We start from the raw sequence: 56,096 nt of genomic DNA on the forward strand, positions 1-56,096 counted from the left end.
ATGAAAAAGACGGTGAGACGAAGACCTACCGTGCCGGCGACAGCTTCGTGATGAAGCCCGGTTTTGTCGGCGTCTGGCGCACGATCGAAACCGTGCGCAAGATCTATGTCTGCGTTTACGATTGAGAGGCCGCCGACGGGCGCGCCCGAAGAACGGCGCGCCTCTTACTTAGCCTTCGGCGATGACAAAGATCTTCTTGAGGTTGCCGTGAATTGAAAGGCGGTTGATCGTCCCGCGGCCGACGAAGATCGCGTCTCCCGGCCCGACCGATGTTTGCGTCCCGTCGCCATCGATCACATCAGCCTGCCCCTCCAGGATATACATCAATTCATGGACGGGATGAGGGCGCGACAGCCGGGTGTGCGGCGTCGTCGCCCAGACACCGGCCCGAAAGCCGGCCCCTTCGTCGGAAAATGCCCTGAAGAGACGGCACTGAGGCGTGTCGCCTTCCACGAACTGCGCCGGAGGCGGCGGGGAGGGGGCAAGTGTCACATGTCTGTCGATCGCCACGACGCCCTGCATGCTCGATGTCGCCGCGGTCGTTGCGCAGAAGATCCACTGCGTGCCTTCATCCGCTTCCGCCGTGAAGTCCTGGCCGCGGCCGATGACGACGCTGTCGCCGCAGGCGAGATCAAACGTCAAGCCGCCCGAATGCAGGACAAGACGCCCTGCCACGACGACCAGGCATTCCGTATGGGGAAAGCTGGCGCTCGAGGCCTTTCCGCTCCAGTGGACTGATCCGGCGAAAACCCCGCCCGCGGCGCTCCAGACGATATCGCGGCCGGCCCCGAATATGTCGTCTGCCCCCAAGGCGTTTCGTTTGCCTTCCGGGGCACCTCCGCTTTTCGCCTCGAAGAGGAGAATGGTTTTACCGGTCATCGCGTCACTCCCATTTTGGTCAGGTATTCATAGGTTTGAGCTTAATGCTGATGGGCCGCGGGCCAATTTGGGCATGGGCCTAATCCTGGAAGAGCCGCGGGATCGAATTCTGCAGAGATCCTAATCCGTGGCCTCAAGGGGCGCGCTGCGGAGTTGGCGCATAAACAGAATATCCTTTGGTTTGCTGCCCCCAACACAGGCAATTGTTGCGAAACAAAGCCGCCTGCGCCGCACCTCTCCAGCGCCAGCAGGCATATACTTCATGCATCGGATCAGACGAGCATAAGGGCATGCGCCAATGAAATTTGCTTCCTACTGGCATGATACCTCGATCCCCTTCGCCGGAGGCATCGCCGACCCCGTCTCGGGAGATTTCGAGGTTGCGGTGATCGGCGCCGGCTTCACCGGGCTCAACGCCGCACGTACGCTCGCGCAATCCGGTGTGAAGGTCGCTCTGCTGGAAGCCGAGCACGTTGGGTATGGTGCGTCCGGCCGCAATGGCGGGCACCTCAACAGCGGTCATTTCGCAAGCTTCGGCGCCGCCAGGCAGCATCTCGGGGAAGACCGGGCGCGCCGCTTGTGGCGGGCCTATGACGACTCGATCGACATGATCGAACGCATTATCGAGGAAGAAAAGATCGCCTGCGACTTCCGCAGGGGCGGCAAGCTCAAGCTTGCCTCGAAGCCCTCTCATGTCGGCAAGCTTCAGGCGATGTCCGAAGAAATCCGCCGCGAGGTCGACCCTTCAGCCGAATGGCTGACGCGCGAGGATCTCCGCGAGGAGGTGGTTTCGGATGCCTTCCATGGCGGAATCCTCTATCCGAAATCCGCCATGATGCACATGGGACGCTACGCCAATGGCGTGGCGCAGGCGGCCTGCCGCCACGGCGCGGCGATCTGGGAGCGCAACCCGGTCACCGCCCGCGAGCCCGTGCCGAATGGGTGGCGGCTGACCACGCCGACCGGCTCGCTCTCCGCCCGTCAGGTCATCCTGGCGACCGATGCCTATACGCCAAGCGTCTTTAACTATTTCCGCCGAAGGCTGATGCCGATCGCTTCCTTCATCATTGTGACACGCCCGCTCACCCCGCAGGAAGTCGCTGCGACGGTTCCGGGCAACCGCAATTTCACCAACTCTCTCAACATCGCCAATTATTTCCGCCTGACGCCCGACAACCGCATGCTGTTCGGGGGGAGGGCGAGATTTTCGGCGGTATCCAACCAGAAAACCGACGTCAGCTCCGGCCAGCTTCTGCGCCAGCAGATGGTCGGCATGTTTCCGCAGCTTGCAGACGTCGGGATCGACTATTGCTGGGGCGGCCTCGTCGGTTGCACGCAAGACCGTTATCCCCGTGCGGGCAGCGCCGAGGGCGTGATTTACAGCATGGGCTATTCCGGCCACGGAGCCCAGCTTTCGACCTTCATGGGCAGTGCGCTGGCCAATATGGCGATGGGGCGCAAGGACGCCAATCCGCTCGACGGCTTCGCGTGGCCCGCCGTTCCCATGCATACCGGAAACCCGTGGTTCCTGCCCATCGTCGGCACCTATTACCGCATGAAGGACCTGCTGCCCTGACCGATCCCGGCGCCGCGCCCCTCGCGGCTTCGACAGCCTCGCGCAGGACCGCCGCCCCTGTTTTCCTGCCGATCCTCCGTGCCTTTTGCCGCATAAGGACTTTGCAATGATCACACCTCTCGAACACCTGTCCCGCAACGGTCGTCTGGACAAACTCTTCATCGACGGTCAATGGCTTGAACCCAGGGGCAGCGCCAAGGGCGTCGTGGTCAATCCTGCCACGGAAGAGGCGGTGGCCCATTTTGCGCTCGGAAACGGCGAGGATGTCGACGCTGCGGTTTCCGCCGCCCGGCGGGCCTTCGCCACCTGGAGCCGGACCACGCCGGAATACCGTGCGGCTCTGCTCGAGCGCCTGCAGACGCTGCTCGAAGCGCGCGGCGAACTGTTCGCGCAGTGCCTGAGCCTCGAAATGGGCGCGGCGATCGGATATGCGCGCAGCGCGCAGGTGCCGCTGGCGATCGCCCATGTCACGGTCGCCCGCAATGTCCTGGAGGCCTTCCCCTTCGTCAAGCAGCGCGGGCACACTGCCGTCGCCCACGAACCGATCGGCGTCTGTGCACTGATCACCCCGTGGAACTGGCCGCTCTACCAGATCACCGCCAAAGTCTCACCGGCGCTCGCCGCAGGCTGCACGGTCGTGCTCAAGCCCAGCGAGCTTTCGCCTCTCGACGCGCTGCTGTTTGCCGAGACGATCGAGGAAGCCGGCTTCCCCAACGGCGTCTTCAACCTCGTCAATGGCGACGGCCCGTGTGTCGGTTCGGCTCTCGCGTCCCATCCGGATGTCGACATGATTTCCATTACCGGCTCTACCCGTGCCGGTGTCGCGGTGGCCCAGGCAGCCGCGCCGACCGTCAAGCGCGTCGCACAGGAGCTTGGCGGCAAGTCGCCGAACGTGATCCTGCCGGACGCCGACCTCGATCGCGCCGTTTCCATGGGCATAGCGGCTGCCTTCCGCAATCTCGGCCAATCATGCAGTGCGCCGACGCGTATGATCGTGCCGCGCGCGATGCTCTCCGAGATCGAGGCCATCGCCGCGAGAGCCGCAGATGAGATTACGGTCGGTGATCCCCTCTCAAAGGCCAGCACGCATGGTGCGATCGCCAACCGCGCCCAGTTCGACCGGATCCAGACCATGATCGGCGTCGGGATTGCGGAAGGCGCGACACTCGTCACCGGCGGCGAGGGTCGCCCAGCCGGGCTGAATGCCGGGTTCTACGTCAAACCGACGATTTTCTCGAAGGTGCGCACGGATATGCACATCGCCCAGGAGGAAATCTTCGGCCCGGTTCTCTGCCTCATTCCCTACGACACGGTGGAGGAAGCCATCGTCATCGCCAACCATACCGTCTACGGCCTGGGCGCGCATGTGCAGGGCAAGAATATGGACGTCGTCAAGGACGTCGCGTCGCGGATCCGCTGCGGTCAAGTGCATCTCAACTATCCGGCCTGGGATCCACACGCGCCTTTTGGCGGCTTCAAGCAATCTGGAAACGGACGCGAATTCGGCATTGAGGGCATGCTGGAATACCTCGAGGTCAAATCCATCCTCGGATACTTCTAGAGCATCACATCGCCCTCTGTCGTGCAGGCTGCTGACCCTATCCGGCACCCTCTTGCCGACGGATGCCGGATTCATGGCTCGGCACAGCGCTTCGCCGATCTCCGGGTAACAGCCGAAGATGACTGTCGCATCTCCCAAAACGTTATTTTCCACCGCGCCCGCAGCCACTGTCAATGCATGCTGCTTGTCCTGTTTCGGTAGGCTTGACTCAGACTGATAGTCAGAGAGGAAACGATATGCTTGAGTTGAAAGACAAAGACCTTTTCCAGCAGGCCGGCCTGATCGACGGGATCTGGTCGCGTGCAGCCTCGGGCAAGACGGTGAACGTCGTCAATCCCGCCACTCAGGTAAACCTCGGCACGGTTCCGGATATGGGAACTGCCGAGACCCGCGCGGCGATCGATGCAGCCGAGGCCGCTTTCACCCTATGGAAGAAGCGGACGCATGCCGAGCGTGCTCTTCTGCTTGAGCGCTGGCATGCGCTGATGATCGAAAATCTCGAAGATCTCGCACTGCTCATCACGATTGAACAGGGCAAGCCTCTCGATGAATCGCGCGCCGAGGTCCGATACGGTGCCTCCTTCGTCAAGTGGTTTGCCGAAGAGGCTCGCCGCATCGGCGGCCACACCATTCCCTCGCCGACGGCGGATCGCCGCATCGTCGTGCTCAAGGAAGCGGTCGGTGTCTGCGCCATTGTGACACCCTGGAATTTCCCGATCGCGATGATCACCCGAAAGGTGGCGCCCGCCCTGGCGGCCGGCTGTACGGTTGTCGTCAAGCCTTCGGAGTTCACCCCCTATTCGGCGCTCGCCATGGGTATTCTTGCCGAGCGTGCCGGCATTCCGGCGGGTGTGATCAATATCGTCACCGGCATGCCGACGGAGATCGGCAGCGAGTTCATGGAAAACGCGACGGTGCGCAAGATCTCCTTCACCGGCTCGACCCGGATCGGCTCGCTGCTGATGCGCGGCGCCGCCGACAGCGTCAAGCGGCTCTCGCTCGAACTCGGCGGCAATGCGCCGTTCATCGTCTTCGACGACGCCGATCTCGATCTCGCGGTCGAAGGCGCAATCCTGTCCAAGTTCCGCAACGGCGGTCAGACCTGTGTCTGCGCCAACCGCATCCTGGTGCAGGCCGGAGTCTATGATGCCTTCGCCGAGAAGCTCGGCGCCCGCGTCAACGCCATGAAGGTCGGTCCGGGAACGGAACCCGGCAATGTCATCGGCCCGATGATCAACACGGCGGCGATCGAGAAGATCACCCGCCATGTCGACGACGCCGTGGCCAAAGGCGCCAAGATCGCAGCACGAGGCGGCTCCGTGGCGGAGGGCTCGCAATACGCCGCGCCGATGGTGTTGACCGGAGCGACGACAGATATGCTGCTTGCCAGCGAAGAGACCTTCGGTCCGGTTGCTCCGCTCTTTCGCTTCGAAACGGAAGACGAGGCGATCGCAATCGCCAACGGCACGCCCTTCGGCCTGGCTGCCTATTTCTACACCGAAAACCTGAAGCGCTCCTGGCGTGTCGGCGAAGCCCTCGAGTTCGGCATGATCGGGCTCAATACCGGCGCAATCTCCACCGAAGTCGCCCCCTTCGGCGGCGTCAAGCAGTCCGGCCTCGGCCGTGAGGGGGCGCAGGTCGGCATCGAGGAATATCTCGAGATGAAGAGCTTCCACATCGGCGGGCTGAGCTGAGCCTGAAGCGATTACGAGATGAGAACCAGCAATGTGGCGCACGCGCGTGCGCCATTTCTTTCACAGCCATGGCGATACACGGGCGTTGGCAATCCTTCCGCTTCGCTCGATCCGGCGGCAGGCACCCTCAAGCTCTGAGTCTCTGGAATGTTCGCTTGCTCGGAGAAGCCGTTAAGCAGGCTTAAGGCGGCGGGGGCAATCCATTGCGGCTCGCTGCGGCTGGAATTGCCTGCTGGTCCGCGAGCACGGCGGACCTCTTCAAAAAAGTGCGAGCGGAAAAGCCGCCCGCACTTTTCTTCATTCAATTCAGAGACCGAATACACCGGGGAGGCCGGAGATGTCGGGGATTTCGACATAGCCATAGAACGGGTTGGCGGGTTCATGGCGGCGGTTCACCCACACCTTGTTCTTGATGCCGATATCGTTGGCCGACATATGGTCGTAGCGGAACGACGAGGAGCAGTGCACGACATCCTCAGGCGCGCAGCCGAGCATGTCGAACATATATTCAAAGGCCTGCAGGCGCGGTTTGTAGGCCTGTGCCTGTTCGGCGGTATAGATCGCATGGAAGGGCGCGCCGAGCTTTTCGACATTCGACATGATCTGCGAATTCATCGCATTCGACAGGATCACCAGCGGGATCTCCTTGGCGACCTTCGCAAGGCCAGCCGGCACATCCGCATGCGGCCCCCAGGTCGGCACCCGCTCGTAAACCATGCGGGCGTCTTCATCCCTGAACTTGATGCCGTTACGTTTGCAGCTGCGCTCGATCGAATTGTGAACGACCTCGGCATAGGGCTTCCAGTCGCCCAGAACCTCATCGAGGCGATAGGCGGCAAAGTTGCGGACGAACTCGGCCATGCGCGGCTCGTCGAGCTGGTTGCCGTAAAGATCGCGGGCCGCCTCCGCCATCTGGAAATTTGTCAGCGTGCCGTAGCAGTCGAAGGTGATGTATTTTGGGCGCGAGAGGGTCATGGACATATCCTTTGGAGGGTGGATCGGGCATTTGACGTCATGATAGACGCGGCCCGCCCTCCGGCTCGCCTGAATGCGTGAGCGATCGAAGCAGATTATTTCGTATCGAAAGGCGGCTTTGGCAGATGCTTGTGGATGCCCCACCCGCTGGCGGCGGCTGAACGACGGGCAGGATGGCTGTGTCGCCCTCCATTATGCCTCTCGATTTGATCGGTTCGCCGCACTCGTTCACCCGGCTTGCCCGAGTTCAGCGAATGTTGCTCGCGATCCGCCCGGTGACGCCCACATGCCAGCATAAGATGCGGCGGGCGACAAAGGGAAAACGATAAGATACTGCACAGGGCGTGGCCTTCAGACGATTAGCCAAGCCGCAGTCCTTCACACTCCCGGATAGGAAACGAAGGAAGTGTCATGCAGACAAGCCAGATCGACTTTGCCGCGTTCGGCAGCGAACACCTGGGTGCCGCCCTGAAGCTGTCGCGGCAGGCGGGCTGGCCCCATCGGCCTGAAGACTGGGAGATGGCGCATGCCTTGAGCGAGGGCGTCGTCGCCATCGAGGGCGACCGGGTGGTGGGCACCGTGCTTGTCACCCCCTACAAGCAAGACTGCGCCACGATCAACATGGTCATCGTCGATGAAGCCATGCGCGGCCGCGGTCTTGGCCGCAAGCTCATGCAGGCCGCAATAGAGCTTGCCGGCGATCGCCCGCTCCGGCTTGTGGCGACCGCCGATGGCCTTCCGCTCTACGAGAAGCTCGGCTTCAGCCAGACCGGCCGCATTCTGCAGCATCAAGGCATCGCAGCAGAATGCGCCGCGCCGACGGCGACGTCAGCCGCCGCCACGACCGATTTCTCCGCGATCACCGAACTCGATCGACAGGCCTTCGGCGCCGATCGCGCCGATCTGATCGCATATCTCGCCAGGGTCGGTGAACTCGCCGTGGTCCGCTGCGACGGACGCGTCACCGGTTTTGCGGTTCTTCGCAGCTTCGGCCGGGGCGAGGTCATCGGCCCCGTCATTGCCGGCAACGTCGAGGACGCCAAGGCGCTCGTCACGCATTTCATCGCACGGCGCCCCGGCGTGTTCCTCAGGGTCGATACCACGGCTGCCGCCGGCCTGTCCGGCTGGCTGGCCGAACAGGGCTTCGCCCATGTCGGCGGCGGCATCGCCATGATGAAGCCATCGATCCCAGCCGCCGATTCCGTCGCCACCATCTTCGCCCTCGCCAACCAGGCGCTCGGCTGATCCGGAGAGCATCATGTACAGCAATTCCCTTGTCGAACTCGACCGCGCCCATCTCGTGCATCCCGTCGCCTCCTACCGCAATCACGAAAAGCTCGGTGTCCGTGTGCTCGCTTCGGCCAAAGGGGCGACGGTAACCGATGCTTCAGGCAAACAGTTGGTCGATGGCTTCGCCGGCCTGTGGTGCGTCAATGCCGGTTACGGTCATGAATCGATCGTCGAGGCGGCAGCGCGGCAGATGCGCGAACTGCCCTATGCGACAACCTATTTCGGTCTCGGCTCGGAACCGGCGATCCGGCTTGCCGCGGCATTGGCCGAACGGGCTCCGGGCGACCTCAACCACGTTTACTTCACTCTGGGCGGATCCGATGCCGTCGACAGCACGATCCGGTTCATCCGCTATTGCTGGATCGCCCGCGGCCAGCCGCAGCGCGACCAGTTCATCTCCATCGAGCAAGGCTATCACGGTTCATCGACTGTCGGGGCCGGACTGACGGCACTTCCGTTGTTCCACGCCGGCTTCGGCATTCCCTTCGACTGGCAGCACAAGATCCCTTCGCACTACGCCTACCGCAACCCGGTGGGTGAGGATCCGCAGGCCATCATCAATGCCTCCCTCGCAGCACTGCGGCGCAAGGTCGAAGAGATCGGCCCCGAGCGCGTCGCCGCCTTTTATGCCGAACCCATCCAGGGTTCGGGCGGTGTGCTGGTGCCGCCGAAGGGCTGGATGAAGGCGATGCGGGCGCTCTGCAGCGAGCTCGGAATCCTCTTTGTCGCCGACGAAGTGATCACCGCTTTCGGCCGCACCGGGCCGCTCTTTGCCTGCGAGGACGACGAGATCGTTCCTGATTTCATCACCACCGCAAAGGGTCTGACCTCCGGCTATGTGCCGATGGGCGCGGTCTTCATGGCCGACCATGTCTACCAGGCCATCGCGGATGGCGCCGGTGGCGCAGCCATCGGACACGGTTATACCTATTCGGCCCATCCCGTCAGCGCCGCCGTCGGTCTCGAGGTGCTGAACCTCTACGAAACCGGCCTCCTGGAGAACGGCCGGAAAGCCGGTGCACGGCTAATGCAGGGGCTTGAAAGCCTCAAGGACCATCCGCTCGTCGGCGACGTGCGCGGCCGCGGCATGCTGGCCGCCGTCGAACTCGTGGTCGACAAGGAAAAGAAAACGCCGTTGCCGGCAGCCGCCGACCCGGCGCGCCGGGTCTTCGACCGCGCCTGGGAAAACGGCCTGGTCATCCGTGCCTTCGCCAACGGTGTCCTCGGCTATGCGCCACCGCTCTGCTGCACCGACGCCGACATCGACGCCATCATCGAGCGCACGCGCAAAACGCTTGATGACACCCTGGCCGACCCCGATGTACGCGCGGCCCTGAAAGGCTGACCGTGGTCGGCTGCGGAAAATGCTATAACAAAGTGGTGCCGCACCACCTTCTGGAGTTGGTGCGGCCCTAGAAGGGCTCAATCGATCGCGCCGGTGCATGTTGCTCCCGCGGTCGAGCCGACGAACGAACTAAAGCGGAAACAGGCTCGTCAATGGCATGTGCGATTTGACGATGGGCGACTTCAGGACGACGAAGCTGAAATACTTGTCGATGCCGATCTCCATGTCGGACAGTCGTTCCATGATCGTCTGGTATTCGCCGATCCCGGCTGTCACGAATTTCAAGAGATAGTCGTAGCCGCCGGAGACAAGATGGCATTCGATCACCTGGTCGATCTTCTCGACCGTCGTCAAAAACCGGGCGAAATCGATCTGACGGTGGTTTTTCAGGGTGATCTCCGTGAAAACGGTCAGCGTCTGGCCGAGTTTGGCGACGTTGATCTGTGCGGAATAACCCTCGATATAACCTTCCGACTGCAGCTTCTTCACCCGCATCAGGCAGGGGCTCGGCGACAGGTTGACGAGCTCGGCAAGCTCGACATTGGTAACGCGGCCATTCTTCTGCAATTCATGCAGAATTTTGATATCGATCCGGTCGAGTTTCATCGTTCCACTCCGCCTTGTCGAACCTGCCAGCGCCGCAGCATATTGTGCCGCTATCCTCCCAACACTACCATATTGAAGGCTTGAGTCGATCGCGTTTCATGGGCTTCCCGAGGGACAAACGAGATGTGTCTTGGCCGACAGCAGCATTTTATGCTGCCCCGACCGGCGACCAGGATGTGTGACGCCACTCGGCCAGGCGCTCTAGCCATTGGAGGAATGGATCGCGTCGCAGACCGCTTCCGTGACCTCTTTGGTCGTGGCGGTGCCGCCGACGTCGGGGGTGAGGATGCCCGCGCCTGTGACCGCTTCGACGGCGCGCATGAGACGGGCAGAGGCCTCCTGCTCGCCGAGATGGTCGAGCATCTGCGCGGCGGTCCAGAAGGTCGCGATCGGGTTGGCGATGCCCTTGCCGGCAATGTCGAAGGCCGAGCCATGGATCGGTTCGAACATCGAGGGAAACCGGCGCTGCGGGTCGATATTCGCGGTGGGCGCGACCCCGATGCTGCCGGCGAGCGCGCCGGCAAGGTCGGAGAGGATGTCGGCATGCAGGTTGGTCGCGACGATCGTGTCGAGGCTCTGCGGTTTCAACGTCATCCGCACCGTCATGGCGTCGACCAGCATCTTGTCCCAGGTGACATCCGGGAATTCCACGGCCACCTCGGCGGCGATCTCGTCCCACATGACCATGCCGTGCCGTTGGGCATTCGACTTCGTCACGACCGTCAGCAATTTGCGCGGCCGCGCCTGCGCCAGTTTGAAGGCGTAGCGCATGATGCGGGTGACGCCGACGCGGGTGAAGATGGCAACCTCGGTTCCGACTTCCTCCGGCAGGCCGCGATGGGCGCGGCCGCCATGGCCGGAATATTCTCCTTCGGAATTCTCGCGGACGATCACCCAGTCGAGATCGCCGACGCCGCAGTTGCGCAGCGGAGGGGTGATGCCTGGAAGGATCTTGGTCGGCCGGACATTGGCATACTGATCGAAGCCCTGGCAGATCGGCAGCCTGAGCCCCCAAAGGGTGATATGATCGGGAACATCCGGGGCGCCGACGGCGCCGAAATAAATCGCGTCGAATTTCTTTAACTGCTCAAGCCCATCGGATGGCATCATCACGCCGTGGCTTTTGTAGTAGTCGGAACCCCAGTCGAAGTGTTCGATGGCAAATCTCACATCGCCCAGACGTTTTTCCAGACTCGCGAGCACCGTTCGCCCGGCGGCAATGACCTCGGGTCCGATCCCGTCCGCTGGGATAGCCGCAATAGAATATTCACGCATTGATTTGCTCCGATAACCTCTTGCACGCCAGTCCTGCCCGATGAGGCCTACGCGTTCTCCCTGAAGCCTAGTGCCGAGCCCTCAGTTTACTCAACGGCGAAAGAATTATATAAATTGCGGATATAATAGGGAGTTGCCTATGGAACTGGAGCAGTTGAGATGCTTCGTTGCGGTTGCCGAAGAGCTCCACTTCGGAAGGGCGGCGCAAAGGATCGGCTTGCTTCCGGCATCGCTCGGGCGCCATGTGCGCCTGCTGGAAGAGTCGGTCGGAAGTCAGCTGCTGAGCCGCACGACCCGGAGCGTCTCGTTGACCGAGGATGGAGTAGCGCTGCTGGAAGAGATCAGGCCGCTTCTCGCCCGGCTCGATGAGCTCGGTCAGAAATTTCGCGCCAGGCAGCACCGGCGCAGCCGCATTCTTCGGATCGGCGCGATCGACAGCGCCGCCGCCGGCCTCCTTCCAATACTGATCCACGACTTTCGAGCCATCGCCCCCGATGTCAAAACCCGGCTGATCGAGGGCAAATCCATTCGACTCGTGCCCAAAGTGCTGGCCGGCGGGTTGGATCTGGCTTTTATCAGGCCGCGTCCGGGGATGAGCCGTCACCTTGCGGTCGAAGATCTGTTTTCCGAAACGACCGTCGTCGCAGTCCCGGCCTCTCATAAACTCGCTGACCACAAGAGCGTCTCTGTCTTCGATCTTGCGAATGCGCCGTTGATCGTACCGGACAGACGATCCCGGCCCCACAGCTATGATTTGACGATGAACCTGTTTGCCGCAGCCGGCCTGCACCCTGATATCACCCAGGTGGCCGATGAAAAACAAACCATCGTCAGCATGGTCGCCGCCGGCCTCGGCCTCGCCATCGTCCCGCGATGGACGTCCTCTCTGGCTTCTGCCGGCGTTCGCTTTCTGCCGGTGCAGGAGGCAGGACAGACGGTGCCGAAACTGCCGCTGGCTGTCGCCTGGATGAAAGCCATCCGTGATCCGGAGCGAGACGCGCTGCTTGATCTGCTGAGGCGGAATCTCGAAAGATATTCGCTACCAGCCTGAGCAAGTTAGTTTGTGATCACGCCGTCGTCGAATGCTGCTGAAGGCGCTCGCCGGTTTTGCGTACCGTATTGCACCATTTTCGTTGAAAGGCGGTATCAGGCACGACGACTGCGTCAAATATGCCGAAGTGAGCATGCTCCGATCGTATACGAAGCGGCATTCGTTCGTTCCATAATTCAGCTTATGTGATGTTATAACATCCATAAGCTTGATATCGGGATGGCGGAGATGTTTTCGTCAAATGGAGTGACCCGATCATGATCGTGGATAACAAGCCCCTGCAGGAAACGATCTCCAGTGGCCGCTTTCAACTGCCGTAGTCCTTTAATATCGGATGGTCGGACCGTTGCCGATGCCTTGACCTCGATTCCAACCACTCGGCCTCTTCTGTCTTCGATGACAAGGTCGACCTCATCCTGGTCCTTGGTGCGATAATGGGAGAAGCTCAGGCGAAGATCCGTCCAAGCGGCAATTTTCATGATCTCGGAAACGACGAATGTTTCCAGCAATGGACCGAAACGGCCGCGATCCCGAAGCAAGCGTTCTTCATCATCGTCCCGTACCGCTGCAAGAAGACCACTATCCAGAAAGTGCATCTTCGGTGTTTTGATCAGACGACTAAGACTGTTGGTCGACCAGGGTGCAACCAGCCTCAAAAGGTACAGGCGTTCCAGAATGCCCACGTATTTCTGGGCGGTAACACTCGATAGCGACAGTGCCGAGCCGAAGCTGGAATTGTTGGTAAGTTGGCTGGCATGCTCAGCCAGGATCCTCAGCAAGCGAGGAAGCCGGTCCAACTGGTCGATATTAGCAATATCGCGGACGTCACGATCGAGGATCAAAGATATGTAGTCATCGAGCCATGCTCGGCGCCGGCTTTGATTGACCCGCCGTAGCGCTTCCGGATAGCCGCCTTTCAGAACGACGTCGATAAGATCTCGCCCGGTCTTGTGAGGTCCTTCCGCGTCGATCCTCTCCCCTGAAAAGAGCATATTCAGGAATCTGCCAGGCCGGCCGTAGATCTCCGCCTGGGATAATGGGAGAAGTGAAACGACGGCCATGCGACCTGCAAGGGAATCTGCAATCGCGGGCATCGTCATGACGTTCGCCGAACCGGTGAGGAGGAAGCGACCTGGCCTGCTATCAGTATCAACGCTTTCCTTAAGGGCCAGCATCAATTCTGGTGCTCTCTGCACCTCGTCGATAATGGCTTTGTCGAGTCCCCGAACAAACCCAATCGGATCATTTCGAGCAGCCTCCAAAGTCCCGGTGTCGTCGAGCGTAAAGTATGGACGATTGCTTTCCACAAACTCGCGAGCGAGCGTCGTTTTCCCAGCCTGCCTCGGACCGGAAATCAGCACGACGCGAGTATCCGAGAGAGCTTCGGCAATCTTAGCGCGGACTTTTCGAACGTAATATGGAGACGACGATTCTTTACTCATGGCAAGACCATATTTAAGTGATATCGCGTCCAATTTAAAGCGTAATCTCAGCCATTTTTAAGATGACCGCTGACGGCTTCAGGGGCGGAACCTAGAGGCCTTCGGCAAGTCTATCGGCCCGAATGCCCTGTTCATTGCCGCCCTTACCTATTACCCGGGGTCCTTCTTGTGACGGCGAACATCGGAGCGTCCGTGCGCACTCCTGGTGTATCCTTCGTGTAGATCGTCCTGGAGGGGGACAAGTTGCAACAGAGGCAATCCATCGCCAAGACATGTGAACATCAACCAACAAGGTATTCAAGAGCATAACCCGCACCATAGATAGTACGAATCCTCAAATTACGGAGTCCTGCAAACGCTCTCCGCAGTCGGCCGATATGCACATCGACCGTCCGATTCTCCACTGAGTGGGGATATGGCCAAACGGCTTCAATGAGTTGATCGCGGCTGCTGATCTGATCTTGCCTTTCCAGCAGGAACCTAAGGATTTTCAACTCCATAGGCGCAAGCGTTATTCTCTTCCCCCCGATAACGACAGCGCGCTGCTCGAATATAAACTCGTTGGGGACAGCAAAACTTGGCCGGGTGACAGCGTCCGACCGCGGCCTTATTCCGCGGAGAAAGGCGAGAAGCTTCGACGGCGACAAAGGACGCGTGATGCATTCGTCGAGGCCCGACTTGATCAACTGCAGGTGCTGCGCCCGCATATCTCCTCCGATGAACGCACCCACGGAAAGCCCGGCGTCCTTCAGTAGCGCACATAGGGACGCAACATCACTCGGCCAGCCCGCACAATCTAGGAGAACCGCGGAAATTTCTGCGGAGGTGCAGGCCTCCACAACATCGCCTTCATTTGCTCCGAGACGGGCCTCGAAGCCTTCGCTACGCAGAATGTGCGCAAGCAGCAAATAAAGCTCGGCGTCCTGCGAGCAAACCAGAATGACAGGTGTCATGTCGACCGCCTCTTCGTCGTTTCAAGAACCGCAAGCCTCAACTCGGCGCGAACTCGCCGCCGTTGACATCGATGATGGCTCCATTGACGAACTTGGCGTCTTCCGACGCCAGGAACGCGATCACGGCAGCGACATCATCCGCGGCACCGAGGCGACCGGCCGGAATGCGGGCGAGCGCTTCGATATTTGTCTTGCTTTCCGGCGATCCGGTCAGTGGCGTCAGGATGCGACCCGGCGCTACGACGTTCGATGTTATGCCATAGGGGCCATATTGAGAGACCAGCACGCGAGATAACCCTGAAAGGGCAGCTTTTGACACCACGTAGCTCGGGCCGGCGATCCGCGGCCTCGTCCGGCCAGCGAGAGATCCGACCAATATGATGCGTCCATAACCCTTTTCTTTCATGGCGGGCAGAACGGCTCGGCAACACAACATTGTCCCCGTCAGGTTGACCGTGAGCACGTCGTTCCATTCTTCAAGAGCAAGATCGGAGACGTTTACGGGACCGTCGGGACCTTTTGGCGAAATCCCCGCATTGCAGACGAGGATCTCGGGTGGACCTAAGATACGGGCCACTTCCCCGAAAAACTGCGTGACGGCCGCCGGCTCACGGAGATCGACCTGTCTCGCAATCGAGCTCTCTGGTCCGAAAGCCTCAGCAAGTGCTGCGCCGGCGGCCATAACGCTTTCCCGGCCATGACTGAAGACGGCCACCCGGTGGCCGGCTTCGAGCAGCCGAAACGCGGTGGCAAGACCGATCCCGGTCGTGCCGCCGCTGATAACCGCAACATGCGGGCTGCAGTCGGCGCTCATGCCGCCTGATCCATTGCAGCAAACAGCGATAACGGTGGATGGGCGCCAGCGTCTGTCATGACTTCGATCAGCAAGGGCCCTTCTCCAGAAAGACCGCGCTCGAGGTAACTAGGAAGATCGGCGGGATCGGAAATTCGGATTGCCGGGCAGCCGCAGGCTTCCGCAATTTTCTGGTGATCGACATCCGCAAAACTGCAGGCAGTCGTGAACCTGCCGAACTTGGCAGTCTCCGCGTCACGCTGAAAGCCCAAAATACCGTTGTTCAACACGATAATGAGGATGGGGAGCCTGCTACGCACCATTGTCTCCAGCTCCGCCCAGCTATGCGCGAAGCCGCCGTCCCCGACGATCGTAACGACCGGCTTGTCCGGCTCGGCCGCCTTCGCCCCGAGCGCAAGCGGCAGGCCCCAGCCAAGGCCAGCAAGGCCGCGCGGCAGGAGAAAGCGCATGCCAGGCGAAAGCGCCCGCAGCTGGCCGGCAACCCACATCGAGGAATAGCTCGCATCGGCAACGACGGTCGTATCCGCCGTCATCAACTGTTGCAGCTCGAACATGATCCGTTCGGGGCGGATCGGGCTGGCATCAGATCGGGCAACGGATTGACGTTCTGCGTCGAACGCGCGCCAGAATCCCGCGATCCGGTCAATCAGCTGATCGCGTTTCGATGCCCGGTAAGAGAGCTCGTGGCCAGACAGCTCCCGTCGAAGCGCCCGGATTGTCTCTGCAGCATCGCCCACCAACCTGACGGCCTCGTATGTGCGACCGATTTCCGCGGGATCGACATCGACGTGGATGACCGACGCGGAGCGGGGAATTTGACGCCAACTGTCCGTGCCATTCTGATTGGTGCGCGTCCCGACCAAAACAACGAGATCTGCCTCTTCGACGAGCGCAACCGTATGTCGTCCGAGTGACCTCGGCCCAACGAGAGCACCGAGAACGCCTGCCGACAGGGGATGATATTCGTCGACCGCACCTTTGCCCATATTCGTGGTGACCACCGGAAGCGAGGCCTCATTCTGTAGCGCCGAAAGTTCGCCGGCGGCACGGCTTGCATGAACGCCGCCTCCGGCGATTATGACGGGAGCGTGAGCCGCCGCGATCATTGAAGCCGCGCGCTCAATGTCGCTGTTGCGCGGACGCAGCCGATCGAGCGGCCAGTGCCCGAGGACAGCTTCGCGCCGAAAGGGCGAAGGCGCTATCTGCTCTCGCAACAGGTCGGCGGGAAGCAAGAGTGCGACCGGCCCTGGCCGACCCGAGGCGGCGGCTGTGAAGGCCGCATCGATATAATCGTCGATCCGTTCGGCAACAATCACCTTGCGCACCCACTTCGTGCAGGATTGGAATAATGCGAGATGGTCGAGCTCCTGGAATGCATTGCGATCAGCCTGATCTCGTTCAACATCCTGGACGAGGGCGACAATCGGTACGCTGGCCTTCAGCGCCTCGGCCAGCGGTGGAACGAGAAGCGTTGCCGCTGGGCCGTTTTGCGCTGCGACCACACCGATCTTCCCGGACAGACGCGCATAGCCATCCGCCATGGTCCCTCCCATGTTTTCCTGGCGGTAGGCGACCTGGCGGATGCCGATTGCTTCGGCCGCCAGGATAACCGCCGAAGGCAGGCTCTGGGCGAAGATATGGTTGACGTCGTGCCGCTTGAGAGAATGAGCAATACGTTCAGCGACGGTGAAAACATCGGTTGCCATGGTCATGTGCCCGCTTCTGTTGGGTTTGCTTCAAGGCGTGAAAGGAAGTCTGCGAAGGCCGAAATGACCGCATCACCGTCGGCCTTGGTCATTGCCGTCGAAAGGGACGCCGCCGCACCATTCGGAAGCAGGATGCCGCAATCGAGGAAATGCTTGGAGAGACGAGCCATCAATTCGGCCTCGTCCCGATCGAGATAGGCCGCGCGGAAGTCTGTTGGCTCCTGGATTTTCGGATGGATGCGAAACAATGATGCGGCCCCCGTCACGCTGAAAGCTGCACCGCGGCGCTCGATTTCCTTTCGAAGACCCTCCCGAATGTCGTCGCCAAGGCTCTCCAGCGCGTCGAATGCCGCCTCCGTCATCGCCTCCATTGCAACCCGGCCTGCGACCATCGAGACGGGATTTGCCGAAAACGTGCCGCCTTGTGGAAGCAGCGGCTTGCCGCTGTCGCTTGCGAAGACCCGCATGACCTCTTCGCGTCCACCAATTGCCCCGACCGGAAAACCTCCGCCGATGATCTTTCCGGCCGCGATCAGGTCGGGTTGCAGACCGTAGCGGGCCGAAGCGCCTGCATATGACTGCCGCAGATTGAGAACTTCATCGGCGACGACGAGGATTCCGTATTGCTTGGCGATCGCCCCGACGGCCGCAAGGAAACTCGGTTCAGGTGCGACCAATCCGGCGCGACTCGGCATTGGATCGATCAGGATACAGGCCAATGAAGGGGCTGCCGAAGCAATACGACGCTCGAGATCCGAGACGTCGTTGAAGCGGATAACGGTCACCTCCTCACCAACCGAGAGCGGCATCCCACGATAGGCGGGTACAGCCGACGATCGCTGCGGGTCGTTCCAAATAGCCGGCGACACCGCCTGCCCCGTCTCCGCCCAGTCATAGGCGCCGTGATAGGCGCCTTCGATGCGTGCAACACCCGGCCGGCAGGTGAATGCGCGGGCGGCCTTGATTGCAAACATCACAGCCTCGGTCCCGCTGTTGACGAAGCGAATATGTTCGACGGCCGGAATGCGTTCGATCAACAGCTCGGCAAGCGTGATCTCGTGCTCGGTAGGGTTGGAGAAACACGTGCCGCGATGCAGAAGATCCGCAACCGCGTCGGCGACGGGAAGGAAACCGTGACCGTGGATCAGCGTCGTAAAATTGTTGTTGAGGTCGAGGAGGCGATTGCCATCGACATCGATAAGGTAGGCTCCCTCCCCGCGGGAAATGTAGAGCGGGATGGGCTCGTGATCCACGGTGACCCGCGTGATCCCCGTCGGGAATACCCGGCGCCCCCTTTTGAAGAAATGTTCGGACCTCGACCGGGAATATCCCCGGCCGGTTCGCGATAAATCTGGGTGAAACATGCGATCTTCTCCGGCCAACGCGGGCCGCGACGCGACCCTTCATAATTTTGTTGTAACAAAAATCATGAAGCAGAAGAAGTTGCAACAAAAAAATCGGACGGTAGGGCTATTGCCGGCTGAGACGCTTCTGCGCAGATTTCTTCAGGCGCCGGTAGCCGTCACGAATATCGTTTTCCATCGCGGCACGGACAGCAGATGGATCTTTGTCGATGAGCCCCTCTATCGCCGCCATGTGATTGCGCACTCCATGTTTTGCCTCAGCAAAGTCAGGATAGAGGTTATGAAACGAAGCTCCGACCCTTAGCCACAGCGCCTCGATCGTTGCAAGGAGATGCGGCATCTGGCAAAGCCGATAGATCGTAAAGTGAAATTCTTTGTTGTCGTGAAGGGCGTCAGCATAGCGCTTTTCATCAAGCGACTTCGTTATTTTCCCCTGCAGAAATAATAGGTTATCAATCGTCTCTTCCGTCGCCAGCAGCGCACCTTTCTCGGTCGCCAGCCCCTCAAGCGCCAGCCGCATCTGCGTGACCTCGTAAAGCGCGGCGAGATCTAGGTGCGGGACGATCACGGTTTTAGGGCCTACCATGGTGAGCGCGCCCTCGAAGACCAACCGATTGATCGCCTCTCGCGCCGGCGTAGAGCCGACGTTCAGCAATTCGGCCATCGAGCGGATCGGCAGCTTGTGACCAGGCCTGTAAGTTCCGCGCGATAGAAGCTCCTTAATAGAGGCGTAGGCAAAGTCGCTGAGGCGCCCGACCTTGGGCTCAGCCTGCTGAAATTTCTTTGCGGTTGTATTTTTGCTCAATTCTTATCCCCCGAGCGTTGACTTCTTCACATTTTTGTTGCAACAAAAATAAATGAGACCGAAACGATCCTTTAATGTGACAGCATAACGGGATCGTGAATAGTAGCAACGCCTTGCCGCGCAAGGCCGTATCCACACGACCTGCCGACCCCCGGCATGATGCCCACAGCAACCCCGCACCGCACGAGCGGCCTGGGGGGTTCCAACACGTTCAACGCACGCGAAAGGGAGATATCATTTTGATTGGTGCGCCTGTTTTCATCGATCGCATTGGCAAGGCTTATGGCAGCCAGACTGCCGTTGGCGCAGTGACCTTGGAAATTCCCGCCGGCGAATTCCTGTCGATCCTTGGTCCATCCGGGTCGGGGAAAACGACGCTCCTGACAATGATCGCGGGCTTCGAAAGCCCTTCTGCCGGGCGCATCATTATCGGCGGGCGCGATGTCACCACCATGTCGCCCGATCGCCGCAATATCGGGATGGTCTTTCAGCGTTATGCCTTGTTCCCCCATCTGACCGTCGCTGAAAACATAGCCTTTCCACTGAAGATGCGCGGCATTCGCAAGAACCTAAGAGCCGAACGCGTCGGCCGGGCGCTCGACCTCGTCCAACTCCCCGACTACGCCAGGCGCTATCCCCACGAATTATCCGGCGGCCAGCAACAGCGTGTGGCGGTCGCGCGAGCAATTGTCTTCGAACCGCCTGTTCTCCTGATGGACGAGCCGCTCGGGGCACTCGACAAGAAGCTGCGCGAATCCATGCAGCTCGAGATCAAGCAGTTGCAGCAGCGGCTCGGCGCTACGGTCATCTACGTGACGCACGATCAAGAGGAGGCGTTGACCATGTCCGACCGGATCGCCGTTATGGCAAAGGGGCAACTCGCACAACTCGGAACCCCGGCGGAGATTTACTGCAATCCGCAGAGTGCCTTTGTTGCGGACTTCATCGGCAAGATGAACTTCCTGACTGGAGAATACCTGGGCGACATCGCCGGCAGCCAGACGATCAGACTGGGTGATGATGTGGTCATTGATACGCCGGGCGCTTTTCCGGGTTTCGAGGGTTCGGCAAAGATCGGGGATCGCGTTCGTCTTGCGCTCAGACCTGAGCGCCTTGGTCTTGCAGCGCGCGGCGCAGGGGGAAAGAACGCCCTGCCCGGCCGGATCGAGACCTCGGTCTTTGCAGGCTCCTTCGATCTTCATCTCGTTCGCACCGATTTCGGGAACGGAGAAATCATTCAGGTGCAGATCTCCACCGATGGGATGAGAGCGCGCTTTGCGACGGGTACCTTCGTGGATGTCATTGCCGAGCGCGACGGCCTGCGGCTCTTTGCCGATGCGGAGGCATGAGATGACCGTGACCGTCGACAATCTCGCACCGACACCGACCGTTTCAGCAAGCTGGCTATTCTCATACTCGGCACGGCGTTATTCGCACGCGCTGACGCTTGTGCTTGTTGCCCCGTTGATGCTCCTACTGGCCGCAGGCTTCCTTTATCCGATTGGCCGGCTCATCTCTTTGAGCGTTATGGCGCCGGAATTCACGCTCGAATATTACCGGCGGATTGTCACCGAGCCACTTTACATCGACGTCCTACTTCGCACGCTGCAGACGGGTGCAATTGTCACTGTGGCGAGCCTGCTGCTCGGATATCCGGTTGCCTTTCTCATGGCGCGCGCCAGAGGCAAGGCTGCAATGATCGTCGCGGCGGCAGTATTCGTGCCGCTGTGGACCTCAGTGCTGGTGCGATCATACGCCTGGATCGTGCTGCTGCAGCGAAACGGGGTTGTCAATGGCTTGTTCATTGAAACCGGCGTCGTCACCAGTCCTTTGAAGCTCCTTTATACCGAGGGCGCCGTCATCCTCGCGATGACACATGTTCTCATGCCCTTCATGATCCTGCCCATCTGCAATGCTCTTCGCACAATTCCTGCCGAATATAGCCAGGCCGCCCGCAATCTCGGCGCCGGCCCGATGGGCGCCTTCCTGCGCGTGACCTTGCCCCTCAGCCTGCCTGGAATCTTTGCCGGGTGCGTCATGTGCTTCATCCTGGCGATCGGTTTTTATATCACGCCAGCCCTTGTTGGCGGACCGGGAGCATTGATGATGGCAACGCTGATCGGCCAGCAAACTATCGTCCTGCTTGACTGGCCATTCGCCGCAGCGCTCGCCACGGTCCTTCTTACCACGACGCTCATCTTTGTCCTTGTGTTCCGCAAGGCCCTTTCCGTCAGCAAAGGAATGAACAGTGTCAACTGAGTCAGCAACCGCCACGGCATGCGCCGCCTCTTGCGTCAACAGCAGCCATCGACCTTATAGCAAGGCAGTCTTGCGGCTCTTCGGGGGATTCCTGATTGGCGCAATCCTGTTCTTCCTGGTGCTGCCGACGTTGCTCGTTATTCCGATTTCGCTGAATGACAGCAGCTATATCCAATTCCCGCCGAAGGGCCTGACGCTTCGCTGGTATAGCGAATTTCTCTCCGATCCGGACTGGCGCGCGGCGACGATTTTCAGCCTGAAGATTGCGCTATCGACAACCATGGCTTCGACGGCAATCGGAACAATGGCCGCCATCGGACTCGTTCGCGGCAATTTGCCGGGCAAGGCCCTTCTGCAGGCGCTGTCGCTCGGGCCGATGATTGTCCCCCATGTCGTCTTCGGCGTTGCGCTCTATCTGATTTTCTCGCCGCTTGGCCTGACAGGCAATTTTGCTGGTTTCCTGGTCGCGCACACCGTGCTCTCGGTCCCCTACGTCATCATCACCGTATCTGCGGCACTCGAGCGCTTCGACCCGTCACTTGAACTTGCCGCACTGAATTGCGGGGCAAGCCGCAGCCGCGCCTTCTTCAGCATCGTGCTTCCAAACATTTCACCGGCGGTCGCAGCTGCTTCGGTTTTCGCGTTTCTCGCGTCATTTGACGAGGCAACGGTCGCTTTCTTCATCTCCGATACCGGCGGCAAAACGATCAGCCGCAAAATGTTCGAGGATATCGATTTCAATCTCACCCCGGTCATCGCATCGGTTTCGACGCTGCTCGTCGCGATATCGCTCGTCCTCATGGGCTCCATCTATCTCCTTACAGGCCGCGGGGAGGACTAACGTGGCCATATTCATCCGGACGGAGGAACACGTGATGACAAAACGAATCGAGATCAGGCCTTTGCTGCTTGCGGCTTGCCTCACGCTAGCTGGTGCGGGGGCATCGCATGCTGAGGAGCAGGTGGTCATTGCGACCACTGGCGGCGCCTACGATACGGCGCTGCGAAAATTCTGGTTCGAGCCGTTTACCGAAGAGACCGGCATCAAAGTCGTCTCGGTCGCGGCAACAAATGCGGAGATGCGAGCGAAAGCATCGGCGATGGTCAAGACAGGCAATGTGACCTGGGACCTCTATCCGGATGGCGAGATCCAGGCGAGCGCTGAAACGCATCGGCTGACGTCTGAAGACCTCACCGAATTTTGCAAACCCTTTCAAGGCCGACCAGACTTGGTCGACGATGCCTGTGTGACTGCCGGGGCCAGGCTTTTTTCGACCGCAACGCTCATGGCTTACGACCCTACCGGCTTCAAGGAAGGAAGCCCGTCGAGCTGGGCTGACATGTGGGACCAGGCGAAATTTCCCGGTGGTCGGTCTTTTCCGAATTTCGACGATCCGTGGCGGGTCATGGCCGCTGCACTGCTGGCCGATGGTGTCCCGCGCGACAAGCTCTTTCCGCTCGACGTCGACCGCGCACTCAAAAAGCTTGACGAGATCCGCCCGGCAATATCGCTCTGGTGGAAGACCGGTGATCAGAGCGTTCAAGGGTTTCGCAACGGCGACTACAGCATCGGCCAGATCTGGCTGACGCGGGCAAATACTCTGAAGGCTGAAGGCCGCCAGATCGCCTGGTCCAAGCAGGCTTCTTTCTTAGTTGGCGATCGCTTGACCATCATCAAGGGCGCGCCGAACCGGACGAATGCGTTACAGCTGGTCGGCTACTGGCTTGATCACCCCGAGGCGCAGGCGAAAGTCTGCGAGGAACTCCTTTGCACGCCGCCCAGTCGCAAGGCGATCGCGTTGATGTCGCCGGCAGCACGTGCAGCGTTGCCAAGCGACGATGATATCAGGGATTACATCGTCATTCCGGACGCCAAATGGATCAATGAAAATTCCGCGACGATGCTCGAGCGCTGGAATGCCTGGATCCGATAACGACCATCCCCGGGCTAGAAGGAGCGCCCGGGGTGAAGACCGATCGTTAGCCCTTGAGGGCACGATTGATGGCAGCGGCGACCTCGCGCACTTCCGCGGCCGTGTGGCTGGCAGTCGGACATATGCGCAGCCCTGCCCTCCCCTTGGCCACCGTCGGGAAGAATATGGCCGATGCATAGTAACCGGCATCGAGCACGACTCTGGCGGCACCGATTGCCGCCAGCTCGTCACCGACGACAACGGTGCGGATAGGAAGTCGGGATCCCGCCTGTGCGGTCGGCACCAGTTCGTCGAACAGAGAAATGTATTCGGCCAATGCCCTTTGCCGCACGCCGAGTTCCGGTGTGCGATGGATTGCCTCGGAAGCGAGGGCAGCACCAATAGCCGCAACATTGATCGAGGCCGAAAAGGCATGGGCGAGAGCAAAGCGGCGAAAAATTTCTTCCTGAAATGACGTTCCAAGCATCAACATGCCGCCTGAGGCGCCGAAGCCCTTGCCGAGTGAGGCCGCGATTATGGTCCGCTCTTCGAGACCCTCGGGCATTTGCGAACGGGCAAAACCCTCCCCCCTTTCTCCGAAGAGCGATATGCCATGAGCATCATCAATATAGAGGAAAAGGCCGTATCGCTCCTGAAGCTCGCGCAATTCCTTGATCGGCGCACAACCGCCCATGGAATAGACACCGTCACAAACATAGGCGACCGTCTCATTCTGACGGCAAATGTCTTCCAGCGCCTGAAGATCGTTGTGGCCTATGGTGCGAACCTCGCATTCTTCGGCGACGACGGGCTTGTTAAATGCGAGCGTCGCATGAGCGAGGCGATCGAACACCATCACGGGTTTCTTGCCGCCGGTCAGAATTCCGGACGCGATCAGCGGAAGCGCGCTAAGGTTGGCGGCAAGCACCGTTGTGTAGGTGATCACCCTTGCCCCGAAGAGATCCGAGAGCGCATCCTCGAGATCCCCCAGGACCGCAAAATTGAGCCGCGTGCGGGCGCAGGACCAGTGTAGCGTTCCGTAGCGCCGAACGGTCTCAATAGCGCCCTCGATGATCGCGGGATGATTGTCGAGTCCGAGATAGGAGCAGCGAACGAAGTCGATGACACGTTGCGATCGGCTCTCAGATATTGGCAGCGCCACGGCTCGACCGTCGGATGGCTGGACATAGAGTGCCATCAAGCCATCGAGATGGGCTGCGGCAAAGTGAGGACCTGCATGCCTGATCAAACTGGCAGTGTTTCTATGCGATATCGTGGGCGACTCGGCGCCCGAAGCGGCCTCTTGCATGTTGTGCTCCCGAACAATGGACGGACTACACGCTAACCGCGAGCCTTTCCTTTATGCAACGAAGGCGTCGGCAAGTTTCGGAGAAATTTCGGTGAAGATGTGAACGTGACGAGGTTCATAAGTTTCAGTCGATGTCCATCGCATATCCGACCTTTGGCACCGTCCGGATCACATCGCGGCCAAGGGCTCGCTTCAACGCCCGCCGGAGGCGGCCGATATGAACATCCACCGTCCGCGGCTCGACGAACGCTCCCTGCGGCCAAGCGATACCTATCAGCTCGACCCGGCTGAGAACTCGTCCCGCGTCCCCCATCAGGGCGCTCAACAGGCGAAACTCGATCGGACTAAGGTTGATCGGCGTGCCCCGTACCAGAACACGCCGACCCTTGGTGTCCAATTTCATATCGTTGAATATTGGAAGGAGGGGGCGAGGCACGTCGGCGGCGGAATTCCCTATTGCACCGTGAAGGTAAGACAAGAGGCGTTCCGGCCGCATGGGCCTTGTAAAGCTCTCATCGACATTGGCTTTCAAAATGTCGAGATAGGCGGTTTTTTCGGCGACCAGCGCGATGAGGGTGACCTCGCTGGCAAGCCCTTTCTCCTTGAGGCTGGCGGCGATATCAGACAAAATTTGCGAACCCGGCTGGCAGTCGACGATGATCGCAGCGGCGTCGAACTCCTCGACTGTCGGGACGGCTTCGCTCGGAACATCGATGAGCATTGTCCTGTATCCGCCTTCCGTCAAAATATGCTCGAGCATCAAATAATAGTCAGCGTCTCGGGATACGATCGCCAGAAGTTCGCTCATCGGCTGGCCCCGCAATCTGACACCCTTATCAAGATGGATTTTGATACCACAAAATATTCGCCAGGACGTGTCACTTTGATGGAAACCTCACGCATTAGCTTCGCACTTGGCTTGAACGAGTCACGAAAGCGCTCTCATTCCGGGTATTTTTATAGCTTGCCTTTTTATTTTGTTACAACATAATGTTGAAAGCGGAAGGAATTTCGCGCCGAAGCGCATAGTTGCCAGGGACGGCACGTGATCGTGGCCCATTTGATGGGATCAACGTCCGGCATATCTTGATGACCTGTTTCCGGACGGTAACGGGGTTTCTCAATGCGCGAAATATACGAAGAGTGCTCATTCAGCTGCGCCGCCGCGGCCACGCCTGATATTTGGAGTGATGGAGATGTTGGGGATACAAGTGATATCGCTCGATCGCTTTACGGACTAAATGCGAAAACGGCAGCGGCATGGTGCGCATTAGGCGCGCGTTCCGACGGCCGCTCCGGAGACTTCAGCTTTTGGGTGAGGGTTTTCAAACATCTGAATGCAGAGGAGGCCGCCGTGGCTCGCGCGTGAGAGCTGACAGCCAACAGTTTTTGATCGCCGCCTATTCGCGAAGTGCCTAACCGCGCCGGTCGACAACGCCGTCGGGAACCCAACCGCTTCACGTGTTCAGTGATTTTCAGAGATCGATGCCGCGGCTGCGTTGCGAAGTGCGCTGGCGCCGTTCCGCGATAATCTGTTCACTGCTTTCCTGGCGTACGGTCTGCTGCAGGACCCTCAGCCTGTCCTGCATCGCCGTGAAGGCCGGGCGCTGCGCCGGCGGCACGCGATCGATGAGATCCTTCTCGTTTCGAATAATGGCATCGTGGCCGAAGCGCTCATCGAGCGCCTTGCTGACGTCCGCGAACTCCCGGCGAATGCTCGGATCGAGAGAACCAACAGAACCGCTCAGCTTCCGACCATTCTTCTTCGCTCCCGCTGTCAGCCGCTGGATCGCCTCTTCCGCAGCTTTCGACAAGCCGGGAATGGCAACCGCCATCCGCCGGCGCTCTTCGATGATGGCCCGACGCTCGGCATCGAGGGTGCCGGTATAGACCGAACCGAGCGACTGCAACCGCGCGGCCGCTTCGGGCACGGCCTGGAGCGCCTCTTTCCGCTCCTGGCCGGAAGCCAGCATCCGATCCATGAGGCGATCGGAGCCACGTAGCGGACCGTAGGTGGCCGGATCGTTTGCCACCGCGGCTGCGATGCGATCAGCGGCAAAACCTTTCCTCAGCAGGTCCTCGATCTTGTCGACGACGGTCACGGGATCGCGCCAGATCGTTCTCGCAGCGTTGGCCAGCGCCGCCCGCTCCTGACGGTACAAGGGAGCGGAGAGCGCTCGAGATCGCGCCTCGTCGTCGACCTGTATCTTGAATTCGGTGACGGCGGCGAGCATCGGCAGCACGGGCACATTCTCTTTCCCTGGCTCCTTGGCCGGACCGGCACTGTCAGCCATGACGATCTTCGAGCGATCCTGCCGCTCGGCGAGATACTGCTCGCCGGCAAAACGCTTCACGGCTTCGAACAGCCCAGTCAGTTTCTCGCGCCGGGCGGCCGTCAGATTTTCCGGCATGCGCTCGGCCACATTGCGTTCGGCAACCTCATCCGCCTTCGAGGTGAATGCCCTCCAGCCGAACCGCGCGGACAACGCTTCACTGACCGCCTTGATTTCCTGCACGACCGTGCGGTCCTCGGCGGCAAGCGCAAAGGCGGTCTTATAGGCGTCGTCCCCGCCCCGGCTGCGCACCGCCTCGATCTCCATAAGGCGCGCCATCGCGCGCTCGGAAAGCGCCGGGATCGACAATGACATATAGGAGCGACGCGTCTGCTCATTGAGTTCGAACCGTTCGGCGTTTCTGCGGAACCCGGTCGCATGGGCCCGAGCCAGGGGAAGCAATTCCTCCAGGGCCGCCATGGCGACACTGCGCTCGTCACGCGCCGCGCGTCCGTCGACGATCAGCTCGGAACCACGCAGCCGGCCGAGCCGATCGGGTGCTGCGGCAAGCTCGTCGGCGAGCCTGCGGGGTTGAGTGCCGGCGTCCGATGCGAGCGCATTCAGGGCAACAAGTGCTGCATCCGGATCCCGGTAGATCTTATTAAGCAGCGGGCGCAGGATCGTTTCCCGCTCCGCCCAGGCCGGCGACGAATGCTGCGCCAGCCGCGCATCCGCCTCGAGGCTCCTGACGAAGGACGTGGTCGGCGGGATCAGATACTGCGCTTCGCCAGCGCTTGCGCCCGAGACGGTGTGGGATTCAGTTCGCGCCTCGTTGTAGGCGACCCGCCGTTCTCGCTCGATGGCAAAGCCGAGCGCCACGCTTGCCCTTTCCCAGAGCTTTTCCACCTGCTCCCTCTTTGCGGCAATCCACGTCCAGCGCCGGGAAAGGCTTTCCTCCATCTCGGCTGCGGCGAGCGAAAGATGATCGAGCCCGCGGCGCCGAGCGAAGTCTTGCGCCTGGGCGCGATAACCGGCCTCGCTTTCAAAATCGAGCGTCGTCGTCTTGGCGCCGGAACGCGACAATCGCTCGACGAGCTGCTCGAACACCTCCGGCCGATGACTTTCCTGCGCGATGCGCTCCCGGCGGACATAGGCGGTTTCGATCCGGCTGGCCGTCCAGACGTTGCGGTCGACTTCCCTCTCCTCGTAACGCTTCTGACCCGTCGCCTCGTCGACGATAGCAACCTGAACCTTGACCCGCTCGACACCATCCTTGCGCAGCGTAATGGTGTCGCCTTGTAAGATGCCGGCGTCCTCCAGTGCTTTCGGCATGCTCACGCCCCACAGCCGGTGGACGGTTCCGTCATCCGTCCTGACATCGGCATAGGGGCTGTCGTCGGCATCCTTGTCCTCGGGCCGGAATTTGGCTTCGCCGGTTTCGACAAGCTCGCCGGTGACGCCCGCAGCATGGTCGACGCGCGGTTTGCGTCCCCATTCCGGTCTCGGCTCAAAATCTTCTTTCGCAGCGTAGAGATCGACGCGGTCACGATGCCGGGTCATCGATACATAGGTTAGATGCCGGTCCATCATGCCGCTGGCGAGCACAAAGGTGCGGTCGACGGTGGCGCCTTGCGATTTGTGGATCGTTGCGGCATAGCCGTGATCGACATTGCGATAGCTGCTCTCGCTGAAGACGACCTTGCGGCCATTGTCGAGCAGAACCGACAGCAGCGGATCGCCGCGTTTGTCACCGGTCGCGACGACCGTGCCGAGCATGCCGTTCTTGACGTATTGCGGCCCGGAGTGCCCGGCTCGCGGCTCAAGGAAGCGAGCGTTTTCCAGGAAGATGATGCGGTCGCCGACGGCGAAGTCTCGCGTCCCGCGCTCGGTCCGGAAAGCGCGGCTGTCGCTCAACGCCCCCTCCCCAGCCATGACTTCACGCAGCGCCTTGTTCAGCTTGCGGACATCGTCGTTGGTGTGGGCGAGCACGAGCAGCTCGTCGCCGCGAAGACGGCCATCTCGACCTTCCGAAACCGTGCGATCAATCGCCTGCTTTCGTGCCTTTGCCCAATCGACCACAATCCTGTTGATCGTTTCCTCGCGCGTGCCCGCCTCGACCAGATGGCCCTGTTGAGCATAGGCGTCGAGACCTTTCTCGACGTCACCACGAGCAAAGAGCCGCGAAGCGTCACGCGCCCACGCCTCCCGCTGGCGGCGCACGCCGGCAAGCTCGGCAAAGCCGATCCGTTCGGTGATCGCTCGGAAAGCAGCACCCGCCTGGATCGGCTGCAGCTGCATCGCGTCGCCGACGAGAACGACCTTTACCTCAGCCTCCTCGGCAATCTTCAGCACACGGGCCATCTGCTGCGACGACACCATGCCGGCCTCGTCGATAACCAGCACATCACCGCGATGGAGCGTGTCGCGCCCATTGGCCCAGGCGAGTTCCCAGGAGGCGATCGTGCGCGATTTGATGCCGGAACTGTCTTCCAACCCTTCCGCCGCCTTGCCCGCAAGTGCGGCGCCGATCACCCGGTGCCCCTCGCCTTCCCAGGCAAGACGGGCCGCGGCAAGCAACGTCGATTTGCCGGCGCCGGCCAGGCCGACGACGGCAGCAATACCGCTATCGCCGGTGACATGACGGATGGCATCGACCTGCTCCGCATCGAGCCGGAACGGCGTTTTGGGATCGCCGCTCTCGACGCGATCAATCGCCGCTTCAACCTGCCGCCTGGAAACACCGAAGCCGCCGCGCTTCGACAACACCCGCGCCGACTGCGCCATGTCGTACTCGATCCGCAGGATGTCGCGAGTGGTGAACACGGCAGGAGCGGCCGCCTTCCCTGTCTCTGCATCGATCGCCTGCGGCTTCAAGATGACCAACTGGTCCGACGCCATCAGCCGGGCGCGGATGTTGGCAAAATCGGTGGGATCGTCGACGTAGCGGTGCAGCGCTTTGGCGATATCCTTCTCGTCGAAGGTCGAGCGTTCGTTGCCGAGCTGCTTCAACAGAAGCTCCGGCTCGGCCAGCAACCGGTCAGCCATCTCCTGGCGGCGGGCGAGATCGGCCGGTGCGAAGTAGAGCTCCCTGCCCTTGCCTGCGAGTGCCGCCTTCTCCGGCCCGAGATGTTTTTGCGCGATGCCGTCAAGGCCCTGCTCGGCATAGGAACGACCGTCGAGGCGGATCTCGTGGCCGGCAAGCGCCAGATGCCGGTTGGCCGTCTCCGCCCAGGCGATCTTCCACGCCTTCATCGTTTCCTTGTCACCGGCCCAAACTCTGTAGACGATCTTCCCATTCGGTCGATCCGGCGTGACGACACGCAGCGGCTTGCCCTCCTCACTGAGGACCGGAACTTTCTTCGGTCCAAAACCCTCCTCGGTCATCGGCCGCAGCGTCATCATCAGGTGGATGTGCGGGTTACCCTCCTTGTCGTGATAGACCCAGTCGGCGATCATTCCTTTCGAGGTGAGATTGTCGCGGACGAAGTCGCGGACCAGCGCAATGTTCTCCGCCCGCGTCAGCTCCTCCGGCAGGGCGATGATCAGTTCGCGGGCGAGCTGTGCATCCGCCCGCTTCTCAAAGGCGTCGACGGCATTCCACAGCACTTCGCTGGCCCGGGCGACGGACCGACCTGATATCGCCGATCGCAGCCAGGCCGGGATCTCACCCGGCAGCGCCAGTTCCTCATGCATCAGCTCGGAGGCGCCGCCGCGATAGCTGAACGACGTTCCCACCTGATCGTCGATCATCCGGGCGCGATGACGATAGGCGGCGGCCGAGACGATGCTGCGTCCGGCTCCCCTGCTGATCACCTGCGCTCTGACGAACATGATCGCCACTGGTGTCTCCAGACTGATCCAGGCACGTCGCGACAGCGACGTATATTGCGCCCTCGAACCGATCGGACCGAAGGGCCGATGCCGCTTTTCCGGTTGCAACTTAGCTCGCTTTACTATTTTATTATAGTTAGTATAATCGCTTCGTTTCGATTATCTGAACTCGGAAAGGAACCGCGAATGTCGACCAAATCATCGATCGCCGATCTCGACGCCCAGATCGAGAGACTGCGCGAACGCAAACGTCTATTGATCGTCAAATCGGCGGAACGGTTTGCCCGCGCTGTCACCAAATCCGGCCTGGCCGAGATGGAGATCGCCGATGAGGAGGTCGATCGGATCGTCAAGGAGATCGCCGCGCGGTTTCGCAAGGGGGAAAGGAAGGGGGTCGTTGTCCCTGCTCCTCAAACGCGTCGACCAGCAGATAATGGCCCTGGAGCGAAGGGCCAGGTTTCAAATGACGGCTGAACGCAAGCGCGACACGCGCGAGAAAATCCTGCTGGGCGGCATCGTCATCCGAGCCGGACTGTCGAAGGCGGATCGGGCGTTCCTGCTTGGCGGCTTCATAGAATTGGCAAAGCTCACCCACGGCTCCGCCGAGCACAAGCGGCTATGCGATATCGGAGAAGACGCTTTTAAAGCCACTTCGTTGAACGGCATTCCGTCGCGTATCGAGGAGGTGGCCGAATGATAGCGAGAGGAAAGCCGCATCCGAGCCTGCTGTTCGTTTTCGCGCCTGTCGTGGTCACGGCGATTGCAGTCTACATTGCAGGCTGGCGTTGGCCTGGGCTCGCCGCCGGCATGCCGGGAAGGATGGAATACTGGTTCCTGCGAGCCGCACCTGTGCCGACGCTGCTGTTCGGGCCGCTCGCCGGGCTACTGACCGTCTGGACCTTGCCGCTGCATCGGCGAAGGCCGGTCGCGATGACAAGCCTTCTGTGTTATCTGGGCGTCTCCGCCTTCTATGCCATGCGCGAATTCGCCCGGCTTGGACCTTCGGTGCAAACCGGGGTCATCACATGGGATCGAGCGCTATCCTATCTTGATATGGTCGCAGTCATCGGCGCCGTCGCGGGATTCCTGGCAGTGGCGGTGGCAGCCCGCATCTCCGTCGTCGTGCCGGATGAGATCAAACGCGCCCGGCGCGGAACGTTCGGGGACGCCGACTGGCTGCCCATGGCGGCGGCAGCAAAACTGTTTCCGCCCGATGGAGAGATCGTCGTCGGCGAGCGCTATCGGGTCGACAAGGAAATCGTCCATGAGCTCCCCTTCGATGCAAACGATCGCAGCACGTGGGGACAGGGTGGCAAGGCGCCGCTGCTCACCTACAAGCAGGACTTCGATTCTACCCATACGCTGTTTTTCGCAGGATCGGGCGGATACAAGACCACCAGCAACGTCGTGCCGACGGCGCTGCGCTATACCGGCCCTCTGATCTGCCTTGACCCCTCCACCGAGGTGGCGCCTATGGTCGTCGAGCATCGCACCCATGCGCTCGGGCGCGAGGTGATGGTGCAGGCCGACGGCATCTTCCGGCGGCGGGCGCTGTTCATGCTGGATGAGGTCGACCTTCTTGGCTACATGCGCGTGCTGGAGGAAGCGCGCGACCGCGGCCGCAAGTATGGAATCAGCATAATGCTGATGTACCAATCTGTCGGCCAATTGGAACGGCACTTCGGAAAAGATGGGGCGACGTCCTGGATCGAGGGCTGCGCCTTTGCAAGCTACGCGGCGATCAAAGCGCTCGACACCGCGCGCACCGTCTCGGCCCAATGTGGCGAGATGACCGTCGAGGTAAAGGGCAGTTCACGCAATCTCGGCTGGGACAGCCGGAACGGCGGCACGCGGAAATCGGAGAGCCTCAGTTTTCAGCGGAGGCCGTTGATCATGCCGCATGAAATCACCCAGTCGATGCGCAAGGACGAGCAGATCATCATCGTGCAGGGCCATCGTCCGATCCGTTGCGGACGGGCGATCTACTTCCGGCGCAAGGAGATGGATAGGGTCGCCAAGGCGAACCGCTTCGTCAAACCGATACAATGATGGCCGATGCCGGGATAGCTGGAAGGGACGATCGGCGGTGAGCTATTACGAATAGCAGGTCAGCGGAATCGGCTGACCTCCGTAGCCGACTTGCGGCGACTGATGAATTCCCGCAGCAGCGGCAGGAAGAAGGCCTTGCTGAACCGCCCAAGTGGTGGCTCGGGCTCGAGGTAGAATGAATTTCCGATGATGTCGGTATTGAACTCGTCGATAATGATCCAAAGCCTGCGACCGGCATCGAGGCCGGCGCGGCGCTTTTCGATCGTCGGCACCTCCGCCGCAAATCGCGATGCCTCCGGCTGCTTGGTGGTGATGGGGAAGAAAAGAACCAGATCACCGTCCGGCCGCGGCATCCTCACGCCCACGGCGACCGGCCGATCTTTTCGCCCTTCCGTCTCTCCACGCCCAGCCTCACGTGCCCACAGATAGGGATAGCGAATGACGCTGGCAGTCACGATCAGCTCGTAGGTCATGAGTGACCCGCCTCGTCCTCGTCGGCATAGGCCTCGACAGCATTTTCAAACTCGGCAAACAGTTCATCGGACATCGTTTCGATAGTGTCGACGGTGCGCCGGTCCGACTGCTTCATCAGCCGCTCGTAGTCTTCAATATTGAGAAGGACGAGACGCGGTTTATTCCGCTGGGTTATCGTGACAGGATGACGCAGGGCCTCGGCGATGATATCGCCAGATTTGCGCGACAGATCGCTGGTTGAATAGGAACCGCTGGATTTGGGCATAGCGCTCTCCGTGTTGCTGTATTTGTTGTTATATACAGCATTCACAACAATGCTGCAATTTTCTCGCCTCGAGAGCTAGCAGTATTGCCGGAATCCTCAACGTTGTTACGCCTACCAAATGGGAAGCCTGAGGCGGCGGAGGGGCCGCCTCTCGGCATCTGTGGCGCTCTATTGCCAGGATTGAACGATAAGAGCTGCACGAACCGGAATTCCGGTTTCCATGGTGATTTCCCTTACGATCGGCGCCAGCGGGCCAAGTTCCGCCTCGGTCAAACCAACCAATTTCGGATATGCGATATCGACCCCACCGCAATCCGCCGTCAAGGCATTGATCCAGCTGCCGCCATTGATGCGGTATTCATGCGTGTCGCAATCGATTTCGAGCTCGTCCAGCAGATTGATGGCAAAGCCCCCGAAAATCTCCATCTCCCCTTCCAACCGATATGCGGAGAATTCGTCCTCGCCGGCGAGAACGCTTCGCTCCAATTCCATGATGACGAGGATCCGCGCGATTGCCGCTTCGAGTCCTTCAATCAGGCGGTCGTGAAGCTCCCGCGAAAAATCGCTGTCGCAGCCGAACCGGTTTGCGACAACGACGAGCCGGAAGCCGGCAAGCTTGGTGTAGAGCATGAGGTTCTGATCGGTTGTCATGATGTGATCTCCTTCGTTGATGACAGAGATCGGCCACTCTGTTGCAAAGAGGGGTCAAGGACCGCGGGACGCGGCTCGCAAGCGGGGGAACCGATTTTTTCGGGTAGCGCAGTGCAACGCAGCGGCGGAAAAATTGGGGGAGACCGCGCCGTCCTTGACGCCGGATTTGCTGGAGTAAAATAGGACGGAAGAAAGGGAAGAGACCCGCGGGCCTGGAGGGGCCGCGACCGTTTCCGGCGTTAGCCGGCAGCAGTGTCGAGGGATGAAATCCCTGATAGCCTGGGCGGCCGGTCGATCCGGTCGGCCAGGCTGGAGAATGTGGCAAGAAGCCTCCGTCAGAACGGAGGCTCTGCGTCGATGCGGCCATCCTGCTCGGCCCAGATCACCTCGCGTTCGGCCAGCGCAAGTTCGAGTTCGTTCTCGATCTGCCGGCGCTCGGCCGGATCGGCATTCCGCAGCTCGGCGCCCAGCAACTCGATGATTTCGTCGATGCAAGTGGTCATTGTCGTCTCCTTGACGTTGTGAAAGACGACGCCCGCGTCCATGGCGGGATGGAGGGGTCAAGGATTGCGAAGCAACCGGGGGAGCCGGCGGGTGGGGGAGCCGATTTTGTCGGAGCGGAGGGAACCAGAGCGGAGGCAAAATTGGGGGAACCGCTCGTCCTTGAGGCCTTCATGCCGCCATGGCACCCTCGGGCGGACTGAGCAGACCTTCCCTCTCCGTATGGCACCAGAAAAGCCGGCAGCGGGCTCGATGCCCGTTGCCGGCTTAATTTCCGGGGAAGGGCCAGCCCCCGTGCGGGGCCGGCCGGTCGCCTCAGGCCGGGCTGTTCCAGAGAATGACTTTCTTGCCGGGGTCACCGCCAGGGGCCTGGGCGACGTTGCCGAAGATCACGCCGATCTCGGGCGCTTCCAGTTTCACCGAAAGGTATTCTTCGCCGGTCTGGCGAGCGATCCGGTTCCAAGCCGCCCCGATTTCGAAGCCGGTCTTGCGGTGGATGATGCGGTAGTCGGGTGCTTCCTCGCTCGTCTTGCTGGCGTTCGGGACGATAGCGATCGGCGCGTTCACCCGGATGGTCGCAAAGATGCCTTCGAGGCTGCCGTCGGTCTTGGCGGTAAGGGTTGCGATCGTGGTGGCCATGGTATGTCTCCTTCGGTTGCTCGGGACCATTCCCGATGGCGCCCGAAGAAGGGGCCGAGCCGCAGGCGTCACCGAAGCGCCAGCGCAGGGGAACCCCTTGCGGGTTGACGTTGATGGCGGCCGGGCCATTAGAAAGGCGACATAAGAGAACGGGAATGGTCCTGAACCGCGACCGTTGGGAAACAGCTATCCGTGGCTATCCGATCGGATCCAATGCCAGGAATCCGCTGCTCCTGATGTCTGGTGCAAGCCCGCTGATACGCCTTCGCCTGTCTCCGCCGACCTGCCGTGCGCAGGATCGCCAGTTGTCCCTAGTGCCACCTCCTCTGACGCCGATCGCCGCTGGCGGCGGACATGGTCGAAGAGACAGCCGAGCGGCAAGATGCATCACCGATGTGAATCGATCCGCCATGACCGATTCAGGAAACGCGTTGGACGGCGAACTGCTGAACTCGCAAGATCCGATCATGGATGCACAAGCCGACTTTACCCTGCTCTACCAGATCGATCCGTCTCGGAATTTGGCGCGCTTCTATCGTCTGTCGATCCAGCCGACATTGTTCGGAGGCAGTTCTCTCGTGCGCAATTGGGGCCGGATCGGAACCGATGGTCGGCTGAAGGTGGAACTGTTCGATACGCCCAGGCAAGCTGCTGCAGCCCGTGAACATGCAGCCGGCCGCAAACTGCTCCGCGGCTATCGGCAAGAGAGTGCAGCAGCCACCGCGCAAGGGATCGTTACGCCGCAAGGCGCGAAGACTGCAGGCTTCGTGGAGCCGGCGACACCGGCGGAATAGAACCTGGTCCGGCTTGCCGGATGCGCTCACATCCTGCTCTCGCTTGAGACGATTACCCCACATCTATCGTTCAGATGGGACCGGCGAAGTTGGTATCCGAACAAGTCAGGAACGCGATGCCGTAAAGCGGCACATTCTGATCCTCCGAAACAAAATACGCTCCTTCCGCGACCGCCTGCGCCATGAGGAGATAGTCGAAGGGGTCACGATGATGGAAGGGAAGCTTTCCGAGTTCGATCAGATGTTTATCGGCAATATCGAGCTGGCCAGACCCCTGACCGCAAGGATATCTTCTATGTCTGCATCGAGCTTGCCGATCCGCAGCTTCACTGTGATTTCCCAAAGGGAAACAACGCTCACAAGCACATCGTTTTCAGGATCGGCAATGAGCCTGCGCATACGGCCGCCCAGCCTATCATCGTCATTCAGCCACCATAACAATGCATGCGTATCGAGCAGAAACCTCACGTCCCGTCTTCCATCGCCTTCAAGACGTCTGCGGGCAGGCTGTCGAAATCATCGGAAATTCCAATCTTGCCGCGCAAAGCGCCGGGCTTGCGTATGGCCACATCGGCTGACGGAGGGCCGATTTCGGCAACGACCTTATGATGGGATATCAGAACGAACCTCTGCCCTTCCTGAATCTGCTTCAGGAAGGATGTCAAATTACCGCGAAACTCCCGCACGCCCACACGGCGGGGAGATGATGCGTTCGGTCATGCTCAGATATTGAAAGGCTCCGTGGTTCGATGGAATTGTTTACACAAATTCCTCGAAATGCAAGACGGGATAGGATGAATATGGCGCTTAGGCGCCATCCCCCGTAGCTTGCCAGACGGGGATGCCGAGCCGGCGCGCCTTGTCGGCCAGATTGCCGGTGATCCCGGAACCGGGGAAGATGATGACGCCGGCCGGCATCACCGACAGCATTTCGTCGTTACGGCGGAACGGGGCAGCCTTGGCGTGCTTCGTCCAATTCGGTTTGAAGGAGATCTGAGTGACCTTGCGGGCCTCGGCCCAGCAGGCGGCAATGCGCTCGGCGCCTTTCGGAGATGCACCGTGCAGGAGGACCATATCGGGATGCTTGGCATGGGCCTGATCGAGTTTTGCCCAGATCCGTTCATGGTCGTTGTAATCCACCCCGCCGGAGAAGGCGATCTTGGTGCCGACCGGGATCAGGACTTCGGTTTCGGCACGCCGGCGGGCAGAGAGGAAATCTCTCGAGTCGATCATCGCAGCCGTCATGTTGGCGTGGCTGACTTTGGAACCGGTGCGCGGGCGCCAGGAGGAGCCAGTCTGGGCTTCGAATATGTCGGACGAATAATCGCGCATGAACTCGAAGGCGTTGCGTCGCTCCAATAGTGTAATGCCCTCGGCGACGTGGCGCTCGAGTTCGACGCTCTTCACCTCCGAACCATCCTGCTCGCGCTGGCCGGTTCGTTGCGCCTCCTCGTTGCGGTCGAGCTCGCGTTGGACGCGCTCGCCGGCCCGGTGGAAGAGATTGGGGATCGACCAGAGCAGGTCCTCGAGATCGGGTTCGAGCCGCGTATCGCCGAGCATTTCAAAAAGGGCGTCGAAGATCGCAGTGAGCGCGGACTGGACGACCGGCTCCTCGGGCAGCGGCCGCGGATCGGGCTCGTCCTGGAAGGGACGGTGGCCATGGAGCTGCATCTCATAGATGAAGCGGTCTGTCGGGGAAGAAGCATGGTGGGGTTCGAAGCCGTCTTCGCGAAATGAGGAAATGTCCATGATGATCTCCATACGATATGGCCGCGCCTCTCGCGGCCTGACGGCGATCCCGTTCACGCGGGAGACGGGCCGGAACCGCAAGCGCAGCGCCGCGGCCCAGCGCCAGCGCCGGGCGGCGGAAGGAAGGTTTCTTGGCCCGCGAGGAGCGCCGGCCAGCCGGCGCGGGGAAGAAACCTGACTGACCCGCTGAAGGCCCGACGCCTGCGTGGTAAGGGTCGCCTCTCGGCAGGCCCGCGGGCGCGCCCTTCAGAAGGGAGGACATCGCAGACCAGCTCTCCCCACCAGCGATCGGTCCCTCCCCACCAATCTTTCTCGGGAAGCATCATGCCGGCAGAAACGCAACCACGTCCTCACGCACCAGCTGTTCCCGCAGCTGCGCTGTCAGCCGGTCGGGGCCGAGCCAGCGCAGATCCTCGTTAAAGTCGCCGAGCGCGGGAGCAAGGACCAGCGGCAATATCCCCAGCGCCTGCGCCCGTCGGCTCAAGCCCGCAATCCCGCGCCGGCCGGCTGCGTCGGCGTCGCCGGCGATATAGAGGCGCCGACATCCGGGCGGGAGCTGGAAGGCGGCGAGATGGTTGGCTGTCAGTGCCGCCACTATCGGCATGCCCGGCATGACAGCGGCAAGCGACAGCATGGTTTCGAGACCTTCGCCGGCCGCCATGACCGGTATGGGAGCCGAGGCCGGGAAACGAAAACGCACGGCATTGCCGAGAAGCCCGCCAAGCGCACGACGCGGATTCTCGACCTTGGCCTTGCCGTTGCCATCAGGATCGAGCCAGGTGCGATGCACGCCGGTGATCGCGCCCGCGGCATCGGTCACGGCCGCAACCACCGCGGGGTAGCTGGTCGCTCGGCCAGTCATCAGATCCCGGTAGTAGCAGGAGGGATGGAAGCGAAGCGCGGTAAACTCGGATGTCCGCAAAATTCCGCGTTTACGCAGGTAGCTGTCGGCAAGCGTGCCTGCCAGCGGCTGCGTCATGCGAAATAGACGCCGCGCCCGTTCGGCCGCCGGCCGGTCGACTGCATAGCCGCCGTCGCCGCTCCTTCGGGACGAGGCCGGTTCGGGTTGGGGAACACTGAGGAAATGCCTTGCCTCCTCGGCAATGTCGCGGAAATCCACGAGTCCGCAGGTCTCCCGCACGAGATCGAGCAGATCACCGTATTGGCCGGTCGCCGCGTCCGTCCATCGGCCGGCGCGCGGGCCGGTCAGATGGACATAGAGCGATCGGCCCTTGTTGTTTTCGACATCGCCGACGATCCAGTAATTGCCGGCGCGCCGGCCGGCGGAGAGATAATGGCGGCAGACCGCTTCTGCATCTCGCGCAAGACTGCCCGCCAGTTCCGAGGCGGATAGCATGAGATCGCCTCCGTCACGAACGGCTGGCGATATCGGTCAGCGGATGGCGCTGCATCAGGCGCGCAAGGATCGCCGGACCCTCCTTGCTCGTCGCAGGCTGAGAAAAGATCACGTTCATAAGAAACCTGTCGAGAGCGAAGAAAGGGCCGGCCCATGCCGGCGCTCTCAAACCCGCTAGGCCAGGCCTTTCCGGCCCCTCTCTCCCTCTTTCCCCATGCCAACGGCTCACGGTCTGAAAGGCCGGTAGCAGGCAGTTGGAACACGGCTCCACGCTGTCGCAGCCATCAGATTTCGATCTGATGACTCCTAATTGTCATGCTGTTGACTCCCAATTCTCATGATCGAAAGTGCCGAAATTCCAGGATTCGGAGCGGAGACCTGCACGCACGCGTCGATGTTGAACTTACCTGGACGCCCATTCAAGGATTTGAAACCAGGATGCTGTAGCTCATGCTGGTTGAAGACCGTTCCGGACGTGCATTGCGGATCAGCATTTTCACCTAAGGCCTTTGCTGCTAACCGGCATCGTCATATGCGCATCGGCATTGGCGCTCGGACGGCTTGGCCTTTCTGAAACTTGTTGATAACAAACCGGATGATTTTCTCGCATTTCCGCTGGCCGTAATCCTGCCCTGCGCCGCCCTTTTCTATCTGATCGGGATATTAGGCACTCGAGCCGATAGTCACGGCGAACTGCAATTCGATGCAGACCAGGCCATGGCGAGGCTTGCTCTCAACATCGCAGTTCGAACGCTGTTCGGTGCGCGTCCGGCCGCCGATATTCATGAGATCGAAACAGCGGTGCAGGACCTCTCCATCGTCGCCTTTGCTGAAAGCACGTCGCTGATCATTCCGGGCTGGCTGCCTCTGCCACTCGCGCGTCGAAAGCGCCGCGCCATGCAAAATATGGATGAATTCGTCATGGGATTGGTCAAGGAGGCGCTCGAACGCCCCGGAGATGGCGGCGCCTATCTCGTTTCCAGCCTGATCGAGCATCACGAGCGTTGCGCGACAGCCATACGCGACGATGCCATGAGCCTGTTGATCGCCGGCCACGAAACCTCCGGCGCCCTGCTCGCGTGGGCAATCGCCGCGCTCGCAGCTCGCCCCGAGTGGCTTGAGACGGCTCTGCGTGAGGTCGACAGCGTCCTCGGCGGCGCGCCCCCGAAAGCCTCCGATCTTACACCGCTGCCTACAATCGCGGCAATCCTCAACGAAACACTGCGGCTTTATCCGCCGGCCTATACGCTGTTCTTGCGCGAAGCGCTCAGAGATGTGGACATCAACGGCCACACAATACGTCGCGGCGATCTCGTGCAGATCGTTCCATTTATCACCCAGCGCGATGGCCGGTTCTTCAAGGATCCTGCGAGGTTCGACCCGCAGCGCTTCATCGGCGAACCGGATTGGCCACCTTATGCCTACCTGTCGTTCGGCGCCGGCCCTCGCGTCTGTATCGGCCAGAACTTCGGTTTGATGGAGACGGCCTTGGCCCTTGCCGCAATACTGCAGTGGATGGAACCGAAACCCTGCGATCGAATGCCGGCGCCGACGGCGCGGTTTTCACTGCGTCCCGCCGGAGGAATGCCCCTGCGCTGGCGGTTGCGCTGTTAAGCAACGAGCCTCTCCGGTGGGTGACTTCATCTAATTGGCGCGTACTCAAATCCCCGATACCCGCTATACTAACTAATTTACACTAGTATAACTCACGAGCCTCGTGCTACGCTCCTATCAGGCTTGATCAGCCTTTCGTCAGGAAAGCGAGGGACGATGTGCGACAGTTTTTGATCGGCAGCCAGACGTTCGATGAGAGTTCTCCCGAGTTTCAGTCCCAGCTCGAGCGCGCTTACGAACAGAAGCTCAGGCCGCTCTGCCCATGCCGCGAGCCGGCCATCGCGATGTACATTGCCAGGACGGATGAACAATTCCTCATCAAGCGCATGCCGCTTTCAGGCCGAGATCATGACCCCGAATGCCCATCCTACGAACCGCCATACGAGCTATCCGGGCTCGGCCCGTTGATCGGCAATGCTATCCAGATCGACGCAACGACCGGCGAAGCGATGCTAAAACTCGACTTCTCCCTATCGAAACGAGGGAACCGATCGGTTTCAACAATGCCTTCTGAGCCGTCGGAAACCATACGGCGCGATCCCAAGAAGCTCTCGCTGAGGGCAATGCTCCATTATCTCTGGGATACCGGGGAGCTTACGGAATGGACGTCGCTCTGGGCCGGGAGACGCGGCTGGGGCCGCGTCCGCGGCAGCCTGTTGAATGCCGCAAGACAGATGATCGTCCGCGGCGGCCCGCTCAACGACATCCTGTTCGTTCCGGAAGTGTTTCACCAGGAAGACAAGGATGGAATTTCCGCCCGGCGCGCCGCGATGTTGGCTGGAGCCCAGGCAAATGGCTCCGGGCCGCGCAAACTGATGATGATGGTCGCTGAGGTGAAGGAGTTTTCGTCGGCACGCGACGGCCAGAAAATACTGGTGCGCCACCTCCCCTTTCCTTTCATGATCGATGAACGCGCGTGGAAGCGGCTCAACGCCCGATATGAGACAGAGTTGGAACTGTGGCGATCGAACGAGGAGTTCCATCTCATCGTGATCGCCACGTTTGGTATTTCGGGCGCGGGGATCGCAACTATCGAGGAAGTGGCGATGATGGTGGTAAACGAGAATTGGACCCCGTTCGAAAACATCCATGAACAGCGCCTCTTGGAGCGGCTCTCCCGCCTGAAGCGCAGGAGCGTGAAAGGGCTGCGGTTTGATCTTTCACGCGATCAGCCGATTGCCGCCGTGACCTTGCCGGAGGCAAGGCCGGCACCCGTCGCGATGTTCATCGTTCCGCCGAATGCCGACGAAGAATACGAGATTGCCTTGAATGAAATGATTGCCGCAAGAGCCGAGATGAAACCATGGATTTGGCGAGTTGCCGAGGGCGAAATGCCACGCTTGCCATGATCCGCATCGGCTACACCTCGTTATGTCTGATGATCGTAAAAGTAAAACCGTCCGCAAGAGCACAGACCGGCGGCTTTGAAAGAGCGGCTTTGTAGCTGTACCTATCGTCCAACACGCGGATTATCTCGACAGTAAGAACTTTGCCCACAAATTGGCCAGGTGAGATCCCCGGCTTTTCTGCATAACTGCACTGCAATAAATGTTTTACCAACCGGTCAAAATATGAGCATATTGCCTCCAGCTGATGCAGTTGATGGTTTTCCTCCCAGTGCCATCGCGTCAGCTGTTCCCCTCTGAAGGTTATTGACTAAAGGGCGCTGGTTTCCCAGCGGCCCTATTTTTCTGCTCCGCGATTCCCTTCGGCCACGCGTGCTACTCCAAGCCAGATGCAGCGAGATAACAATCTTAAGGTCACGGGAACGATAACCACCCAAGTGTTGGATGCGTTCGGTATCGCGGCACGGTAGGTCTAATTCAGGGAAAACTTACGGCCCAGGTAAGCGCGGACGGGCGCATCATAGCAAATGTGCAAGATATGCGCCACGCCGACAGCGGCAAAGAGGGTGCAGGTCACTGTGATTGGCCAGGGAATGTAGCCGTCGGTAAGAGACTGGAATTGAGCGCCGAACCGAATAATCGGCTGATGGATAACGTAGACGGGATAGGACAGTTGCCCCAGGTATGCCGCGAATGGTCGCTTTTCATTTGACGTAACTGTGGCGGCCAACGCAACCAATATGGGAAGTATGACAGCGATGCAGACGAAATCGTACATGCTTCCGTAGACCGAAAAGGGGAAGTATAAAACACCGACCAGGATGAAAAGCGGAATCTGAGGTGGAACCGCCCGGATGCGATGATTGATATTCCAGCGAAAGATCAAGACGCCCGCGAGGAACGAAAACCCAACCCTGACAAATCCTCCTAAGAACGCTCGCCAGCTCGCGAATCCAACCGGCCCGATGCCGCCCTCGATTGTGACGACGTGGAAAAGCGCTATCGCCATTGCCGCGAGAAGCGCTATCTCAAACCAAAAATGAATTCTTCGGCGAGCGGCTGATCCGTAAGCCACGCTTGCGACCATTTCAAAACAAAGGGACCAAAGCGGATTGTTAATCGCAAACGCGTCTTGCCCAACGAGGAGGCCTAAAGGCAATAGGAGCAATGCGCCTACTGTAAGCACCAGGATGTCCGTGAGAGGAACAACCGGTGTTCAAGTGCCGCAAGCGCGCCCAAGGCGACACCAATCACGATCAGAGGATAAAGCCGTACTAAGCGCTTTAAGAAAAATACACGGTTCGGCAGGAGACCCGACCTTAGCTTTTGGTCGTACCCATTTGCGAGTACGAATCCGCTGAGGCAAAAGAAGAAATCCACGGCCAGCGAGGCTTGGGAAGTGAGACGAAAGCCAAAAAGCTGGCTGGCATGCAGGAGAACTACCGACAGCGCAGCTATCCCTCGAAGCTCATCCAGAAAGATGAAGCGGTCCTTCGTTTGGCCTGCGCCGCGACCAAGGCTCTGGGCGTCGGTCGGAGCGGTATACGAAGCCCCAGGGAATGCCGAATCGCCCAGCGCGTCGGCGGTGGCCAGGAGCCTTTCTTCCCCCGGTCGGTGATCAAGGCGCTGCATCTTTTCTATTCTTCCTTGAAGGCTCACGCGACCTGATCCATGAGAGGCTTCGTTAATATGCCAGCGCTGTTCGCTCGCCAGTCTGTATGAAGGCCTCGACCGGCATCTATCTTCCGGCACGACGCCAGCCGGCAGCGCGGGCTTCCGCTTCCGAGCAAAACCATCTCTCCCCATACTGCGGGGAGATCCGGGTCTCGTTGTAATACTCCTGACCCGCCAGGTGATAGATGCGTTCGCCGCTGCCGATGCTGATATTGCCCTTGATATTGCAGCCAGCGGCAAGGCCGGCAATTGGAGCAAACTCCGGCCAAACCTCGGCGCCGAGGTATCCGACCACTCCACCTGCGACGATCGCCAAATAGAGCGCTTCCATCCTGAACCGTGGGCGAGCTTGTTTCCCGGCTGTATGTTTCGGCGAGAATGAGCGGTGGGTCGGCATACGACATCAGTGCAAATTTTCCGCACGACCGCAAGCGGTGGTTGATTCAGTGATTAACCCGCGTGTGCATCATTCATTAGAATGCATCGCAATCCATTATCCGCCCTCGCCTCTTACCCAGAAGCAATAGCTGGAGGCGGCTTGCGCCGCCTCCAGCTAAATCTTCGCACGGTCAGAGCCGCGGGGCATGGTTCGGCCGAAGAACCTCACCCGTCCCGTAGTCGACATGACCGGCCCGGATTGAAAGGCCGGTTTCCGCGTGATGGCAAGGATAATCGACGCCAGCGAGCCGAGTCTCTCATCACCCAGAGGGACGAGCGTCGACATAGATGCCGGTATCGTCGGCCGCCAAAGCGTTGCTCCAGCGACCGCCATTGATGCGGTACTCATGCGTATCGTGGTCGATGTCGAGCTCATTGAGCACGTCAATGGCACAGCGCTCGTGGTCAGTTCGATAAATATGAACTCTTCGAGGCCGGCCGTCGGATGTTGCAGGCCAACCTTGAGGAAATCTGGTTGGGCGGCGGTCAATTCTTGAGGGCGGCGACATGGCTGAAAATTGTTTACCAGCATCATGATGAGAGCCTGACACCGCTGGAAGTGATCCTTAAAGCTTATGACAACATGCCGAACGTACCTCGGCCAGATTTTGTTTGAGGCAGACAAAGCGCTCGGCATCGTCATAGGTTTCCCACAATATTGAGGTGCGCGCTTAGACGTCGAGAAACGAGTACTAGAACTCATCAGTGGCTTCAATGGGCGGTTACCCAATGAATATTTTCAAGAGTACACATCCCTCGCCGCGCACAATGAATGTGCTGTGGCGCTGGAAAATCTATGCACACTGTTGTACGAGTTTGACATAATACCGGCCCAAGAGGAGCTGAAAGCCATTCAAGAATTCAGCAAGTTCATGAATTTTGTCTTCATGGCACATGTTGAATAGGTGTTGCTGCCGACACTTCAGATCGGTGACGTTGTCGTCATGGATAATCTGCCCGCCCATAAAACCGCGGGCGTGCGTGACGCCATCGAGCGCGCCAGTGCCAAGCTCATGTTCCTGCCGCCCTACAGTCCAGACTTCAATCCCATTGAGAACGCATTCGCCAAATTGAAAGCCATGTTGCGGGCTCGGGCAGAGCGAAAAATTGATGCTCTATGGGATGCGGTGGGCGCCCTGCCCCCCGCTTCACACCCGCAGAATGTGCAAACTACTTTAGGGCTACAGGGTATGACCCGGATTGAACAGGATCTGCTCCAGTAGGAGATCCAGCAAGCGCGGTGCAGGTTGGCGAGGGAGAATAACGCCTTGATGACAATCGAACCAATGATCTACAGAGGCTGAAACTCTGAACTGCCGCAGGAAGCGTCCCCGTTAGTGCTTGCGATTTGCTATCAAGGGGAGGTTCGAACTTGGCCGGACTACAACACGCTTTCCTCTGCCGCGCCGCGCTTATTCAAGAAGCCGACACGCCGCCATTGTCGCCGGCCTTAGAGCGGGATGATTTTACGTCCGTTCATATCCGGCTTCCTTGAAGTAGTTTAGGCACTCTTTTGGCGAGACGGTTTGGAGGATGGCTGCAAGTGCGTCGTCGATGGCGTTGCGGGTTCTGGCCTGTGCCTGTCGCAGCCCGTGTTTGAGCTTGGCGAAGAGCTTCTCGATCGGATTGAGATCTGGGGAGTATTGCGGCAGAAAGAATAGTCGGGCGCCGGCCCTGCGGATGGCGACCCGGATCGCCTTGGCTTTATGCGAGCCGAGATTGTCCATCACGACGATGTCGCCAGGTTTGAGCTCTGGCACCAGCACCTTTTCGACATAGATGAGGAAGCGCTCGGCGTTGATGGGGCCATCGATGATCCATGGTGCGCTGACGCGGTCGGTTCGAAGCGCGGCGATGAACGTCATCGTATTCCAATGGCCGAAGGGAGCTTTGCCCAAGAGCCGTTCGCCACGCGGCGCCCAGCCTCTGAGCGGCGCCATGTTCGTCTTCGTCCAGGTTTCGTCGATGAAGAGAAGACGGGCCGGATCGATGCGATGGCGATGCTTCAGCCAGCGCGCCCGCCTGGCGGCGACGTCGGGTCGCTCCCGTTCGCTGGCGACCAGCGTCTTTTTTTATAACTCAGCCCTTCATCCCGGACGAAGGCCCAGACGGACCGGTAATCCACGTCCAGACCCCGCTCCGCCAATTCCGCGACCAGTCCGCGCAGCGTGAACGCACTCGCGCGGCAGCGTTCGACAAGCCATTCCCGGTGGCCACCGCAGATCGCCCGCGGCTTGTGGCCGCCCATCTGGCCGGGTGCTGCACTGCCCGTTGCGTGGAACCGCCGTACCCAATCGATCGCGGTGCTGATGCCAATACCGAAGCGTTTGGCCGCAGCCCGGCACGACAGCCCCTCCTGCGTCACCGCCCCGACAATACGCTCTCGCAGATCATTCGAAAAAGGTCTCGCCATCCAGACCGGCCTCCTTACCGGCCTGAAGGATGAATCTGATTTGCGTCCAAAAGGGAATCCCAATTGCGATTCCACCTAAAATCATCCCGCTCTAGCGGCATCTCGGTAATAAATTTCGCTCACCCGAAACCGGCCGTCGATCCGTTTGCATTGAACGACGATGTCGACCGCGATCGTCAGCATCTCGCGGATGTCGTGCCGTTCCAGGTCCCCGCCACCGTCAGATTCCTTGACCAGCAATGTCAGCTGCTCGAAGGCAAGGCGGGCGGAATCGGCGTGGACCGTGGTGATCGAGCCTGGATGGCCGGAATTGACATTGCGGATGTAGTAGAAGGCGGTTCCGTCCCGCAACTCCTGCAGCAGGATGCGGTCGGGCCGCATGCGGAGACACGATTCAAGCAAGTCCTTCGCGCCGACCCTGGACAGCCCCTGGCCGCCCTTGGAATAGAAGAGCCGAACATGGTTCGGCTGGGGGACCACCAACTCCGGCGTATCCTCGATGGAAATGATCCGCTCGTTTTGCGGAATGTAGCGGATCAGCGCTTTCGATAGGGTCGTTTTTCCTGACCCGGTTGCGCCAGAAATGATGATGTTCTTTTTGGCGAATACCGCCTCCCGGAGAAACGCCTTATAGGCGCCGACGCGATAATATTCCAACAGCCTTTGGTCCGATCGTCTCCCGTCGCCTGAGGCGGGCGCGACATCTGCGAACAATCCTCCATGATCGAGATCCTCGAGGGTCAGCGACACGGAGGATGGCTTGCGGATGGTGATGCTGACGGTTCCCTTCGTCGTTGCAGGCGGGATGACGATCTGGATTCGCTCGTCATCCGGCAATGTCGCCGACAGGATCGGCCGGGTCTCGTCGATCGATTGGTGGGAGAAACTCGCGACCGCCCGGGCGAGACGCATCAGCCTGTCATAGGAGAGTTCCGGCATGTCATGGGTCTGCCACCCCTCCCTCCCCTCCGTGACAACTTCCCCTGGCCGGTTGACGATGACCTCATAGAGCGTCTTGTCGCGCAGGAAGCGTGAAAAAGGCGAAAGCAATTCCCGCACGACAGCTGAGTCCGCAGCTTCAGTCATCGCCGAACCTATTTTGTCACGAGCTTCGACGCCGGCGCGAAATCTCCAAGCACGGCGCGGTCATAGATGCGGTTGCGGGGCTCCGACACGCGAAGCCGGTAGACGCCCGAGAAATCGAGATCACGCGCGACGAAGATCGAAACCAGCTCGCCCTGATGTTTCATGAGGGTCGGCGGAATGTTGATCGATTGCTCGACGGCGATCGCCGCGGCCTGCTGACCGGCGCTGGTGGTGTTTTGCGCTTCGACATCGCTGTCCTGCAGCCGGCTGTTTGCATAGGAACTGGCATCGCCGACGATCGACAGCAGGATGGCGCTACCGAAGCGTTCCCACCAATGGGTGTCGACATAGCCGTCGACGCCAGCCCGGCCAAGAGCATCGGTTGCCGGTGATGCGAGGGCGATGATCACGCCCTTCGGGGTCTTCGCCCGGTTCCAGAGGACGAACAAGCGCTTCTGCCCGCGGCGAAGGCCGCCACGATATTCGCCAACAACCTGGGTGCCCTTTTCCATCAGCACGACGCGGCCATTGTCGGACAGGACGTCACGGTTGATGACGCAACTCGTGAACCCCGGCTGATCGGAGGAAAGCGCTGTTTCCAGAACGCATGGGATCGAGGTCCCCATTGCGACGATGAAATCGCGGTTGCCCAGCGTGCCGGCGCGAGATCCCTGCAACTGCGTCGGCGTCAGCAAGCGGTTGAAGCGCTGATCCTCATTTTCGCCCTGCGAGGCGAAGCCGCCGGCATTGGCGCCGAGCGGCACGTAGTCCGAGGCTTGATCCGAGGTCCTGTCCTGATCCTGCCGCCGCGTCGACGGCGCCTCCTCACCGCCATAAGCGATGACCGGCGCACGGCGGGCAGCATCGAGCAGTTTGTCATCGTCCGTCGGCGCCTGTTCGATGGCAATAGGCGTCGGGAGTTGGACCTGCGGCGGAGTCGCGACCGGCTGGACCGGCTCCTTCGCCGGTTCGAAATCCGATGTCTGGCGGATGACGACCCGCTCCGGCTGCGCGCCGTCTGACGACTTATCCTGCCCGCGCATCGACCAGAGAGCAAATGCGACGAAGGCAACAATCGCGAGGGCGACCGCGCCGCGTTTGAGGATGGGATTGTTGTCGAGCCGGCGGCCGGTCGACGTCTCGGCGCGCTCACCGGGAATCTGGGTCATCTCTTCCTCGGCCATGCCTCCTCCTATTGCGCATCGGGCTGCGCCTTGACGACGCGCTCGACCGACGGTGACGTCGTGTTGGTTTCGGGATTGATGCCGACGCGGTCGTAGGCTTCATTGAAGATGCACAGCACATCACCGCCCCGGCGCAGGATGAACTTCCGGCTGACTGCATGGACGAGCACAAGATTGCCGTCGACGGACTTCGGGACCAGGCTCTCGGTGCCGTCGGAGTTTTCGATATAGATCGCCGGCATTTCCTGGTTTCCGACAAAGGCGAAGGTCGTGACCTTGCCGTTGTCATAGACCGCTTGCGGCTCGAGCGCCTGCGCCCCTTGCGCGGAGTAGCGCCAGTTGCGCGGTCCATAGGCTTCGTGAAGGGCAAGCACGCGATCGGCCTCGCCGGCCTGCGCCGCTTGCGCCCGCGCGGCCGCTTCCTGCCGGCGTCGCTCGGCTTCATCTGTGGGATAGCGATATTTCAGATAGAAATAGGTGCTCTGCCCGGCTTCGACGCTGCCGTCGCGAACGGTGAGTTCCATCTGATAGCTGCGGGTCGATCCGTCCCGCCGCATCGTCACCACCGAAATGTTCGTCACCGGCTGATTTTCCCGGGGTTTTAGGAACAGGATGTTGCCAGCCGGCGCCACTTCCCACGCAACGCTGTTGCCGAGCGCGACGTGGGCGATTTCTTCATCTGCGGCGAACTCGATCTGCACGGAAGAGCGGAGCGTGCCGACGACCTTGGTAATGTTATAGGGCTGATAATCGACGAAACGGATGCGGCTATCCTGCGCCGCGCTGCGGGGCGTTTCGAGGGCGAACGCCGGCGAAGAAAGGCTGCCGGCCAGGATAAGCAGAAGAGGAAAGTGCGGTCTCAATTGATGGCCTCCGGATCGGCGCGATATTCGCTGACGACGAAGCCGAGCGGATTGATCAGCCGATCGGTCGAGGACATCGGGGCGTTGGCATACGAGAAGGTCAGGGTCGCAACCCAATGCGTGGTGCGCATGTCGTCACCGCGGGTGACGGTTCTCATATAGCGGACCGATGCCACATTGGCGTTGATCAGCGAGATGGAAACGATGTTGATCCGCGAGGTAGCGTTGCGACCATAGATGATCTGCGGGGAATCCGGATTGCTGCCGCGGTAGAGTGCCGCAAACCGCGTCTGTTCCGGCTGCGTCGACAGCAAAGCGACGGTGCGAAAATTCTCCTCGCCTTCGCTCCAGACATAGCCTTCGCGAGCGCGGACATATTTGGCCGCAAAATACTTGGTGACCGCCTCGTCGTAGGTGCCGGCGGTGGATGTCAGCGCCGAGACGACATCGACGATTCCGGTGGAATTATCGACCCGCACGACGAAGGGCTCGACGGTTTTCAGGGGCGTGAGGCCAGCGACGGCAAATACAGAGACGGCAGCAAGGGTGCCGGCGCAAACGGCGACGAACCAGGCAATACGGGCGGAACGTTCGACCTGGATCATCCGGTCCTGATCGTACCGGCGGGCCTTTTCGAAATAGCTCTTCAAACTATCCGTGGTTACCATGTCACCTGTCCTCGCATGGACGATATGAACCCGCGACATCGAAATGTGCGAAGGCGGCAGGCGTGGCGGAGGATGGCTCCGGCACATAGGAGGCGGCATGGCTCGCCGGCTCCGCGGGACCGGCCCCGGTCGTCGGCTGCCCGCCTCCATTGTCCTGCCACTGCCACATGGCGCGGTTGAGCTGCCGGCGGGAATAGCCATCACATTTGGGCAGAGGGTGGGAAATCGAGCCGCAACCTGAGAGGCCAGCGGTCAGCAAAAGCGATAAAACGATACGGATCATTCAAAATAACCTGTCCAAATTGTCTTGAGCGTTGTGGCCGTCACTCGCCCCGGCCCGGCGTCAGGCGGCGGCCGACGGAACGTGCTCCGCGGCCGACCGCCCTGGCAGTATGAGATGTCGCCCAGGCGAGCGTGCTTTCGTGTGCATCACGGGCAGCGCCATAGCCGTAGGTCAGCGACGCTCCACCCGCCGCAAGTGCTGAAGCGATGCCGGGCAGCTGGTAGAAGACGTAGAGGGCAGCAAGGCAGATGGCGCAGAGCGCGGTTGGGCGCATCAAGACATCGCTATAACTTTCGATCGCCGTAAATGTCGTGTCGATGCAGGTGATCAGCAGCGAGCCGATGGCAACGACCAGCACCTGCAGGATCACGAAATTGACAAGCTGGCCGATCCAGGATTCGGTAAACCGGCGTGTCGACTGGAACATGGCGAGCGCGATGAAGATCGGACCGATCGCCAGCACGATGGCAAGCGCCAGCCGGGCGTAAAGCGAGACGATGTAACCGATCGCCGCCACGACGAAGCTCGCACCGATGACCATCATGCCGCCCATGCCGGTGACGATGTCGACCGGCCAGGAGCCGCGAGACCAGATTTCGTGGGCACATTTCTGGCCCTTATCGAGCAGGCTGTCGAAGGTCGAAGCGCTTGGCGCGGTGCCGGAGTTCAGCGCCTGTGAAATCTCGCGCGGCAGTGTGTCGAAGAAGATATTGGTGACGTAGGTCTGATAGTCGCCGGCGTTCCTGACCAGCATGACGATGATGGCAAGCTTCATCGCCCGGAAGGCGAATTCGAGGATCGGCTCCTGGACGGATCCACGCAGAACCAGGTAGCCGTAGAGCACCACATAGAGCGTGAGCGCCGCCGTCAGCGGGCCGCTCACCCAGCTGGCGACATTCGAGGTGCCCGAGGAAATGAAGTTTTCCAGTGGCGTCTTGAACTGCCCGTCGACGAAGCTGAAAATCTGATACATCGCTCAGCCTCCGAGGGACTTGCGCATCCGCTCGAGCCGCAGCTTGCCATCGGCTGCCTCGGCATTTCGGCAATTGGGACTATTGCCGAGCTCGCCGGGATTGTTGCGGCATTCGCCGATAATCCTGGTAAGCAGAGCATCGTCGGCTGCAAGTTCATCAACGGTATAAACCTTTTCCGTTTGCGCTGAGCAGGCCAACAAAAAAAGCACTGCAAGGACAGGAAGAAATCGCTTCATTTGAGTGCCGCTCCCATCGTATCCATGCGCTTGCGCCAGTCTTCGGCTTTGCGCTGTTCATCGACCTGCATCTGCGCCTGCTGGACCATCTGCAGACCCTGCATGCGAAGAACATCGGTTTGCAGGAATGCGGTTTCGGCCTGGAGCCGTGCCTGCAGGTCGGCGATATCCTTGGCGTCGGCAGCGCCTGAGATCTTCTGGCGAAGCTCGTCGATACCATCGATGCGTTTGGTGGCGGCATCGTAGATCTGCTGGCCGAGGCTCATCTGCCCCGCATTCTCATTCTGAACCCGGGACAGTTCCTGCGCATAGAAATCATCGGCATCGGTGCGATAGATGGAATTGTCCTGGAGGTATTTTGAGGCAGCGTTGCCGAAGACGCCGCTGCCGGATCCTTTGAACAGCCCCTCGATCGCATTGAAATTCTGTGGCAGAGCGTTGCGGATCGACGGATCGTTCAAAAGGCTGGCAACGTCAGCCATATTGGTGATCTTGTTCAGCGATCCGTAAAGCTGCTGCGCCTGCTGAAGCTGTTGATTGAGTGTATCGAGTTGCGACTTCAGCTGGGCAATGCTCTCGATCTGCTTGGCGATCGCTGATGTATCGATGACCGGGATGCCCTGGGCAGGCGCCAGCGCCGCCGACACCAAAAAAGCCGCCGATGCAAACAAAGGCCATATCGTTCCTGCGCGGATCATGCTCTCTTCCTTCTCTGGTGAAATACGGGAAGCCAATCCTCCCACTTGTCGCCGAGCTCCGATCGGATGGCATCGGCTAGTTCCACATTGGCTGTTCGGCCAGAGAGGATGGCGAGCTCGTCGTCGAAGCCGTTGAGGTTCAGCTCGGCGACGACGCTGTTGTGCCCCTGTTTGACGATGAACCGGCGGCTCTCGACTGTGAGTTCGCGCGAAACGAGCTCGAATTCGCGCTCGGTCAGCTTGAAGCCGTCGACATAGTCGGTGCGGTCGCCGCGCGGGTTCGGCAGGAAGATCTGCGTCGGGCACTGTTCGATGATCGTGTGGGCAATCGGCGAGACGATGGCGTCGCGCGGGCTCTGGGTCGCAAACAGCATCAGCCCGTTCTGCTTGCGGATCGTCTTGAGCTTATTCTGGGCGAGATCGCGAAATCCTTCGTCCTGCAGCGCCTTCCAGAACTCGTCGATGACGATAATGATCCGGCGCCCGTCGATCAGCTGCTCGATGCGATAGAACAGGTAGGCCATCAACGGCGTCCGGATCTCCTCGTTGTCGAGGAAATCGGTCATGTCGTATCCGATGAATTTTGCGCCGATCCCGATATCGTCGGCATCGTTGTCGAAGACCCAGCCGAGCGGCCCGCCCCTCTCCCAGCGTCTGAGACGTGCGGCGATACCCTCGGGATCGGTATTGTTGAGGAAGGTGCGCAGGGCGCCGATGGAGCGACGCTCCACCGGCAGGTCCGCCACCCCGTCGACCGCCGAGGCAATGTCGCGCAACTCGGTGATCGATAGTTCGTCAGATGCGGATCCGACCAGCCTGGCGATCCAGTCGGTGAGGAATACTTTATTTTCCGCAGTGAGTTCCAGTGCTTTCAACGGCGCGCAGCCGGTGCCAACACCATTCTTCAGCGGCAGATAGGTGCCGCCGGCCGCCCGCACGAAGAGATCGGCGCCGCGGTCCTTGTCGAAGAAAACCATATGCGGATCATGCTTTTCGAGCTGGGACAGCATGAAGTTCAACAGCACCGTCTTGCCGGCGCCCGACGGGCCGCAGACGAAGGTGTTGCCGAGATCGCCGTGATGGAAATTGAAATAAAAGGGCGAGCCGGACGCAGTCTTGAGCATGGCGACCGCCGGTCCCCATTCGTTGCCGTCCTTCTGGCCGGTGGGGTAGGAATGATGGGGGGCAAGGGCTGCGAAGTTGCGCGAGGTGATTGCCCCTGAGCGCGCCCGATAGCGGAAATTGCCCGGCAATTGCGCCCACCAGGCAGCCTCGAGCCCAAGATCCTCGCGGGCGACGACCGCACCGCCGCTGGTGAGGTAGGCCCGGGCCTTCGCCATGTGGTCGGCCAAGTCCTTGACCGACGGGGCGAAGACGGCAAGAGCAAGATGATGTTCCCCGAGAACGAAGCGATTGGATTCGAGATCGTCCATCGCCTCGCCGAGTTCGTCGATCTGCGATGCCGCCTTGTCGCCAGCGCTGACCATCTGGTTCTGCTTGCGCCCCATGATCGTGCGGGCATCGGCTTTTGAGGCGAAGGCGAAGGATTGCGTCAGGATGAGTTCGAAGGGTGCCGTCAGAATGCCATCGAGCATGCCGCTTCGCGTGGTCGCCGGGTATTCCTTGAAGCCGAACATGCCGGCATAGCGGCTGTCCGCCTCGTGACGGATCTCGACGGTCTCGCGCCCGAAGATGACCCGGTCGGAATAGATCGCCGAGGAAATCCGTCCCTCCGTCAGCGGGATCGGTTCCCGCCGGCCGCCGACGATCTGGTGGAGAACTTCGCTCGGCTCGGAGAACAGGATGCCCTCCTGTTCATGAAGGGTCAGCAGCCGCGGCTCGAAACGCTGCAAGCCGGCGATAACGTCCGCCACGCGGTCGCGCAGATGCTTCCGGGCATGTTCATCGAGTTCGATACCGGATCGGCGCGCCTTGCGCAGCCGGGAGAGAAGTTGGGCCGCCTTTTCCGCAGGATCCCGGCCGGGATGCCAGACGAGGGTGAGGTAGAGATCGTTGCGAAACAGGTCTTCGCGCACCATCCGCTCGCGATATCTAGCATTCAGGCCGTCGGAGAACGGATTGGCGAAGCGTCCCTCGGGATAGGCATTGTCACGGCGGCGTACGACATGCGTCCAGAGCGCCAGCCGCTCATCGGCGATATTGCGGTAAAGCGTGTTCAGACTGCGGTGCAGGCCGTTGAGGTCTCTGACGTCTGATGTTTCGAAGGAAACACCGTCGAGCGCGATCATCGTCATCAACGCTCTGGACTCGAGCGCGATAGTCGTTTCGTCAACATGCCTGACATAGGGGATGAAGGTCTCCGGCCCGAGTTCGCGAGACCGGAGCGTCGCGATATTAGCCAAGGCTCAAATCCTTTTCGTCGTAGCGCCGGGTGAGTGTCAGGGGAGAGAGCGTGGCGCCGCCCCAGTAAGCGGCATTGCGCGAGCGGCCGCGGGTCTCAATCCAGGCGATCAAGATGCGGAACATGTTGTGGTCGTGCCTGACGAGGGCGCGAAACAGGACATGGAAAACGACCCCGACCAGCGCATAGGCGATCGATCCCGCGGTGATGTAGAGGATGGTCGTCAGCATGATGTTGACGCCCATCGCCTCCATGGTCACGCCGGCAATCATCGCCGGGCGGGTGCAAGCGAGAAACAAGGTGTCGTCTTCAAGGCTCGGAATGATCGCCATGGCGCTCAGTTCCCGACGATGGTGTTGACGAGCTCGGTGGCGCCGAAAATCCCGCCGATACCGATGATCCAGAAGCCGGCCCTCCTCAAATCCATGTATCCGAACATCCAGGCGATGCAGATGATGATGACGGCGATGACCGCCAGCAGACGGGCTATATTGCCGGTCAGCATGTCGACGATGTTCTGCAGCACGGTTTCGATACCGGCGGCCTGGGCGAAGGCTGGTTCGACCATGCAGACGATGATGGCGGCCGCCATGAGCGTGGATGCGGCAAGGGGACGAAGACTGGTTTTGGAGATCATTCACTTTGCTCCGATCGATCATTCTGGAAAACGAGAACCGAGGATCGCCGCCGGGAGCTGAACACGTCCCAGGATGCGGCCTCTGCGGTTTGGGAGGATTGTTTCGCAAGCGCCGGCGGCGCCTCATCTTGCGACTGCTCGCGAGGCCCGGCTCGGCTTTCGGGCTCGCCGATGTTGAGCGAGGCAAGCATCGGCGATAGCCGCTTTGTTTCCCGGCGCA

General features: G+C 60.4%; 55 protein-coding genes and 4 pseudogenes (2 of these 59 only partly in view). 21 read left to right on the plus strand and 38 right to left on the minus strand.

Features of this window, described 5'->3' with window-relative positions; all coding sequences use genetic code 11:
• Positions 1-125 carry the 3' end of a cupin domain-containing protein gene (locus FHX14_RS13955; protein WP_184377519.1) on the plus strand. 232 nt of this gene lie to the left of the window's left edge, so the window shows 125 of its 357 coding nt (coding positions 233-357); its start codon lies off the left edge, out of view; its stop codon occupies positions 123-125.
• Positions 126-168: 43 nt separating this feature from the next.
• Here FHX14_RS13955 and FHX14_RS13960 read toward each other — a convergent pair whose 3' ends face one another.
• Positions 169-879 carry a cupin domain-containing protein gene (locus FHX14_RS13960; RefSeq protein ID WP_184377520.1) on the minus strand — a complete coding sequence of 237 codons (711 nt, stop codon included), beginning with the start codon at positions 877-879 and terminating at the stop codon, positions 169-171.
• 298 nt (positions 880-1,177) lie between these two features.
• On the opposite strand from FHX14_RS13960, the gene FHX14_RS13965 reads away from it, so the two are divergent.
• The 3 genes from FHX14_RS13965 to FHX14_RS13975 all read left to right on the plus strand — a co-directional run bounded on the left by FHX14_RS13965 (position 1,178) and on the right by FHX14_RS13975 (position 5,710).
• Positions 1,178-2,455: an FAD-binding oxidoreductase gene (locus FHX14_RS13965; RefSeq protein WP_184377521.1), complete on the plus strand. Its 1,278-nt coding sequence runs from the start codon at positions 1,178-1,180 to the stop codon at positions 2,453-2,455.
• Between the two features lie 106 nt (positions 2,456-2,561).
• Positions 2,562-4,016, plus strand: a complete 1,455-nt coding sequence (locus FHX14_RS13970) for an aldehyde dehydrogenase family protein (protein ID WP_184377522.1) — start codon at positions 2,562-2,564, stop codon at positions 4,014-4,016.
• Between the two features lie 236 nt (positions 4,017-4,252).
• Entirely contained in the window at positions 4,253-5,710 is a 1,458-nt protein-coding gene (locus FHX14_RS13975; protein ID WP_184377523.1) for an NAD-dependent succinate-semialdehyde dehydrogenase, read from the plus strand.
• 306 nt (positions 5,711-6,016) lie between these two features.
• On the opposite strand, the gene FHX14_RS13980 is transcribed toward FHX14_RS13975, so the two are convergent.
• Positions 6,017-6,685: a haloacid dehalogenase type II gene (locus tag FHX14_RS13980; protein ID WP_184377524.1), complete on the minus strand. Its 669-nt coding sequence runs from the start codon at positions 6,683-6,685 to the stop codon at positions 6,017-6,019.
• A 411-nt stretch (positions 6,686-7,096) separates the two neighbouring features.
• On the opposite strand from FHX14_RS13980, the gene FHX14_RS13985 reads away from it, so the two are divergent.
• Complete coding sequence (locus FHX14_RS13985) at positions 7,097-7,930, plus strand: GNAT family N-acetyltransferase (RefSeq protein ID WP_184377525.1); 834 nt, start codon at positions 7,097-7,099, stop codon at positions 7,928-7,930.
• Positions 7,931-7,943: 13 nt separating this feature from the next.
• On the plus strand, positions 7,944-9,320 hold the full coding sequence (locus FHX14_RS13990) for an aspartate aminotransferase family protein (protein ID WP_184377526.1): 1,377 nt from the start codon (positions 7,944-7,946) through the stop codon (positions 9,318-9,320).
• Between the two features lie 129 nt (positions 9,321-9,449).
• Here FHX14_RS13990 and FHX14_RS13995 read toward each other — a convergent pair whose 3' ends face one another.
• Positions 9,450-9,926 (minus strand): Lrp/AsnC family transcriptional regulator, encoded by a 477-nt coding sequence (locus FHX14_RS13995; protein ID WP_003577877.1) that lies wholly within the window; start codon positions 9,924-9,926, stop codon positions 9,450-9,452.
• 201 nt (positions 9,927-10,127) lie between these two features.
• Positions 10,128-11,201 (minus strand): tartrate dehydrogenase, encoded by a 1,074-nt coding sequence (locus tag FHX14_RS14000; RefSeq protein ID WP_184377527.1) that lies wholly within the window; start codon positions 11,199-11,201, stop codon positions 10,128-10,130.
• 139 nt (positions 11,202-11,340) lie between these two features.
• Here FHX14_RS14000 and FHX14_RS14005 point away from each other — a divergent pair, with 139 nt between their 5' ends.
• Entirely contained in the window at positions 11,341-12,252 is a 912-nt protein-coding gene (locus FHX14_RS14005; RefSeq protein ID WP_184377528.1) for a LysR family transcriptional regulator, read from the plus strand.
• A 191-nt stretch (positions 12,253-12,443) separates the two neighbouring features.
• Here FHX14_RS14005 and FHX14_RS14010 read toward each other — a convergent pair whose 3' ends face one another.
• The 6 genes from FHX14_RS14010 to FHX14_RS14035 form a co-directional block, all read right to left on the minus strand.
• On the minus strand, positions 12,444-13,694 hold the full coding sequence (locus tag FHX14_RS14010; RefSeq protein WP_184377529.1) for an ATP-binding protein: 1,251 nt from the start codon (positions 13,692-13,694) through the stop codon (positions 12,444-12,446).
• 281 nt (positions 13,695-13,975) lie between these two features.
• The gene (locus FHX14_RS14015) at positions 13,976-14,647 is read right to left on the minus strand and encodes a response regulator transcription factor (RefSeq protein WP_184377530.1); all 672 of its coding nucleotides are present in this window, start codon (positions 14,645-14,647) and stop codon (positions 13,976-13,978) included.
• 37 nt (positions 14,648-14,684) lie between these two features.
• On the minus strand, positions 14,685-15,461 hold the full coding sequence (fabG, locus tag FHX14_RS14020) for a 3-oxoacyl-ACP reductase FabG (protein WP_184377531.1): 777 nt from the start codon (positions 15,459-15,461) through the stop codon (positions 14,685-14,687).
• Entirely contained in the window at positions 15,458-17,167 is a 1,710-nt protein-coding gene (locus tag FHX14_RS14025; RefSeq protein WP_184377588.1) for an acetolactate synthase catalytic subunit, read from the minus strand. The genes fabG and FHX14_RS14025 overlap by 4 nt, the downstream gene beginning before the upstream one ends.
• A 2-nt stretch (positions 17,168-17,169) precedes the next feature.
• Complete coding sequence (locus FHX14_RS14030) at positions 17,170-18,531, minus strand: aspartate aminotransferase family protein (protein WP_184377532.1); 1,362 nt, start codon at positions 18,529-18,531, stop codon at positions 17,170-17,172.
• Positions 18,532-18,637: 106 nt separating this feature from the next.
• Positions 18,638-19,336 carry a GntR family transcriptional regulator gene (locus FHX14_RS14035; RefSeq protein WP_184377533.1) on the minus strand — a complete coding sequence of 233 codons (699 nt, stop codon included), beginning with the start codon at positions 19,334-19,336 and terminating at the stop codon, positions 18,638-18,640.
• A gap of 239 nt (positions 19,337-19,575) precedes the next feature.
• On the opposite strand from FHX14_RS14035, the gene FHX14_RS14040 reads away from it, so the two are divergent.
• The 4 genes from FHX14_RS14040 to FHX14_RS14055 all read left to right on the plus strand — a co-directional run bounded on the left by FHX14_RS14040 (position 19,576) and on the right by FHX14_RS14055 (position 23,529).
• Positions 19,576-20,685: an ABC transporter ATP-binding protein gene (locus FHX14_RS14040; RefSeq protein ID WP_184377534.1), complete on the plus strand. Its 1,110-nt coding sequence runs from the start codon at positions 19,576-19,578 to the stop codon at positions 20,683-20,685.
• 1 nt (position 20,686) lies between these two features.
• Positions 20,687-21,595: an ABC transporter permease gene (locus FHX14_RS14045; RefSeq protein WP_184377535.1), complete on the plus strand. Its 909-nt coding sequence runs from the start codon at positions 20,687-20,689 to the stop codon at positions 21,593-21,595.
• A 70-nt stretch (positions 21,596-21,665) separates the two neighbouring features.
• Complete coding sequence (locus FHX14_RS14050; RefSeq protein ID WP_184377536.1) at positions 21,666-22,436, plus strand: ABC transporter permease; 771 nt, start codon at positions 21,666-21,668, stop codon at positions 22,434-22,436.
• 34 nt (positions 22,437-22,470) lie between these two features.
• The gene (locus FHX14_RS14055; RefSeq protein WP_184377537.1) at positions 22,471-23,529 is read left to right on the plus strand and encodes an extracellular solute-binding protein; all 1,059 of its coding nucleotides are present in this window, start codon (positions 22,471-22,473) and stop codon (positions 23,527-23,529) included.
• Between the two features lie 46 nt (positions 23,530-23,575).
• On the opposite strand, the gene FHX14_RS14060 is transcribed toward FHX14_RS14055, so the two are convergent.
• From FHX14_RS14060 to traA, 3 genes are all read right to left on the minus strand, one after another.
• A complete protein-coding gene (locus FHX14_RS14060) occupies positions 23,576-24,817 on the minus strand; it encodes an aminotransferase class I/II-fold pyridoxal phosphate-dependent enzyme (RefSeq protein ID WP_184377538.1) in 1,242 nt (413 codons plus the stop codon).
• A 124-nt stretch (positions 24,818-24,941) separates the two neighbouring features.
• Entirely contained in the window at positions 24,942-25,625 is a 684-nt protein-coding gene (locus FHX14_RS14065) for a response regulator transcription factor (RefSeq protein WP_184377539.1), read from the minus strand.
• A gap of 667 nt (positions 25,626-26,292) precedes the next feature.
• On the minus strand, positions 26,293-30,930 hold the full coding sequence (gene traA / locus FHX14_RS14070; RefSeq protein ID WP_184377540.1) for a Ti-type conjugative transfer relaxase TraA: 4,638 nt from the start codon (positions 30,928-30,930) through the stop codon (positions 26,293-26,295).
• A 177-nt stretch (positions 30,931-31,107) separates the two neighbouring features.
• On the opposite strand from traA, the gene FHX14_RS14075 reads away from it, so the two are divergent.
• Genes FHX14_RS14075 through FHX14_RS14085 form a run of 3 tightly spaced genes read left to right on the plus strand, consistent with a single transcriptional unit; the run spans position 31,108 to position 32,970 of the window.
• Positions 31,108-31,395 carry a TraC family protein gene (locus FHX14_RS14075; protein WP_184377541.1) on the plus strand — a complete coding sequence of 96 codons (288 nt, stop codon included), beginning with the start codon at positions 31,108-31,110 and terminating at the stop codon, positions 31,393-31,395.
• Positions 31,385-31,618: a conjugal transfer protein TraD gene (locus FHX14_RS14080; protein WP_184377589.1), complete on the plus strand. Its 234-nt coding sequence runs from the start codon at positions 31,385-31,387 to the stop codon at positions 31,616-31,618. The genes FHX14_RS14075 and FHX14_RS14080 overlap by 11 nt, the downstream gene beginning before the upstream one ends.
• On the plus strand, positions 31,615-32,970 hold the full coding sequence (locus tag FHX14_RS14085) for a type IV secretory system conjugative DNA transfer family protein (protein ID WP_184377542.1): 1,356 nt from the start codon (positions 31,615-31,617) through the stop codon (positions 32,968-32,970). The genes FHX14_RS14080 and FHX14_RS14085 overlap by 4 nt, the downstream gene beginning before the upstream one ends.
• Before the next feature lie 59 nt (positions 32,971-33,029).
• Here FHX14_RS14085 and FHX14_RS14090 read toward each other — a convergent pair whose 3' ends face one another.
• From FHX14_RS14090 to FHX14_RS14110, 5 genes are all read right to left on the minus strand, one after another.
• Positions 33,030-33,443: a hypothetical protein gene (locus FHX14_RS14090; protein ID WP_184377543.1), complete on the minus strand. Its 414-nt coding sequence runs from the start codon at positions 33,441-33,443 to the stop codon at positions 33,030-33,032.
• On the minus strand, positions 33,440-33,709 hold the full coding sequence (locus FHX14_RS14095; protein ID WP_184377544.1) for a type II toxin-antitoxin system prevent-host-death family antitoxin: 270 nt from the start codon (positions 33,707-33,709) through the stop codon (positions 33,440-33,442). Before FHX14_RS14095 ends, FHX14_RS14090 begins: the two co-directional genes overlap by 4 nt.
• Before the next feature lie 168 nt (positions 33,710-33,877).
• Positions 33,878-34,360, minus strand: coding sequence for a hypothetical protein (locus FHX14_RS14100; RefSeq protein WP_184377545.1), 483 nt, complete (start codon positions 34,358-34,360; stop codon positions 33,878-33,880).
• Between the two features lie 335 nt (positions 34,361-34,695).
• A complete protein-coding gene (locus FHX14_RS14105) occupies positions 34,696-34,863 on the minus strand; it encodes a hypothetical protein (protein ID WP_003595440.1) in 168 nt (55 codons plus the stop codon).
• Positions 34,864-35,176: 313 nt separating this feature from the next.
• Complete coding sequence (locus FHX14_RS14110) at positions 35,177-35,500, minus strand: DUF736 family protein (RefSeq protein ID WP_008530485.1); 324 nt, start codon at positions 35,498-35,500, stop codon at positions 35,177-35,179.
• Positions 35,501-35,655: 155 nt separating this feature from the next.
• Here FHX14_RS14110 and FHX14_RS33045 point away from each other — a divergent pair, with 155 nt between their 5' ends.
• Positions 35,656-36,294 (plus strand): WGR domain-containing protein, encoded by a 639-nt coding sequence (locus FHX14_RS33045; RefSeq protein ID WP_246713391.1) that lies wholly within the window; start codon positions 35,656-35,658, stop codon positions 36,292-36,294.
• A gap of 70 nt (positions 36,295-36,364) precedes the next feature.
• Here the strand turns inward: FHX14_RS33045 and FHX14_RS14120 are convergent.
• From FHX14_RS14120 to FHX14_RS14130, 3 genes and pseudogenes are all read right to left on the minus strand, one after another.
• Positions 36,365-36,762: pseudogene (locus tag FHX14_RS14120) on the minus strand (type II toxin-antitoxin system VapC family toxin).
• Positions 36,759-36,980: an antitoxin of toxin-antitoxin stability system gene (locus tag FHX14_RS14125; RefSeq protein ID WP_184377546.1), complete on the minus strand. Its 222-nt coding sequence runs from the start codon at positions 36,978-36,980 to the stop codon at positions 36,759-36,761. The pseudogene FHX14_RS14120 and the gene FHX14_RS14125 overlap by 4 nt, the downstream one beginning before the upstream one ends.
• Before the next feature lie 121 nt (positions 36,981-37,101).
• Positions 37,102-38,043 carry a DUF2493 domain-containing protein gene (locus FHX14_RS14130; protein WP_184377547.1) on the minus strand — a complete coding sequence of 314 codons (942 nt, stop codon included), beginning with the start codon at positions 38,041-38,043 and terminating at the stop codon, positions 37,102-37,104.
• Between FHX14_RS14130 and FHX14_RS14135 the strand changes: the two genes are divergently transcribed.
• A complete protein-coding gene (locus tag FHX14_RS14135) occupies positions 38,042-38,221 on the plus strand; it encodes a hypothetical protein (protein WP_246713392.1) in 180 nt (59 codons plus the stop codon). The genes FHX14_RS14130 and FHX14_RS14135 overlap by 2 nt on opposite strands.
• 144 nt (positions 38,222-38,365) lie before the next feature.
• Here the strand turns inward: FHX14_RS14135 and FHX14_RS14140 are convergent, their stop codons facing one another.
• Positions 38,366-39,400 carry a toprim domain-containing protein gene (locus FHX14_RS14140; RefSeq protein WP_184377548.1) on the minus strand — a complete coding sequence of 345 codons (1,035 nt, stop codon included), beginning with the start codon at positions 39,398-39,400 and terminating at the stop codon, positions 38,366-38,368.
• A 561-nt stretch (positions 39,401-39,961) separates the two neighbouring features.
• Between FHX14_RS14140 and FHX14_RS14145 the strand changes: the two genes are divergently transcribed.
• Together FHX14_RS14145 and FHX14_RS14150 are read left to right on the plus strand one after the other, a co-directional pair.
• On the plus strand, positions 39,962-41,014 hold the full coding sequence (locus FHX14_RS14145; RefSeq protein ID WP_184377549.1) for a cytochrome P450: 1,053 nt from the start codon (positions 39,962-39,964) through the stop codon (positions 41,012-41,014).
• Between the two features lie 158 nt (positions 41,015-41,172).
• Entirely contained in the window at positions 41,173-42,363 is a 1,191-nt protein-coding gene (locus FHX14_RS14150; protein ID WP_184377550.1) for a DUF1173 domain-containing protein, read from the plus strand.
• Positions 42,364-42,832: 469 nt separating this feature from the next.
• Here FHX14_RS14150 and FHX14_RS14155 read toward each other — a convergent pair.
• The 3 genes and pseudogenes from FHX14_RS14155 to FHX14_RS33380 all read right to left on the minus strand — a co-directional run bounded on the left by FHX14_RS14155 (position 42,833) and on the right by FHX14_RS33380 (position 44,855).
• A pseudogene (locus tag FHX14_RS14155) lies at positions 42,833-43,992 on the minus strand (acyltransferase).
• 106 nt (positions 43,993-44,098) lie between these two features.
• Positions 44,099-44,431, minus strand: a complete 333-nt coding sequence (locus FHX14_RS14160; protein WP_184377551.1) for a hypothetical protein — start codon at positions 44,429-44,431, stop codon at positions 44,099-44,101.
• 301 nt (positions 44,432-44,732) lie between these two features.
• Positions 44,733-44,855: a hypothetical protein gene (locus FHX14_RS33380; protein ID WP_281414166.1), complete on the minus strand. Its 123-nt coding sequence runs from the start codon at positions 44,853-44,855 to the stop codon at positions 44,733-44,735.
• Positions 44,856-44,917: 62 nt separating this feature from the next.
• Between FHX14_RS33380 and FHX14_RS14165 the strand changes: the two genes are divergently transcribed.
• The 3 genes and pseudogenes from FHX14_RS14165 to FHX14_RS14175 all read left to right on the plus strand — a co-directional run.
• Positions 44,918-45,088: a hypothetical protein gene (locus FHX14_RS14165; RefSeq protein ID WP_246713394.1), complete on the plus strand. Its 171-nt coding sequence runs from the start codon at positions 44,918-44,920 to the stop codon at positions 45,086-45,088.
• An 85-nt stretch (positions 45,089-45,173) separates the two neighbouring features.
• Positions 45,174-45,290: pseudogene (locus tag FHX14_RS33055) on the plus strand (MafI family immunity protein); the annotation flags it as partial.
• A 63-nt stretch (positions 45,291-45,353) separates the two neighbouring features.
• Positions 45,354-45,676 (plus strand): annotated as a pseudogene (locus FHX14_RS14175) (transposase); the annotation flags it as partial.
• 262 nt (positions 45,677-45,938) lie between these two features.
• On the opposite strand, the gene FHX14_RS14180 reads toward FHX14_RS14175, so the two are convergent.
• The 13 genes from FHX14_RS14180 to FHX14_RS14235 form a co-directional block, all read right to left on the minus strand.
• Positions 45,939-46,885 (minus strand): IS630 family transposase gene (locus tag FHX14_RS14180; protein WP_184377553.1). Its coding sequence is split into 2 segments (ribosomal slippage): positions 45,939-46,544 and positions 46,547-46,885, totalling 945 coding nucleotides; the frame shifts between segments, so codons are not numbered across the junction.
• Between the two features lie 81 nt (positions 46,886-46,966).
• Entirely contained in the window at positions 46,967-47,971 is a 1,005-nt protein-coding gene (virB11, locus tag FHX14_RS14185) for a P-type DNA transfer ATPase VirB11 (protein WP_184377554.1), read from the minus strand.
• 8 nt (positions 47,972-47,979) lie between these two features.
• Positions 47,980-49,155, minus strand: coding sequence for a type IV secretion system protein VirB10 (virB10, locus tag FHX14_RS14190; protein WP_184377555.1), 1,176 nt, complete (start codon positions 49,153-49,155; stop codon positions 47,980-47,982).
• Positions 49,156-49,163: 8 nt separating this feature from the next.
• Positions 49,164-50,018: a P-type conjugative transfer protein VirB9 gene (virB9, locus tag FHX14_RS14195; RefSeq protein WP_184377556.1), complete on the minus strand. Its 855-nt coding sequence runs from the start codon at positions 50,016-50,018 to the stop codon at positions 49,164-49,166.
• Positions 50,015-50,686, minus strand: coding sequence for a virB8 family protein (locus tag FHX14_RS14200; RefSeq protein ID WP_184377557.1), 672 nt, complete (start codon positions 50,684-50,686; stop codon positions 50,015-50,017). The genes virB9 and FHX14_RS14200 overlap by 4 nt, the downstream gene beginning before the upstream one ends.
• A gap of 1 nt (position 50,687) precedes the next feature.
• A complete protein-coding gene (locus FHX14_RS33060; RefSeq protein ID WP_246713395.1) occupies positions 50,688-50,969 on the minus strand; it encodes a hypothetical protein in 282 nt (93 codons plus the stop codon).
• A gap of 40 nt (positions 50,970-51,009) precedes the next feature.
• Positions 51,010-51,942, minus strand: coding sequence for a type IV secretion system protein (locus FHX14_RS14205; RefSeq protein ID WP_184377558.1), 933 nt, complete (start codon positions 51,940-51,942; stop codon positions 51,010-51,012).
• A 3-nt stretch (positions 51,943-51,945) separates the two neighbouring features.
• Positions 51,946-52,179 (minus strand): EexN family lipoprotein, encoded by a 234-nt coding sequence (locus FHX14_RS14210; protein ID WP_184377559.1) that lies wholly within the window; start codon positions 52,177-52,179, stop codon positions 51,946-51,948.
• Positions 52,176-52,877: a P-type DNA transfer protein VirB5 gene (virB5, locus tag FHX14_RS14215; protein ID WP_179612416.1), complete on the minus strand. Its 702-nt coding sequence runs from the start codon at positions 52,875-52,877 to the stop codon at positions 52,176-52,178. The genes FHX14_RS14210 and virB5 overlap by 4 nt, the downstream gene beginning before the upstream one ends.
• Positions 52,874-55,240, minus strand: coding sequence for a VirB4 family type IV secretion system protein (locus FHX14_RS14220; protein ID WP_184377560.1), 2,367 nt, complete (start codon positions 55,238-55,240; stop codon positions 52,874-52,876). The genes virB5 and FHX14_RS14220 overlap by 4 nt, the downstream gene beginning before the upstream one ends.
• Complete coding sequence (locus tag FHX14_RS14225) at positions 55,233-55,571, minus strand: type IV secretion system protein VirB3 (RefSeq protein ID WP_184377561.1); 339 nt, start codon at positions 55,569-55,571, stop codon at positions 55,233-55,235. The genes FHX14_RS14220 and FHX14_RS14225 overlap by 8 nt, the downstream gene beginning before the upstream one ends.
• A 5-nt stretch (positions 55,572-55,576) precedes the next feature.
• The gene (locus FHX14_RS14230; RefSeq protein ID WP_184377562.1) at positions 55,577-55,876 is read right to left on the minus strand and encodes a TrbC/VirB2 family protein; all 300 of its coding nucleotides are present in this window, start codon (positions 55,874-55,876) and stop codon (positions 55,577-55,579) included.
• Positions 55,873-56,096, minus strand: the 3' portion of a protein-coding gene (locus tag FHX14_RS14235) for a transglycosylase SLT domain-containing protein (RefSeq protein WP_184377563.1). The gene runs 439 nt beyond the window's last position; the window shows 224 of its 663 coding nt (coding positions 440-663); its start codon lies beyond the right edge, outside the window — the gene reads right to left on this strand; the stop codon is at positions 55,873-55,875. The genes FHX14_RS14230 and FHX14_RS14235 overlap by 4 nt, the downstream gene beginning before the upstream one ends.

This window comes from Rhizobium sp. BK619, assembly GCF_014195245.1.
GTDB classification, from domain to species: Bacteria; Pseudomonadota; Alphaproteobacteria; order Rhizobiales; family Rhizobiaceae; genus Rhizobium; species Rhizobium acidisoli.

What these genes read in the sequence shown, in the direction of transcription:
- FHX14_RS13960 (WP_184377520.1), bottom strand. Translation starts at nt 879, where the DNA reads ATGACCGGTAAAACCATTCTCCTCTTCGAGGCGAAAAGCGGAGGTGCC.
- FHX14_RS13965 (WP_184377521.1), top strand. Translation starts at nt 1,178, where the DNA reads ATGAAATTTGCTTCCTACTGGCATGATACCTCGATCCCCTTCGCCGGA.
- FHX14_RS13970 (WP_184377522.1), top strand. Translation starts at nt 2,562, where the DNA reads ATGATCACACCTCTCGAACACCTGTCCCGCAACGGTCGTCTGGACAAA.
- FHX14_RS13975 (WP_184377523.1), top strand. Translation starts at nt 4,253, where the DNA reads ATGCTTGAGTTGAAAGACAAAGACCTTTTCCAGCAGGCCGGCCTGATC.
- FHX14_RS13980 (WP_184377524.1), bottom strand. Translation starts at nt 6,685, where the DNA reads ATGACCCTCTCGCGCCCAAAATACATCACCTTCGACTGCTACGGCACG.
- FHX14_RS13985 (WP_184377525.1), top strand. Translation starts at nt 7,097, where the DNA reads ATGCAGACAAGCCAGATCGACTTTGCCGCGTTCGGCAGCGAACACCTG.
- FHX14_RS13990 (WP_184377526.1), top strand. Translation starts at nt 7,944, where the DNA reads ATGTACAGCAATTCCCTTGTCGAACTCGACCGCGCCCATCTCGTGCAT.
- FHX14_RS13995 (WP_003577877.1), bottom strand. Translation starts at nt 9,926, where the DNA reads ATGAAACTCGACCGGATCGATATCAAAATTCTGCATGAATTGCAGAAG.
- FHX14_RS14000 (WP_184377527.1), bottom strand. Translation starts at nt 11,201, where the DNA reads ATGCGTGAATATTCTATTGCGGCTATCCCAGCGGACGGGATCGGACCC.
- FHX14_RS14005 (WP_184377528.1), top strand. Translation starts at nt 11,341, where the DNA reads ATGGAACTGGAGCAGTTGAGATGCTTCGTTGCGGTTGCCGAAGAGCTC.
- FHX14_RS14010 (WP_184377529.1), bottom strand. Translation starts at nt 13,694, where the DNA reads ATGAGTAAAGAATCGTCGTCTCCATATTACGTTCGAAAAGTCCGCGCT.
- FHX14_RS14015 (WP_184377530.1), bottom strand. Translation starts at nt 14,647, where the DNA reads ATGACACCTGTCATTCTGGTTTGCTCGCAGGACGCCGAGCTTTATTTG.
- fabG (WP_184377531.1), bottom strand. Translation starts at nt 15,461, where the DNA reads ATGAGCGCCGACTGCAGCCCGCATGTTGCGGTTATCAGCGGCGGCACG.
- FHX14_RS14025 (WP_184377588.1), bottom strand. Translation starts at nt 17,167, where the DNA reads ATGGCAACCGATGTTTTCACCGTCGCTGAACGTATTGCTCATTCTCTC.
- FHX14_RS14030 (WP_184377532.1), bottom strand. Translation starts at nt 18,531, where the DNA reads ATGTTTCACCCAGATTTATCGCGAACCGGCCGGGGATATTCCCGGTCG.
- FHX14_RS14045 (WP_184377535.1), top strand. Translation starts at nt 20,687, where the DNA reads ATGACCGTGACCGTCGACAATCTCGCACCGACACCGACCGTTTCAGCA.
- FHX14_RS14055 (WP_184377537.1), top strand. Translation starts at nt 22,471, where the DNA reads ATGACAAAACGAATCGAGATCAGGCCTTTGCTGCTTGCGGCTTGCCTC.
- FHX14_RS14060 (WP_184377538.1), bottom strand. Translation starts at nt 24,817, where the DNA reads ATGCAAGAGGCCGCTTCGGGCGCCGAGTCGCCCACGATATCGCATAGA.
- FHX14_RS14065 (WP_184377539.1), bottom strand. Translation starts at nt 25,625, where the DNA reads ATGAGCGAACTTCTGGCGATCGTATCCCGAGACGCTGACTATTATTTG.
- FHX14_RS14075 (WP_184377541.1), top strand. Translation starts at nt 31,108, where the DNA reads ATGTCGACCAAATCATCGATCGCCGATCTCGACGCCCAGATCGAGAGA.
- FHX14_RS14080 (WP_184377589.1), top strand. Translation starts at nt 31,385, where the DNA reads ATGACGGCTGAACGCAAGCGCGACACGCGCGAGAAAATCCTGCTGGGC.
- FHX14_RS14085 (WP_184377542.1), top strand. Translation starts at nt 31,615, where the DNA reads ATGATAGCGAGAGGAAAGCCGCATCCGAGCCTGCTGTTCGTTTTCGCG.
- FHX14_RS14090 (WP_184377543.1), bottom strand. Translation starts at nt 33,443, where the DNA reads ATGACCTACGAGCTGATCGTGACTGCCAGCGTCATTCGCTATCCCTAT.
- FHX14_RS14095 (WP_184377544.1), bottom strand. Translation starts at nt 33,709, where the DNA reads ATGCCCAAATCCAGCGGTTCCTATTCAACCAGCGATCTGTCGCGCAAA.
- FHX14_RS14100 (WP_184377545.1), bottom strand. Translation starts at nt 34,360, where the DNA reads ATGACAACCGATCAGAACCTCATGCTCTACACCAAGCTTGCCGGCTTC.
- FHX14_RS14105 (WP_003595440.1), bottom strand. Translation starts at nt 34,863, where the DNA reads ATGACCACTTGCATCGACGAAATCATCGAGTTGCTGGGCGCCGAGCTG.
- FHX14_RS14110 (WP_008530485.1), bottom strand. Translation starts at nt 35,500, where the DNA reads ATGGCCACCACGATCGCAACCCTTACCGCCAAGACCGACGGCAGCCTC.
- FHX14_RS33045 (WP_246713391.1), top strand. Translation starts at nt 35,656, where the DNA reads ATGGTCCTGAACCGCGACCGTTGGGAAACAGCTATCCGTGGCTATCCG.
- FHX14_RS14135 (WP_246713392.1), top strand. Translation starts at nt 38,042, where the DNA reads ATGATGATCTCCATACGATATGGCCGCGCCTCTCGCGGCCTGACGGCG.
- FHX14_RS14130 (WP_184377547.1), bottom strand. Translation starts at nt 38,043, where the DNA reads ATGGACATTTCCTCATTTCGCGAAGACGGCTTCGAACCCCACCATGCT.
- FHX14_RS14140 (WP_184377548.1), bottom strand. Translation starts at nt 39,400, where the DNA reads ATGCTATCCGCCTCGGAACTGGCGGGCAGTCTTGCGCGAGATGCAGAA.
- FHX14_RS14160 (WP_184377551.1), bottom strand. Translation starts at nt 44,431, where the DNA reads ATGCCGACCCACCGCTCATTCTCGCCGAAACATACAGCCGGGAAACAA.
- FHX14_RS14165 (WP_246713394.1), top strand. Translation starts at nt 44,918, where the DNA reads ATGTTGCAGGCCAACCTTGAGGAAATCTGGTTGGGCGGCGGTCAATTC.
- virB11 (WP_184377554.1), bottom strand. Translation starts at nt 47,971, where the DNA reads ATGACTGAAGCTGCGGACTCAGCTGTCGTGCGGGAATTGCTTTCGCCT.
- virB10 (WP_184377555.1), bottom strand. Translation starts at nt 49,155, where the DNA reads ATGGCCGAGGAAGAGATGACCCAGATTCCCGGTGAGCGCGCCGAGACG.
- FHX14_RS14200 (WP_184377557.1), bottom strand. Translation starts at nt 50,686, where the DNA reads ATGGTAACCACGGATAGTTTGAAGAGCTATTTCGAAAAGGCCCGCCGG.
- FHX14_RS33060 (WP_246713395.1), bottom strand. Translation starts at nt 50,969, where the DNA reads ATGATCCGTATCGTTTTATCGCTTTTGCTGACCGCTGGCCTCTCAGGT.
- FHX14_RS14205 (WP_184377558.1), bottom strand. Translation starts at nt 51,942, where the DNA reads ATGTATCAGATTTTCAGCTTCGTCGACGGGCAGTTCAAGACGCCACTG.
- FHX14_RS14210 (WP_184377559.1), bottom strand. Translation starts at nt 52,179, where the DNA reads ATGAAGCGATTTCTTCCTGTCCTTGCAGTGCTTTTTTTGTTGGCCTGC.
- virB5 (WP_179612416.1), bottom strand. Translation starts at nt 52,877, where the DNA reads ATGATCCGCGCAGGAACGATATGGCCTTTGTTTGCATCGGCGGCTTTT.
- FHX14_RS14225 (WP_184377561.1), bottom strand. Translation starts at nt 55,571, where the DNA reads ATGGCGATCATTCCGAGCCTTGAAGACGACACCTTGTTTCTCGCTTGC.
- FHX14_RS14230 (WP_184377562.1), bottom strand. Translation starts at nt 55,876, where the DNA reads ATGATCTCCAAAACCAGTCTTCGTCCCCTTGCCGCATCCACGCTCATG.